The organism is Sphingomonas citricola, assembly GCF_019429535.1.
GTDB classification, from domain to species: Bacteria; Pseudomonadota; Alphaproteobacteria; order Sphingomonadales; family Sphingomonadaceae; genus Sphingomonas; species Sphingomonas citricola.
The window spans coordinates 115,344-172,859 of record NZ_JAHXZM010000007.1; the positions used below are offsets into that span (position 1 = coordinate 115,344).

Sequence of the window (57,516 nt, forward strand, 5' to 3'; positions counted from 1 at the left end):
TTCGACGGTGTGGCTGAGGCTGGCGAGGAGGCGCACGTGCTGCGCGTGCTCGCCGCGCGCAGCGACGCGGCGTGCCTCGCCTGGATCGCGAGCGGCGCGGCAGTAATCGCGCTGGTCGCCGCGACCGGGCTGGAGAAGGAGGTCTATCTGCTCGGCGGGCTGCTCGCGGGCTACGGCCTCGCCAGCCTCATCGCGGTGCGTCGCGCGCGCGGCGGACAGGGCGCGGGGATGCTCGGGCATATCGTCGGCGACTTCTCCGGCATGCCGCCGCTGATGAAGCGGCTGGCGCTGGTGCAGTTCTTCAGCTGGTCGGCGCTGTTCATCATGTGGATCAACACGACCCCGGTCGTGACGAGCCGCTTCTTCGGCGCGAGCACGGCGGGCAGTGCGGCGTATCAGGAGGGAGCGAGCTGGGTCGACGTCCTGTTCGCCACCTATAACGGCGTCGCGGCGGTGTCGGCGCTGGTGCTGATCCCGTTCCTCGCGCGCCGGATCGGGCTCGCGCGCACGCACATCGTGGGGCTCGCGTGCGGGGCGGCGGGCTTTGCCAGCATCTTCGTCGTGCCCGACCACGAGTGGCTGCTGCTGAGCGAGGTCGGGATCGGCATCGCCTGGTCAACGATCCTCGCCATGCCCTACGCGATCCTCGCCTCGTCGCTGCCGCAGCGCAAGCTCGGCATCTACATGGGGCTGTTCAACGTGTTCGTCGTGGTCCCGCAATTGCTGGTCGCGACCGTGATGGGGTCGATCACCAAGCATTTCTTTCCGGGCGAGCCGATCTACACGATGGCGTTCGCCGCCGCGACGATGCTGGTCGCCGCCGCCGCGATGCTGCGGGTACAGGCCGACTAGACCAGGCCGAACGGCACCACGCGGTTGGCCTGCGTGTGTCCGATCTCGGCGCGGCCGAGGAAGGGCACGTGCAGGTCGCGGCACCAGCGCTCCATCATCGCCTCCAGCGTTTCACCCCAGTCGGGTTCGTTGGGCTTGACCGCGGTGACCGCGCCGAGCCGTACGCCCGCAATGCCGCGCAGCTGAGTCGCGTTCGCCATCGTGAACAGCATCCGGTCGATCGCGTACATCGCCTCCGACACCTCCTCGACGATCAGTACGTGATCGGCGAGATCAGGGAGCCACGGCGTCCCGATCAGCGCCGACAGGATCGACAGGTTGAGCGCGATCGAAGGCTGGCCCGCGAGCCCGGGTTCGAGCGCCGCGCGATCGCGCCTCGCCATCCAGCCGAGCGCGCGCGCGACCGTCTCGTCGCCGCCCTTGCGGCCGATGTCGCTCGCCATCGGGCCGTGCACCGGGTGGCCGATGCGGCGCGCGTAGAGTGCGGCGAGCAGGAACCCCACGTCGGAATAGCCGAGATAGGTCTTCGCGCGCGCGGCGTCGTTCAACCGCGGCAATGCGTCCGCCAGAATGCGGTTGGAGCCGTAGCCGCCGCGCACGAACCATATCGCGCTCAGCGACGGATCGTTGGCATATCCGACGAAGGCGGCGGCGCGCACCGCGTCCGATCCGGCGAAATGCCCGGCTTGCGCGAAACATTGCGGATGAAAGACGAGGTCGACCTCGGGATAGGCGATCGCCGCCAGCGCCGAAACGGGCGCGACCACATCGGGGTTGGCGGCGCTGGAGGCCGCTACGACGCCGATCCGCATGTTCGTGATTGCTCCTCGGCTTGCCCTGTTTCCGCGAACAGCCGATAGCCCGCAGCCATGCAAGACGGCAATGCGACTGACGTGCGCGGCAAGCGCTTCTTCCTGGTCGGGATCGGTGGATCGGGAATGATGCCGCTGGCGATGATCCTCGCCGGGCGCGGCGCGATCGTCGCCGGGTCGGATCGCGGGCTCGATCAGGGACGCGTGCCGGCGAAATTCGACGCGCTGCGCGATCTCGGGATCGACTTGTTCGCGCAGGACGGCAGTGGAGTCGTTTCGGACGAGCAGATCGTCGTCGCCTCCGCCGCAGTCGAGGACACGGTCGCGGACATGGTCGCGGCGGCGCGGATCGGTTGCGCGCGAATGACCCGCGCCGAACTCAACGCCGCCTTGTTCAACGCCAGCTCGCTCGGCATCGGCGTCGCGGGCACCAGCGGCAAGTCGACCGTCACCGGCATGATCGCGGCGATCCTGCATCGCATCGGTGGCGATCCGACGGTGATGAACGGCGCGGTAATGAAGGATTTCGCGAGCGCCGACCGCCCGTTCGCGAGCGCGCTGGTGGGTGCGGGCCAGGCGTATGTCAGTGAAGTGGACGAGAGCGACGGATCGATCGCGCTCTATCGTCCGCGGGTCGCGGTGCTCAACAACGTCAGCCTCGACCACAAATCGCTCGACGAGCTCAACCGTCTGTTCGGCGATTTTCTCGCCCACGCGCGTCACGCCGTGGTCAATGCCGACAACGCGGACGCCGCGGCACTGGCGATGGCGCTGCCCGCGGCGCGGGTGACGCGTTTCTCGGTCGAGGGCGCGGGCGATCTGGTCGCGCGTGACGTGCGCGAGGAGCCGTTCGCGGTCTCGTTCACGCTACATCATGCCGACGGCACGCTGCCGGTCACGCTACAGGTTCCCGGGCGGCATAACGTCTCGAACGCGCTCGCGGCGCTGGGTGCCGCGCAGGCGGCGGGGGTGTCGCTCGCCGATGCGGCGGCCGCGCTGGCGCGGTTCACCGGCTTGCGCCGGCGTTTCGACCTCGTCGGCGAGGCGGCGGGCGTGTCGGTGATCGACGATTTCGGGCACAATCCCGACAAGATCGCCGCGACGCTCGACACGCTGCACGCCTTTCCCGGCCGGTTGCTCGTCCTGTTCCAGCCGCACGGGTTCGGGCCGTTGAAGGTGATGCGCGCCGAGCTCGTCGCGATGTTCGCGCGTGCGCTGGCGGCGGACGACCTGCTCGTGATGCCCGACCCGCTCTATCACGGCGGCACCACCAGCCGCGAGGTGACGAGCGCCGACATCGTGCGCGACGTGACGCTCGGCGGGCGTCACGCGCTACACATCCCCGATCGCGCGGCGGCGGCGGCGCATCTGGTGGCGGAGGCGAGGGCGGGCGACCGCATCGTCGTCATGGGCGCGCGCGACGATACGCTCAGCCTGCTCGCGGCCGAGATGGTGGAGATGCTCGCGCAGCGCGACTGAGCGCCGTCGCGCGCGGCAGCCGGCGCGTTTTGCGCGTGACCGCTCGCGCGCCTATGTTGGCCGCATGTCTGATCATCCCCATCACGCCGCCGAGCGGCCGCGGCTCGCCTATCACCTGACCGAGGGGCGCGGCCCCGCGATCGTGTTCCTGCCGGGCTATGCGTCGGACATGACCGGGACCAAGGCGGTCGCGCTCGAGGATTGGGCAAAGGCGCACGGCCGCGCGTTCCTGCGCTTCGACTATGCCGGTTGCGGCGCGTCGGAGGGAAAGTTCGAGGAGCAGAGCCTCGCCGATTGGCGCGACGATGCGCTCGCGATGATCGACGACGCGGTCGAGGGGCCGGTGGTGCTGGTCGGATCGTCGATGGGCGGGTGGATCATGCTGCTGGCGGCGAAGGCGCGGCCCGAGCGTATCCACGCGCTGGTCGGCATCGCGCCCGCGCCCGACTTCACCGACTGGGGCTTCTCGGCCGACGAGAAGATGTATCTGCTCCAGCACGGCCGGTTGGAGCGCCCCAATCCCTACGGCCCCGCGCCGACCGTCTACACGCGTCGGTTCTGGCAGTCTGGTGAGGCCAACCGGCTGATGTTCGGGGAAATCGACGTCACCTGTCCGGTGCGGTTCCTGCAAGGGCAGAAGGACCCCGACGTGCCATGGCATCGCACCTGCCGCTTGGCCGAGATGCTGGCGTCAAGCGACGTTCAGACGTGGCTGGTCAAGGACGGCGATCACCGCCTGTCGCGCGACGCCGATGTCGCGCTGCTGATCCGCGCGGTGGAGGACGTGCTGCCGTGATCCAGTTCCTTGCCCTGCTCGCCGCGCAAGCCGCGGGCACGCCCCCGACATCGCCGACGCAGAAACTCGACGCTTGCGTCACGCAGGCGCGCACCGATCCCGCCGGGGCGGAGCAGGTCGCGCGCACGCTCGGCCGCGCGGGCGAGGCGTGCCGCGGGGTCGCGCTCGCGGGCCAGGATGATTTCGCCGGCGCCGCAACCGCCTTCACCGCGGCGGCGCGCAATGCCGAACTGGCGAAGGAAGCGCGGGCGGCGGATTATTGGGCGCAGGCGGGCAATGCCTGGCTCGCCGCGGGTGACGCGGCAAAGGCGCGCGCCGCGCTCGACGCGGCGCTGGCGGCGGGAACGTTGACCGACCTCAACCGCGGCGAGGCCTATCTCGACCGCGCGCGCGCCTTGGTCGCGACCGGCGACATGAAGGCAGCGCGCGTCGACCTCGATCTGGCGACGAAGGACGCCGCCGACGACCCGCTCGCCTGGCTGCTGTCGGCGACGCTGGCGCGGCGGATGGGGGACCTGCCACGCGCGAAACTCGACATCGCGCAGGCGCTCCGCCGCTCGGCCGACGACGCCTCGGTCCAGCTCGAGGCGGGCAACATCGCCGCCGCAGCGGGTGAGGCGGACCGTGCGCAGGCAGCGTGGAAGGAAGCCGCGCGGCTGGCACCCGATGCGCCCGCCGGGCGTTCAGCCACCAATGCCCTCACGCAGTTCGCAGGAGACCCGAAAAAGTGAAATACCTCCACACGATGATCCGCGTCGCCGATCCCGACAAGACGATCGCCTTTTTCGAGGTGCTGGGATTGAAGGAGGTGCGCCGGATGGAGAATGAGGCGGGCCGCTTCACGCTGATCTTCCTCGCGACGCCCGAGGACATGAACGCGCCGGGCGAGCGCGCGCGTGCCGAAGTTGAGCTGACCTACAATTGGCCGAACGAAGGCGAAACGCCGGAGGAATACACCGGCGGACGCAACTTCGGCCACCTGGCTTACTACGTCGACGACATCTACGAGACGTGCCAGCGGGTGCAGGACGCGGGCCACATCGTCCACCGCCCTCCGCGCGACGGTTACATGGCGTTCGTGAAGTCGCCCGACGGCATCTCGATCGAGCTGTTGCAGGAAGGCGGCGCGAAAGAGCCCGCCGAGCCTTGGAAGTCGATGCCCAACACCGGGAGCTGGTGACCGTGGCGGGTGTGCCCGGATCGGGGCTCGAAATCGTCCGCGTCCCCGTTCTGTCGGACAATTATTCGTGGCTCGTCCACGATGCCGACAGTGGGGAGACGATCGTCGTCGATCCGGGCGAGGCTCAGCCGGTGCTCGACGCCGCTGCCGTGCGTGGCTGGACGATTGACGCGATCTGGACGACGCACTGGCACCCCGATCACGTCGGCGGCAACGCCGGCGTGGTCGCGGCGAGCGGTGCAACGGTGATCGGTCCAGAAGCCGAGCGCGAGAAGATCGGCGCGCTCGACCGCGGGGTGGCCGAAGGCGACACGGTGTCGATCGGTGCGCAGGAGGCGCGCGTGCTGCACGTGCCCGGTCACACGTCGGGGCACATCGCCTTTCACCTCGCCGACGACGCCGCGATCTTCACCGGCGACACCTTGTTCGCGCTCGGGTGCGGGCGGCTGTTCGAGGGCAGCGCTGAGCAGATGTTCGACAATTTCCGCCGCTACGCCGACCTGCCCGGTGAGACGCGCGTCTATTGCGGGCACGAATATACGCAGTCGAACGGACGCTTCGCGCTGTCGGTCGAGCCGGCCAATGATGCGCTCGTCGCGCGGATGGCCGAGGTCGACCGCCAGCGCGCCGCGGGTGAGCCGACGGTGCCGACCACCATCGCCGAGGAACAGGCGACCAACCCGTTCATGCGCGCGGGCAATGCCGGCGAATTCAAGCGGTTGCGTGAGGCGAAGGATTCTTTTCGCGGTTAGAAACGTTTGGCAGCAAACAGACGAGGAGTGGATGCGATGCACAAACTGCCGTTGATGGTGCTGGTCGCGGGCGTCGGGCTCGGCGCGGGTGGTGCTGCCCTCGCCAAGCGCGATACACCCGAACTCGCCTACCAGAAATTGATCGCGGGCAAGGTGGCGGGAAAGCCGCAGTCGTGCATCGACACCCGCTTCCGACAGTCGCAACTCAGCGCCTATGGCAACAAGCTGATCTACCGCATCAGCGACAAGCTCGTGTACGTCAACGAAACCAATGGCGGGTGCGAACGCGTCGCGCAGGGTGACGCGCTCGTTTCGCGGCAGTATCAGACCCGCGCGTGCAGCGGCGACATCGCGACCACGGTGCAACTGCCGCCGGGGATCACGACCGGCAGCTGCGCGCTCGGCGATTTCACGCCGTACACCAAACCCTGAGCGGTCGGCCACGAGCGGCCTGCCGCTGCGAGAGAGGAACGTAATGCCCGACCAGACCGAAGCCGACATGACCGGCGTCGAACAGCGCATCTCCCCCAAGCCGGAGGTGGACGCGATCGGCGGGCGCACGCTCAAGCCCGCGACGCTGATGATGGGTCACGGCTACGACCCCGCGCTGTCAGAAGGGTCGCTGAAGCCGCCGATCTTCCTGACCTCGACCTTCGTCTTCCCCAACGCAGCCGCGGGCAAGCGCCATTTCGAGGGCGTGACCGGCAAGCGTCCGGGCGGTGCCGAGGGGCTCGTCTACTCGCGCTTCAACGGGCCGAACCAGGAAATCCTCGAGGACCGGCTCGGCATCTGGGAAGGCGCTGAGGATGCGCTCGCCTTTTCCAGCGGCATGTCGGCGATCGCGACCCTGTTCCTGTCGATGGTCAAGCCCGGCGACACGATCGTTCACTCGGGCCCGCTCTACGCCGCGACCGAGACGCTGATCGCGCGCGTGCTGGGCAAGTTCGGCATCAACTGGCTCGACTTCCCCGCGGGCGCGACGCGCGAGGAGATCGACGCGGTGATGCGCAAGGCCGCCGCGAACGGCAACGTCGCGCTCGTCTATCTGGAAAGCCCCGCCAACCCGACCAACGCACTGGTCGATGTCGAGGCGGTGGCGGCGAGCCGCGACGCGGTGTTCGCCGACCACGAGCACAAGCCGCCGATCGCGATCGACAACACCTTCCTCGGCCCGCTCTGGTCGCAGCCGTTGAAGCACGGCGCCGACATCGTCGTCTATTCGCTGACCAAATATGCCGGCGGGCACTCGGACCTGGTCGCGGGCGGCGTGCTGGGGTCGAAGGAGCAGATCAACGTCATCCGCGCGATGCGCAACACGATCGGGACGATCTGCGACCCGAACACCGCGTGGATGCTGCTGCGCAGCCTCGAGACGCTGGAACTGCGCATGAGCCGCGCGGGTGAGAACGCGGCCAAGGTGTGCACCTGGCTGCGCGACCAGCCGCAGGTCGAGCGCGTCGGCTATCTCGGCTTCCTCTCCGAGGGCAGCACCGAGGGGCCCGAAGGGCGGCAGGCCGATATCTATCGCCGCAATTGCACCGGCGGTGGGTCGACCTTCTCGCTGTATCTCAAGGGTGGCGAGGCCGAGGCGTTCCGGTTCCTCGACGCGCTCAAGATCGCGAAGCTCGCGGTGTCGCTCGGCGGGACCGAGACGCTGGCGAGCCACCCGGCGGGCATGACGCACCTCTCGGTCGCCGACGAGCGCAAGCAGGCGCTGGGGATCACCGACAATCTCGTGCGCATCTCGATCGGGGTCGAGGATGCCGACGATCTGATCGCCGACTTCGCCAACGCGCTGGCGGCGATCTGACGCCCAACCGCGTGAGTTAACGCTTTCCCGCCCGCGTGTTTGCCGCCATCCTGACCGGGCGGCGGCAGACCGCGGGTGATGGAGAGCAAGCATGACCAAGCGGATCGCGGTGATCGGCGCCGGCATGGGCGGGCTGTGCGCGGCGATCCGGGCGCGCGCGGCGGGACATTCAGTGACGCTGTTCGAGCATGCCGACGCGGTCGGCGGCACGTGGCGCGCCAATCGCTATCCGGGCGTCGCGTGCGACGTGCCCGCGATCCTCTACCAGTTCAGCTTCGCGCCCAACCCGCACTGGAGCCACCATTACGCGCGCGGGCCCGAAATCCACGCTTATACCGAGGCACTGGTCGAACAGTTCGGGCTCGGCGAGGTGCTGCGGCTGAACGAGGGCGTCACGCGTGCGGCGTGGGACGAAGCAAGCGCGACCTGGGCGGTCGAAACCGAACGTGGTGCGCGCGAGACGTTCGACGCGATCGTGCCGGCGCTGGGCCAGCTCTCGCGTCCGCAATTGCCCGTCATTGCAGGCGTGCGCGACTTCGCGGGCCAGACGTTCCATGCCGCGGAATGGCCTGACCGCCTCGACCTGACCGGCAAGCGCGTCGGGGTCGTCGGATCGGCGGCGAGCGCGGTGCAGTTGATCCCCGAAGTCGCCAGGCAGGCCGCGCACCTCGTCGTGTTCCAGCGCACGCCCAATTGGATCATCCCGCGCAACGACACCGCGGTCACGCCCGAGGCGAAGGCGCTGATGGCGACCAACCTGGAGGTCGCGATGCGGCTGGGTGCGGCGAGCCGGGCAATGATCTTCGACAATGCCGACACGTTCTTCTGGCAGGCGTTCAAGTGGACGCCTGAGGGGCGCGCCGCCTTTACCCGCACCGCGCTCGACCATCTCGAGGCACAGGTGGCCGACCCCGCGCTGCGCGCGAAGCTGACCCCCGATTACCCGATCGGGTGCAAGCGCATCCTGATCTGCGACGATTTCTATCCCGCGCTATGCCGCGACAATGTCACGCTGGAAACGAGCGTGATCGCGCGGATCGAGGCGGGCGGCGTGCGCACCGCCGACAGCTTCCACGATCTCGACGTGCTGATCTTCGCGACGGGGTTCGAGACGACGGCGTGGAACTGGTCGATGGAGGTGGTGGGCGAGGGCGGTCGCACGCTCGCCGAGGCATGGGCCGACGGACCCGAGGCGTATCTGGGGATCATGGCGCACGGCTTCCCCAACATGTTCATGCTCTACGGTCCCAACACGAACCTGGGGCATAATTCGATCAGCTTCATGATCGAGCAGCAGGTCGGCTTCATGCTGCGCGCACTCGCGGCAGCGGAGGGCGAGGGGGCTCGCACCATACGCGTCACCGCGGACGGGCAGGCACGTTTCAACGACACGATCACGCAGGCGCTCGACCGGACGGTATGGGCCGATCCGCATTGCCGCAGCTGGTACAAGGCGGCGAACGGCCGCGTGTATCAGAACTGGTCGGGTAGCTGCACCGACTATGCCGCCGCGACCGCCGAGATCGATCGCACCGCGGTCGCGATCGGCTAAACGCGATCCGCCTCGCCTCGCCGCACGATGTGTGGCAGGCGGGCGGCATGGAACAGTTCGATGCGATCGTGCTCGGCGCCGGCGGCGCCGGGCTGATGTGCGCGGCCGTGGCGGGGCAGCGCGGGCGGCGCGTCGTCGTGCTCGATCACGGCACCGAGCCGGGGCGCAAGATCGTGATCTCGGGCGGCGGGCGGTGCAATTTCACCAATCGCGAGGCGATCCCCGAACGCTACGTCTCCGCCAATCCGCATTTCGCCAAGTCGGCGCTCGGCCGCTATACCGCGCAGGATTTCCTCGAACTGGTCGAGCGCTACGGGATCGCGTGGCACGAGAAGACGCTGGGGCAATTGTTCTGCGACGGCTCGGCGCGGCAGATCGTGTCGATGCTGCTCGATGAATGCGACAAGGGCGCGGTGACGCTGCGGCTGGGCGGTGAGATCGGCGAGATCGACCACGCCGATGCGCGCTTCACGGTCGCGCACGACGGGCGGCGCTACGTGGCACCTGCGCTGGTGATCGCGACTGGCGGCCCGTCGATCCCGAAGCTTGGCGCGACCGGCTTCGCTTATGATCTCGCGCGACGGTTCGGGTTGAAGGTGGTGGAGCCGCGCCCCGCGCTGGTGCCGCTGACGCTGCCGGGCGAGGAAGCGCTGTTCCGCGCATTGGCGGGCGTCGCGACGCCCGTGGTGGCGGGCTCGCTGCCCGCGAGGGGACGCGGTGCCTCGTTCGCGGAAGCCGCGCTGTTCACCCACCGCGGGTTGAGCGGCCCCGCGATCCTGCAGGTGTCGTCGTACTGGCGTCCGGGCGAGGCGGTCACGATCGACCTCGTGCCGGGCGCCGCGCCCGGCTGGCTGCGCGACGCCAAGCGTGCCCGCCCGCGCGGTACGCTCGCGTCGGCGCTGCCGCTGCCGGGGCGGTTGAGCGACGCGCTCGCGAAAGTGATCGACGTCAACGAACTGGGCACCGCCACCGACCGCGTGCTGGAGGATGCCGAGTGTCGGCTCGCCGACTGGCGCTTCCACCCGAACGGCACCGAAGGGTTCGCCAAGGCCGAGGTGACGGTCGGCGGCATCGCCACCGCGGGGCTGTCGTCGAAGACGATGGAAGCGCGCCACCTGCCCGGATTGTACGCGATCGGCGAGGCGGTGGACGTGACCGGGTGGCTGGGCGGCTACAATTTCCAATGGGCCTGGGCGAGCGGATGGGCGGCGGCGCAGGCGGTGTGAGCTAAGTAACGACGTCCACGCACTTGCTTCGGCGATGACCCGAGCGCAGTTTCCGCGCGGCAGATGACGCGAGGGGGCGAGGATGGCGGTTACGGGCATCGGCGGCATCTTCTTCCGGGCAGCCGACCCAGAGCAATTGTCCGACTGGTATCGCACCCACCTCAACGTCGGCGCGGGCTGCATGACGGCGGACGCCGCGTCCGCGCGCGCCGAGCCCGATCCCTGGTTCTGGCGCACCGGTGGTGGCCCGGTCGTCTTCGCACCGTTCCCTGCCGACAGCGATTATTTCGCCGCCGACCGGCAATGGATGCTCAACCTGCGCGTCGACGCGATCGATCGGATGATCGCGGCACTGCGCGATGCCGGTATCGCGGTGGAGACGCGTGCCGAATGGGACGAGGCGGGCATCGGGCGGTTCGCTCGCCTGCACGACCCCGAGGGCAATTCGATCGAATTGTGGGAGCCGGCGGCGGCCTGACCCGACACCCGCCCCTCTATTTGCCTCAGCCGTCGCCGACGCGCTCGATGTCGGCGCCGACCGCGGACAGTTTTTCCTCCAGCCGCTCGTAACCGCGGTCTAGGTGGTAGATACGGCTGACCTGCGTCTCGCCATCCGCGACCAGCCCCGCGATGATGAGGCTCATCGACGCGCGCAGGTCAGTCGCCATCACGGGCGCGCCGACGAGCCGGTCGACGCCCTGGACCACCGCGGTGCGGCCGCGCACCTGGATGTCCGCCCCCATCCGCGCCAGCTCGGGCACGTGCATGTAGCGGTTCTCGAAGATCGTCTCGGTCAGCACGCTGGCGCCGTCGGCGCGGCACAGCATCGCCATGAACTGCGCCTGCATGTCGGTCGCGAAGCCGGGGAAGGGCGCGGTGGTGATGTTGAGCGGGCGTAGCTTTTCGGGCGCGGCGACGCGGATCGTGCCGCGGCCGATCTCGACCTCGACGCCCGCCTCGCGCAGCGCATCGAGTGTCGCGCCCATCTCGTCCGCGCCGATGTTGGTCAGCGTGACGTCGCCGCCGGTGATTGCGGCGGCGCAGGCGTAGCTGCCTGCCTCGATCCGGTCGGGCATCACCGAATAGGTCGCACCGTGCAGCTCGCGCACGCCCTCGATCTCGAGCGTCTCGGTCCCGATGCCCTGGATCGACGCGCCCATCGCGACGAGGCAACGGCACAGATCAACGATCTCGGGCTCGCGTGCGGCATTCTCGAGCCGCGTCGGGCCGCTGGCGGTCACAGCGGCCATGACGACGTTCTCGGTCGCGCCGACCGAGACGACGGGGAAACGGTAGGTTCCGCCCGACAGGCGTCCGCCGGGTGCGGAAGCCGTGACGTAACCCGCGCTCATTTCCAGCTTCGCGCCGATCGCCTCGAGCGCCTTCAGGTGGAGGTCGATCGGGCGGTTGCCGATCGCGCAGCCGCCGGGCAGCGACACGCGCGCCTCGCCTGCGCGCGCGAGGATGGGGCCGAGCACCAGGATCGACGCGCGCATCTTGCGCACGATGTCATAGGGCGCCTCCGCGCTGGTGAGCTGCCCGGCGCGGATCGTCATCACGCGGCCGAACTCGTCGGGGCGCGACCCCTCGATCCGGGTCGACGCACCCAATTGATTGAGCAGGTGGCCGAAGCCATCGACGTCGGCGAGCCGCGGCAGGTTGCGCAGCGTCAGCGGCTCGTCGGTCAGGATCGCGCACGGCATCAGCGTGAGTGCGGCGTTCTTCGCGCCCGAGATGGGAAGATTGCCCGACAGCCGATTGCCGCCACGAATGAGGATACGGTCCATCCCGCCGCATCTATCGCGCGGACCCGCCGTCGCCAAGCCGCTGACGTCGATAGCGGTGACCAGCGCCGATGCCGGTACGCGAAATACGGACAGGATCGCTTGCGCTTGATCGATTTTAATGCGTCGCCCCACGCGTGCCCCATAAGCAGCAATGATAACAAGGGGTTTCCACTGCGTGCGGGTACGTACCTTCGTCGACCGGATCGGCGAGTTTCTTTCGCTGTCCGATTGCGAGCGCGAAGCCCTGACCAACTTGCAGGGGCGGACGCGCTCGCTGCGTCGCGGGGCGGTGCTGGTCCGTGAGAAGGATCGCACCAGTGACTTTTTCGTGGTCTCGAGCGGCATGATGATGAGCTACGTCTTGCTGGACGACGGCAGTCGGCAGATCCTGCGTTTTCTGTTTCCCGGCGACGTGACGGGCGCGTCGGCGCTTGCCTATGCCAATTCGCCCGAGAGCGTGGCGGCGCTGTGCGAGAGCGTCGTGTGCCTGTTCGATCGCACGCAGGTCGCCGACGTGCTGACGCGGCACCCGCGGCTGGCGCTGGCGCTGACCGCACTCGACCAGGCCGAGCGCGCGGCGATGACCGATAGGCTGGCGGGGCTCGGGCGGACGTCGGCGCAGGCGCGGATCGCGGCGGTGCTGCTCGACCTGCGCGACCGGCTGCGCCGCACCGGGGAGGACGTGGCGAGCGGCTTCACGCTGCCATTGACGCAGGAGGAGATCGGCGACGCGAGCGGGCTGACCGCGGTACACGTCAACCGGATGCTGCGCCAGTTGGAGGACATGGGACTGATCGTCCGGCAGGGCTCGCGCGTGATCCTGGCGGACGAGACGCGATTGCGGCGCGCGGCGAAATATGTCGATCGGCTGGCGGGGGTCGATCTGTCGTGGATGGTCCTGTCGGGCGAGTGAGGACGGTCTAGCCGCGCGACACGCTGCTGCGCGCGAGCTCGCGGTCGATCACGTCCAGCAGGCGTTCGAGGCCCGCCTCGTCGCCCGCCTCGGCGCGCACCGTGACCGCGGCCTGCGTGTTCGAGGCGCGGAGCAGCCACCAACCATCGGGCGTGGAAACGCGCAACCCGTCGGTCAGATCGACCTCGGCACCCGTCGCCAGCACCCGCGCGCGCACCTCATCGACGATCGCGAGGCGACGATCCTCGGGGACCATGATGCGCAACTCGGGCGAGGCGCAGGTCGCGGGCAGGCGGTCGATCAGTTCGGCGAGCGAACAGCCCGCCAGGTCGATCGCGCGCATCAACCGGACCGCGGCATAGGCGGCGTCGTCGAAGCCGTAATAACCGTACGCGAAAAAGATGTGCCCCGACAGTTCGGCCCCAATCGCGGCGCCCTCCTGACGCATCCGCGCCTTGATCTGGCTATGCCCCGATTTCGCCATCACCGCCCGCCCGCCGAGCGCGCGGATCCGGTCGAACAGCGCGTCGCTCGATTTCACGTCGGCCACCACGCAGGCGCCGGGAAGGTCGCACAGCAACGGCTCGGCAAGCAGCGCGAGGAGCTGATCGCCCCATACGATCCGCCCGCGCGCATCGACCGCGCCGATGCGGTCGCCGTCGCCGTCGAAGGCGAAACCCATGTCGAGCCCTTCGCGCGTCACCAGCGCGATCAGGTCGGACAGATTGGCGGGAATGGTCGGATCGGGATGATGGTTGGGAAAGGTACCGTCTACGTCGGTATAGAGCAGATGGTGCTCACCCGGGAGGATCTGGGTCAGGCGTTCGATCACCGGCCCGGCGGCGCCGTTCGCCGCGTCCCAGCCGATGCGGAAGGGGCGATCGGTGGCGCCTTCCACCAGACGAGCGACATAATCGTCGAGTACCGCCGCCTGACGGATTTCACCCAAGCCGCTTTCCCAGTCACCCGCGGCCGCCAGCCGAGCAAGATCGCACACGTCGTCGCCAAAGAAGCTCTCGTGCGCGAGGACGAACTTGAACCCGTTGTCGCCCGCGGGATTGTGGCTGCCGGTCACCTGCACGCCGGCGTCCACCCCCAGCGTCGCCTCGGCGAAATAGAGCATCGGCGAGGGGCCGAGCCCGATCCGCACCACGTCGACCCGGCTCGCGATCAGCCCGTCGATGAGCGCGTCCTCTAGCATGGGGGAGGACAGCCGCCCGTCGCGACCGACGACGACGCGGTGCCCCCCGGCGCGGCGCACGCGGGTCGCGAAGCTGCGGCCAACCGCGTAGGCGTCAGCCTCGCCCAGCGTCTCGCCGACGGTGCCGCGAATGTCGTAATCGCGCAGGATCGATGGGTGGAAACGATGCGTCATGGCGGAGACGCTAGCGGCATGTTCGCCGCCGACCAACAATCAGCGCGCGACCTCCAGCCGGCTGAGCAGCAGATCGCGTGCGGCATTGACCCGGCGCGCGTCGTCGGGCGAGCCGCCGCGATCGGGGTGCAGGTCCGCGATCAGGCGTCGATGCGCCGCGCGGATCGCATCGGCATCGGCGTCGTCGGCGACGCCCAGCGTGCGTCGCGCCGCCGTGATGGCGCTCGGTCGCCGCGTGGCGGGTTTCTTGAGCAGCCACAGCACTGCCCAGATTACCGCGGCGGCGACGATCCACTTCATGCCGCCGCGCTCGACAGCGCCGTGTCGGGGAGGGCGAGGCCCGCCATCATCTCGCGCAACTCCTGCCGCGCAGCGACGTGGCTCAACCCCATGCCGCCGAACGACTTGTTGTCGAGCAGCGTCAGCCCGGCGGGGAACAACTCACGATAGATCACCCGCTCGCCCAGCCCCGGGATGATGCGGAACCCGACGCGGCGCGACAATTGGTCGAGCGCTTCGGACACGCGGCGCATGTTGCGGGCGTCGACATAGGCGAGGCGATTGCGCAGCACGACCCAGTCGATCGTCGTCCCATCCGCCTTCGCGCGCGCCTTGCGCACGTCCCAGATCAGTTCCGAATAGAAGCTCGGACGCTTCACCTTGAACGTTTCCGCGTCGACCTGGCCGATCAGGTCGAAGTCGACGAAACTGTCGTTCATCGGCGTGACCAGCGTGTTGGCGAGCGCCGCGGCGGTGCGTGCGCACGGATCGTCGCGGCCGGGCGTGTCGATGACCATGAAGTCGAAGCCATCGCTGAAGCGCGCGAAAAGATCCTCGAAATTTCCGTCCGCGCGACCGTCGCCGGTGGCGTGGTCGGGGATCGGCAGCGGCTGCCCCGTGCGCTTCACCGTTTCGGCGCGATTGTCGAGATAGCGGCCGAGCGTTCGCTGGCGGTGGTCGAGGTCGATGCACGCCACGCGCGCGCCGCGCGCGGCGAGCGCGACCGCGGTATGGACCGCGGTGGTCGACTTGCCCGTACCGCCCTTTTCGTTGGCGAACACGATCACGTGCGGTCCGGCGGCGGGCTGTTGCGCGGGTGACGCCGCGCCCTCGGCCGGTTCGGTGATGTGCGTCTCGGCCTGATCAGACAACGCGCGACTTCCCTGATTGATTGCTGTTTGGCGCCATCATAGAAGCCGCGGCGCAGGGATACGAGGGGGTTAAAGCGTGGAAGTGTATCGGGAACTCGCCGGTCTCCGGGCGGCGGTCGCGGCCGCGCGCGCCGAGGGGCGCGAGGTGGCGCTGGTGCCGACGATGGGCGCGCTCCACGCCGGGCATATCGCGCTGGTGGAAGCCGCACGGCGGCCGGGCACCACCGTGGTCGCCTCGATCTTCGTCAACCCGAAGCAATTCGGCGCGAACGAGGACCTGTCGCGTTACCCGCGCAAGGAGACGAGCGATATCGCGATGCTGACCGAGGCGGGATGCGATCTGCTGTGGTTGCCACCCGTAGAGGCGATGTACCCGGCCGGCTTCGCGACCAACATTTCGGTTGCGGGGGTGAGCGAAGGGCTCGACGGGGCCGCGCGCCCCGGCCATTTCGACGGCGTCGCGACCGTCGTCGCCAAACTCTTCAATCAGGTTCAGCCGACCCGCGCCTATTTCGGTGAAAAGGATTTCCAGCAACTGGCGGTGATCCGCCGCATGGTCACCGATCTCGACTTCGAGATCGAGGTGACGGGGGTGCCAACGCAGCGCGAGGACGACGGGCTCGCGCTGTCGAGCCGCAACGTCTATCTCGACGGCGACGAGCGCGCGAAGGCGGTGGCGCTGCCGCGCGCATTGGGCATCGCGGCACGCGCGATTTCAGGCGGCACGCCGGTCGACAAGGCGCTGGCGGACGCGACGACGTATTTGTCGAACGCGGGCTTCAGCGTCGATTACGTGTCGCTGGTCGACGCCGAAACGCTCCAGCCGCAACCCGATGCGGCGCGCCGCCGCCAATTGCTCGCGGCAGCGCGGCTGGGGGCGACCCGCCTGATTGACAATCTCGCGATCGAGCCGGGCAACTGACACGCGAGTACCATGGCACGGTTAACGCGTTAACCATTTGGTGAGCCGAATCGGGTGATAGCCTTCGTTCAGCATCAACGCTGATATCGGGGGCAAACCGATGACCGTTCTCTCTCACGCGCCTTCTCTGCTCGACCGCCGGATCGCCAAGGCACGCGCCGGCGATGCTCATGCCGCCTATGATCTGGGAATCGGCTATTCCACTGGGACGGCGGGCGCGACGCTCGACCTGATCGAGGCACACAAGTGGCTCAATCTCGCCTCGGCCTGGGGCCATGATGCCGCGCCGTCCGCGCGCGCCGAAGTGTCCGAAGACATGACCGCGCGCGAGATCGCGACCGCGCAGCGTGCGGCGCGCGACGTGATCGGAGCACTCCACCGCCGCGCCGCCTGACGACCGCACGATGCCCGGCCATCGCGCACGACTTCGTGCGCGCGGCCTGATCCTGATATTGTCGCCACCCCGAAGTAATTTCGGGTCAACCTGACTTCCCCCGATCACCGAAGATGATGATCGGGTTACGCGGTGGCCTTCTTCGCGGCAGGTTTCGTGGCAGCCGGTTTCTTGGTCGCGGACTTTTTCGCGGGAGCCTTGGTAGCGACCTGGCCGCCGTCCCCCTTCACAGCCGCCTTTTTCGGTGCAGCCTTCTTCTTTGCCGGCGCCTTTTTCCTGCCCGCCGGCGCCATCGCCGCGCGCGCGTCAATCAGTTGCGCAGCCTCTTCCAGCGTCAGTTGCTCGGGCGTGATCGTCTTCGGCAGCGTTGCGTTGGTGGTACCGTCGGTGACGTAGGGGCCGTAGCGGCCTTCCATCAATTTTAACTCAGCCTCGGTGCGAGGGTGGGCGCCCAGCACCTTGAGCGGCTCGCGCGCCGCGCCGCGTTGCGGACGCCCGCCGCCCGCCGCCGCCTCGGCAAGCTTTACCACCGCCGCGTTCATGCCCGTCTCGAACACGTCCGCGGTCGAGGTGAGCCGCGCATATTTGCCCGCATGCGCTAAGTACGGACCGTAGCGCCCGATCGCCGCGGTGATGTCCTGCCCGGTTTCTGGATGCTGACCGATCGTACGCGGCAGGCTCAGCAACTTGAGCGCCATTTCCAGGTCGAGTTCGACGTCCTTCGGGATCGAGGCGCGCTTCGCCTCCTTGCCCTCGCCGAGCTGGATGTACGGGCCGAAGCGACCCGACTTGCGCTCGACCTCAAGCCCCGTCTCGGGATCCTTGCCGAGCATCTCGGGCCCGGTCGACTCGGCGGCGTCACCGCCCTGCGCGAAACGACGGGTATATTTGCACTCAGGGTAATTCGAGCAGGCGATGAACGCGCCGAAGCGTCCGCCGCGCAGCGCGAGGCTGCCTGCCTGGCACGCGGGGCACGCCCGCGGATCGCTGCCATCGGCCCTGTTGGGGAACAGATAGGGCGCGAGGAAGGTGTCGAGTTCGGCAGTCACCTCCGACGGCTTCTGCTCCATGACTTCCGCGGTGCGCGGCTTGAAATCGCGCCAGAAGCTTTCAAGCACCGCCTGCCATTGCGCGCGGCCACCCGACACGTCGTCGAGCTCTTCCTCCAGCTCGGCCGTGTAATCGTAGCCGACGTAGCGCGGGAAGAAGCGCTCGAGGAACGCCGTCACCAGCCGGCCGCTCTCCTCGGCGAAGAAGCGGTTCTTCTCGACGCGGACATAGGCGCGGTCCTTTAGCGTCTTGATGATCGACGCGTAGGTGGAGGGGCGACCGATGCCGAGCTCCTCCATCCGCTTGACCAAGCTTGCCTCCGAATAGCGCGGCAGCGGCTGGGTGAAATGCTGTTCGGCGTCGACCGACTTCTTCGCCGGTGCGTCGCCCTCGCGCATCCGCGGCAGGCGGCGCGCGTCCTCGTCCTGGCTGTCGTCCTGCCCTTCTTCGTAGAGCGCGAGATAGCCGGGAAAGAGCACGACCTGACCGGTGGCACGCAGCACATTGCGCCCAGTGCCGTCGGCGAATTCGATCGTGGTGCGCTCCATCCGCGCCGACGCCATCTGGCTGGCAAGCGCGCGCTTCCACACCAGTTCGTACAAGCGCGCGTGGTCGCCCGCGCCGACGCGGTCCTTCGAGAAATCGGTCGGGCGGATCGCCTCGTGCGCTTCCTGCGCATTCTTGGCCTTCGCCTGATACTGCCGCGGCTTGTCGGGGACGTAGCTGCCGTCGTAGCGGTTGGCGATCGCACCGCGCGCCGCCGAAATGGCACTGCCGTCCATCTGCACGCCGTCGGTGCGCATATAGGTGATCGCGCCGTCCTCGTAGAGCTGCTGCGCGATCCGCATCGTGTGGTCGGCGGAGAAGCCCAGTTTGCGCGCCGCCTCCTGCTGCAGCGTCGAGGTGGTGAAGGGCGGCGGGGGATTGCGCGTCGCGGGGCGCGTCTCGACCGACTGGACGGTGAAGCGCCCCGCCTCGACATCGGCCTTGGCGCGGTGCGCGTCGCCCTCGTTGCCGATCGACAGCCGGTCGAGCTTGCGCCCTTCCCACTGCGACAGTCGCGCGGTGAAGGGGGTGCCGTCATGCTCCAGCGCCGCCGTCACCGACCAATATTCCCGCGCGACGAACGTCTCGATCTCGCGCTCGCGCTCGACGATCAACCGCAGCGCGACCGACTGGACGCGGCCCGCGGACTTGGCGCCCGGCAGCTTGCGCCACAGGACGGGCGAGAGCGTGAAGCCGACGAGATAGTCGAGCGCGCGGCGTGCGCGATACGCATCGATCAGGTCGGTATCGAGCGCGCGCGGCGCCTTCATCGCCTCGGTCACCGCCTGCTTGGTGATCGCGTTGAAGGTGACGCGCTCGACCGCCTTGGGCAGCGCGCGGCGCTTGGCGAGCACTTCCTGCACGTGCCAGCTGATCGCCTCGCCCTCGCGATCGGGGTCGGTGGCGAGGATCAGGCGGTCGGCGGTCTTCGACAGATCGGTGATCGCCTTGAGCTGCTTGGCCTTGTCGGCGTAGTTTTCCCACTCCATCGCGAACCCGTCGTCGGGGTTCACCGACCCGTCCTTGGGCGGCAGGTCGCGGACGTGGCCGTAACTCGCGAGGACGCGATAATCCGAGCCGAGATACTTTTCGATGGTTTTCGCCTTGGCGGGCGATTCGACGATGACGAGTTGCATTGTGGCCTAACTAGGGAGCTTCACACGTATGCGCGAGGGTGGCGAGGCGGGGAGAGCGGCGTCAAGCTGCGCGTGACGGGGTTGAGAACCAGGCGAGCAGGAAGCCCGCGCCGAGGATCAGGTCGATCGCCCCGAAGATCGCGGTCGCCGATCCGCCGGCAAGCAACAGCGCGGGCACGCCGAACGCACATTTCTCACCGACGCCCGCGATCATCATCGCCCGGTAGCGGACCGGATCGCCACCGATGATCCAGAACACGAGCTGGAAGGCGAGCGCGGTCAGCGTGAAGGCGAGTTGCGGCAGGACGGTCGCGTCGGGCGCGGCAAGGCTCGCGAGGAGCGCTACCGTGCCGTAGATCGCGGCGCCGCGGAACCACCAACGTACCCAGCGCGGTATGGGACGATGTGCATCTAGCATAGACTGACGCGGCCGCCTGCGTGGCGTTCGAGCCGCCCGCCAAGTTCGAGTTCGAGCAGCACCATCTGCACCACCGCGGGGGCAAGCCCGGCCTGCCGGACGAGTTCGTCCACGCCGACCGGTACGGGTCCGAGAAGCGACACGACGCGGCGGCGCTCGGCCTCGCTCGCATCCTTCGGCGGTGGTGCGCCCCAGGGGGTATCGGGCGAGCGCACGCCATCGGCGCGATGGGCGGCGCGCAGGTCGATCGGGCGGATCTGTTCGAGCACGTCGGCGGCCGACTGGATCAGGACAGCGCCGTCGCGGATCAAACCGTTGCACCCTTGGGCGCGCGGATCGCTCGGGTGGCCGGGAACCGCCATCACTTCGCGCCCTGCCTCGCCCGCGAGTCTGGCGGTGATGAGCGAGCCCGAGCGCGGCGCGGCCTCGATCACGACGGTGCCGAGCGAGAGCGCCGCGATGATGCGATTGCGGTGCGGGAAATGGCGCGCGCGTGGTTCGGTGCCCGGCGGCATCTCCGCGACGAGCAGCGCTTCCTGCGCGATCCGTTCCTGCAACCGCGCATTCTCGGGCGGGTAGGCGACGTCGATCCCGCCCGCGATGACGCCGATCGTCGCGCTGCTGGCGCCTTCGTGCGCGGCGGTGTCGATTCCGCGCGCCAGCCCCGATACGACGACCGCGCCCGCTTGCGCGACCTCCTGCGCGAGGCCGCGTGCGAAGCGGCACGACGCGGCCGAGGCGTTGCGCGCGCCGACCATCGCCACCGTGTCCCGCGAGGCGAGCGACAGATCGCCGCGAATGGTGAGGACGGGCGGCGCGTCCGACAATTCGGCCAGCAGCGACGGGTAATCGTGGCGTCCGAGGAACAGGTAGCGCGCGCCGATCCGCGCGACCGCCTCCATCTCACGCAATGCCGTGCCGGTGTCGGTCACCGCTGGCACGCGTCCGCCGCCGCGTCGCGCCAGATCGGGCAACGCCTCGATCGCCGCCGCCGCGGTGCCGTAGCGCGCGATCAACTGCCGGAACGACACCGGACCGATCGACGGCGTACGGATCAACCGCAACCGCGCGAGCGCATCGGCTTCGTCGTTTCGACCGGTCGCGGTTGCGCGATCGAGCGCCGCGACCTCGCGCATGGTCAGGCCGCGTCCCTGCTGCGGCCGATCCGCGGCTCGGTGCCCGCGAGCAGGCGGGAGATGTTCGCGCGGTGTTTCCACACCACGATCAACGCGAGCGCGAGCAGCAGCGGGACGAGATCGAATAGTCCCAGGATCGCGGCCGCGACGGGTGCGCTGACCGCCGCCGCCATGCCCGCGACCGAGGAGATGCGCAGCCCCGCGAGCAGCCCCAGCCACACCACCGCGTAGACGAGCCCGAGCGGCCAGGCGAGCGCGACCACGACCCCCATCAGCGTCGCGACGCCCTTGCCGCCCCTGAAGCGGAGCCAGACGGGGTAGCAGTGGCCGATGAACGCGGCGGCAGCGGCGAGCGGCGCTTCCTGCGGGAACAGCCGTGCCGCGATCAGCACCGCGGCGACGCCTTTCAGCATGTCGAGCAGCAAGGTCGCGGCGGCGAGCCCCTTGCGCCCGGTCCGCAACACGTTGGTGGCGCCGATATTGCCCGACCCGACCTGGCGCAGGTCGCCCGCGCCGCCCAATCGCGTCAGAATGACCCCGAACGGGATCGAACCGAGCAGATAGCCGATCAGCAACGCCGCCGCGGGCGCGATCCAGACGATTTCGGTGCCCAGTTCTGTTCCCCTTCTGACCCCGTTCTAGCGGGCTGCGAATAACGTGTCACTCATCTGTATCTACCAAGATACGAAGCCTATGTGGTCCCCGATGAGCGACGATACGCGACCGATCCTGTTCTTCGATTCGGGTGTAGGCGGCTTGTCGGTGGTCGCGCCCACGTGCGCGCTGCTGCCAATGGCGCCGATCGTTTACGCGGCCGATAGCGCGGGCTTTCCCTACGGCACCAAGAGCGAGGGCGAGATTGCCGCACGCGTGCCCGCGCTGCTCGGGCGACTGGCGGAGCGATACCACCCGCGATTGATCGTGATCGCGTGCAACACCGCGTCGACGATCGCGCTGCCCGCGGTACGCGCGGCGCTCGACCTTCCGATCGTCGGCACGGTTCCGGCGATCAAGCCGGCGGCGCAGGCGTCGCGCACGCGCACGATCGGCGTGCTCGGCACCGAGGCGACGGTGCGTCAGCCCTATGTCGACGATCTGACGGCACGTTTCGCCGCCGATTGTACGGTACTTCGCTACGGTTCGGCCGCGCTGGTCGAACTGGCGGAAGCGAAGCTGGCGGGCGAAGCGGTCGCGCCTGACGCGGTCGCTCGGGAACTCGCCGGCCTATTCGGGCAGACGGGTGGTGACGCGATCGACGTGATCGTGAACGCCTGCACGCATTTCCCGCTCTTGGAGGACGAGATGCGCGCGGTCGCGCCCGCCGGGGTCGCGTTCGTCGATGGCGGGCCGGGGATCGCTCGGCGCGTGGCGGTCCTGACCCAAGGGCAGGACTGGCCGCGCGAGCCGGTAGTGCATCAGCTCGTCTTCACGCGGCTGGGTGACCGCGAAGCACGGATCGGCACCCATCTGCGCGCGCACGGGTTCGCCAGTCCCGAGACACTGTGATCGACCAAATGCGCTGGAAAAGCGTGGGATACAGGCGTACGTCGCTTGCATGATGAGCGAGAGCAGCGAAGCGCGCCGCGCCACACCGGCCGACGCACGCCCAGTTGACACGATGCCGGTCGACTATTCGCGCGTATTCACCCAGGCGATCGATCGCCTGCACGCCGAGGGGCGCTACCGCGTCTTCATCGACATCCTGCGCAACAAGGGCATGTTCCCCAACGCGCGCTGCTTTGCCGGGCACAACGGACCCAAGCCGATCACGGTGTGGTGCTCGAACGATTATCTCGCGATGGGGCAGCACCCCAAGGTCATCGCGGCGATGGAGGAAGCGCTCCACGACGTCGGCGCCGGCTCGGGCGGCACGCGCAACATCGGCGGCAACACGCATTATCACGTCGATCTCGAGCATGAGCTCGCCGATCTGCATGGCAAGGAAGCCGCGTTGCTGTTCACCAGCGGCTATGTCTCGAACGAGGCGACACTGGCGACGCTCGCCAAGGTGCTGCCGGGCTGCATCATCTATTCCGACGAGTTGAACCACGCGTCGATGATCGCTGGCATCCGCAACTCGGGGTGCGAGAAGCGCGTGTTCCGCCACAACGACCTCGCGCATCTGGAGGAACTGCTCGCCGCCGACGACGCTGCGGTGCCCAAGCTGATCGCGTTCGAGAGCGTCTATTCGATGGAAGGCGACGTCGCGCCGATCGCCGCGATCTGCGACCTCGCCGACAAGTATAACGCGCTCACCTACCTCGACGAGGTCCACGCGGTCGGCATGTACGGCGCGCGCGGCGGCGGCATCTCGGAGCGTGACGCGGTCGCCGACCGGTTGACGATCATCGAGGGTACGCTGGGCAAGGCGTTCGGCGTGATGGGCGGCTACATCGCGGCCGATCGCACGATCGTCGACGTGATCCGCTCCTACGCACCCGGCTTCATCTTCACGACCTCATTATCGCCGGTGCTGGTCGCTGGCGTTCTGGCCTCCGTCAGGCACCTGAAATCGTCGAGCGTCGAGCGCGAGGGGCAGCAGGCCGCCGCCGCGACGCTCAAGGCGATGCTGGCCGACGCGGGGCTGCCGGTGATGATCGGCGAAACGCACATCGTGCCGGTGATGGTCGGTGACCCGGTCAAGGCCAAGAAGATCAGCGACATCCTGCTCGCCGAATACGGCGTCTACGTTCAGCCGATCAATTACCCGACCGTGCCGCGCGGGACCGAGCGGCTTCGCTTCACCCCCGGACCCGCGCACAGCGAGGCGATGATGCGCGAACTCACGCAGGCGCTCGTCGAAATCTGGGGACGGTTGGAGCTGCGAAAGGCGGCGTAAGGGGCTCTGCCGTCGCCGTTCGCGCCGGGCTCCTGACCGGTTTCGGGTAAGCGGTGACTATCGCAAGGCCGCGTCGCGCTGCCCGAGGATCGGCGGCGAATACGGTGTCGGCGCACCGGGCGGCATCGCCGCCAGCGCCTCCGCGATCACTGCCGCACGATCTTTCGGCGAGGGATGCGTGCGGCTGCGGAACATGCCGGGGTCGACCTTCTTTCCCGGCCCCTGCCAGAACCGCACCGCATTCTGCGGATCCCACCCGGCGTTGCGCAGCAGGAACGCGCCGAGCACGTCGGCTTCGGTCTCGGTATCGCGGAACAGGCGTGCGTTGCGGCCGAACTCGCCGAACAAGCCCCACTTCACGCCCGCCGCCTCCAGTCGTGCACGGTGGCGCAGGATCGTGTGCGCGAGTTCGTGCGCGACGACGACCGCGACATCGTCGTCGCCGTACGTCTCCATCAGCCGCGCGCCGACCTGAACGACATGGCCGTCCGACGACGCGCCAAGCTTCGGGCCTGCGACGACCTCGAACTCGCTGCGGCAGGCGGGGACGGGGGTGACGACCGCACGGCGCGTGCCGTGCGAATCGTTTAGCGTCAGCGTGATCGGTCCGCCCGCGGGTCGCGCGGCGAGCCGGGCGAGCGCGGCATCGCGCGTCGCGCTGGTGTCGTGGGCCGCGGTCGGGGCCGCGAGCGGCGTGCCCGCGATCGCTGCGACGCCCTCGTTCTGCACGATCCCCGCGCGCGCGGCGGGTGAGCCGGGTACAACCCATTCGACCGCGACCGGTGTCGGAAAGCCGAAGACGGCATAAGCGGCCGGCGCGGTGCCCGCGGAATATTGATCGATCGCGTGGAGGACGAGCCCGGTGCCCGGCTGGCGCTCACGGCACAGCGCGGCATTCGCCGTGACCAGCCGCCACGCGACGGTTGCCAGCCGCGCGTCCTGCGCGCGCAATGCCTCGAGCGCGGCGCCGTCGTCGGGTGCCGCGGCGGCGAGGAGGGCGAGCGGGAGCAGGATCTGGAGGATGCGCGGCATGGCAGCATCCTAGCGCCGGGTCGGCGCGGGGTCATCACCGCGCAGCACCCTGCCCGCATTGACTTCGTCTTCATGATGCGGGACAATAGTTTCACTTGATACCAGTGGAGCATGCTCATGGACCATATCGACGTCAATCCGATGGGGCTCGACGGCTTCGCCTTCTGCGAGTTTACCTCGCCCGAACCTGACACGCTCGCCCGACAGTTCGAGGCGCTCGGCTTCGTCCCCGCTGCGACGCACCCGACCAGGCAGGTCACGCTGTATCGCCAGGGCCGCATCAACCTGCTGATCAACCGCGAGGCGACGGGGCAGGCGGCCGACTTCCGCACCGACCACGGCCCGTCGGCGAACGCGATGGCGTTCCGGGTCTCGAACGCGCGCGAGGCGCTCGACGCCGCGGTCGAGCGTGGCGCCAAGGCGCTGGACGCGAGCGGCAGCGCACTGCCTGACGCGCAGGTGTTAGAGGGGATCGGCGGGTCGCTGCTGTATCTCGTCGACGCCGATCCGTTCGCCGACTGGACCGAAGTCGAGGGCTGGCGCGAGGCGGCGGCGGAGAACAACGTCGGGCTCGACCTGCTCGACCACCTGACGCACAACGTGCGGCGCGGGCAGATGCGGACGTGGTCGGCGTTCTACGGCCAGATCTTCGGCTTCGAGGAACAGAAGTATTTCGACATCAAGGGCAAAGCGACGGGCCTGTTCAGCCAGGCGATGATCGCGCCCGATAAGGCGATCCGTATCCCCTTGAACGAGAGCCAGGACGACAAGAGCCAGATCGAGGAGTTCATCCGCGATTACAATGGCGAAGGCATCCAGCATCTCGCGCTCACCACCGACGACATCTACACCACGGTCGAGAAGCTGCGCGCGCGCGGTGTGCGGTTGCAGGACACGATCGAGACCTATTACGAGCTGGTCGACAAGCGCGTGCCCAACCACGGCGAGGACCTGGAGCGGCTGCGCAAGAACCGCATCCTGATCGACGGCAACGTCGGCGAGGAAGGGCTGCTGCTGCAGATCTTCACCGAGAATATGGTCGGGCCGATCTTCTTCGAGATCATCCAGCGCAAGGGCAACGAGGGGTTCGGCAACGGCAACTTCCAGGCGCTGTACGAGTCGATCGAACTCGACCAGATCAGGCGCGGAGTGATCACGGTCGACGCCTGATCGACGTGCGAAGCGAACGCTTCGCACGAGATGCGCCACGCAGGTGGCGCCGTCGACCGGCCAGCGCGACGAAGCCGGCGCACAAGGCGCGGCTTCGCCGCGTCTGACGCGCCGGCGGGCGTGACACGAGCGAGCAGATAACAACGCCGACGAAAGGACCGAGGATGACCGACCCAACCGCCCCCGCCTACATCCCCGGTTTCGGCAACCACGTCTCGACCGAGGCGATCCCCGGCGCGCTTCCGATCGGGCGCAACTCGCCACAGCGCCCCGCCTTCGGCCTTTACACCGAGCAGCTCTCGGGCACCGCCTTCACCGCGCCGCGTGCAGAGAACCGCCGCTCGTGGCTCTACCGGATGCGCCCTACCGCCGAGCATCCGCCGTTCGAGCGTTACGACGGTGCCAAACGCTTCGCCCCCGGCACCGCTGACGCCCCGCTCGCGCCCAATCGGCTGCGCTGGGACCCGCTGGCAATGCCGGAGGAAGCGGGCATCGACCTGATCGATGGCATGACAACGATGCTCGCCAATCGGCACCCCGCCGATCTGGAGGGCGTCGCGATGCACGTCTATGCCGCGAACGCCGACATGGACGCGCGCGTGTTCATGGACGCGGACGGCGAACTGCTCTTCATCCCCGAGCAGGGGCGGCTCGAGTTGCTGACCGAACTCGGCCGGATCGAGGTCGCACCGGGGCAGGTCGCGCTGGTCCCGCGCGGCGTCCGCTTCAAGGCGCTGCTGCCCGACGGCCGGGCGCGCGGCTATGTCGCGGAGAACCACGGCGCGCTGTTCCGCCTGCCCGATCTCGGCCCGATCGGCGCCAACGGCCTCGCCAACCCGCGCGATTTCGAGACGCCGGTTGCCTGGTTCGAGGACCGCGACGAGCCGACCGAAGTGATCCAGAAGTTCATGGGGTCGCTCTGGACGACGACGCTCGATCATTCGCCGCTCGACGTCGTCGCGTGGCACGGCAATCTCGCACCGTGGCGCTACGATCTGTCGCGCTTCAACACGATCAACACCGTCAGCTTCGACCATCCCGATCCGTCGATCTTCACCGTGCTGACGAGCCCCAGCGACGTGCCCGGTCGCGCCAACGCCGATTTCGTCATTTTCCCGCCGCGCTGGATGGTGGCGGAGGGGACGTTCCGCCCGCCGTGGTTCCACCGCAACGTCATGTCGGAGGCGATGGGGCTGATCACCGGCGCGTATGACGCGAAGGCGGAAGGGTTTCAGCCCGGCGGCATCTCACTCCACAACATCATGAGCGGGCACGGTCCCGACGTGGCGAGCTGGCAGGGCGCGAGCGCCGCCGAACTCAAGCCGCATAAGATCGAGGGCACGATGGCGTTAATGCTTGAGAGCTGCTGGGCGTACCGGCCGACCGACTATGCGCTGACGCATTCGCAGCTCGATTATGACGCAGTGTGGGCGGACTTCCCCAAGGCGAAGCTGCCCCGTTCATGACGGTGGTCGCGTGACCGACGCGGTTGACGCAGCCGCGCGCGTGTTCGCGACGCCTGCGGGGGTAAAGATCGGCGCGCTTGACCAGATCGCCGACGGTACCGCGCGCAATTACGTGCTGCAATTGCGCGCGGGGCGTTTCCACGGCTTCGTCGTGCGGCAGGGGGATGCGGTCTACGGCTACGTCGATCGCTGCCCGCACGCCGGGCTGCCACTGGCGCAAAAGCTCGACGCCTATCTGACACCCGATCGCGCGCGGATCATGTGTTCGTGGCACGGCGCAGTATTCGCGATTGCCGACGGGCGCTGCGAGGGCGGGCCGTGCATGGGCGCGCGGCTGACCCCGTGGCCGGTGCGGGTCGACGACGGTGTGATCGTCACCGCCGGCTGACCGCGACCGCCGCGCAAGCGTTACGGCTGATGCGTACGACGCAGCGCGCCCGTGTCGTAGCCGAGCGACTTCGCACGCGCAAACAAGGCGTCGACCTCCTTGTCACCGGGGCGCGGCGAGCGCGACAACAGCCACAGATAGCGCCCGCCCGGCTCGCCGACGATCGACCAGCTGTAATCGTCGGCGTGGTCGAGCACCCAGTAATCGCCGACGTAGAGTGGTCCGAAGAACGACAGCTTGAGCTTCGCGCCCGTATCCTTGTCCGCGACCACGCCCTTGGCGCGCGCGACCTTGCGCTTGCCGCCGCGGGTGCCTGCATTGGTGACGCCGATCTTGTCCGCCGACAGCCGCGAATAATCGGCGGTCACCGCGTCCATGCCTTCTTCGAACAGATACTCGTGGCGCGCGATCTCGTACCAGCGGCCGAGATAGCGGTCGAGGTCGACGGGCTTCGCCGGCTCGGGCACCGCGCGGTTGATCACCGGCGGGCGCTTCGAGCGGAAGTAGAGGAACCCGCCGAGGCCGAGCGCGGCGGCGCCGGCTCCGGCAAGAAGGGCGGCATTGGGGCGGGGGGATTGCTGTGCCATGCCCGTCCCTACCAGCGAGGCGGCGCCTGGTTCCCTCAGCCCCGCGCGCGCGCTTTCTCGCGCAAGCGTGCGGCGTGGAGCAACGGCTCGGTATAGCCGCTCGGTTGCGCGACGCCGTCGAACACCAGCGCGCGCGCGGCCTGGAACGCGATGCTCTCGTCCTCGCGGCCCGCCATCGGGCGGTAAGCTGGATCGCCCGCGTTCTGCGTATCAACCTTCGCCGCCATGCGAGTGAGCGCGGCATCAACCTCTTGCGGGGTCGCGACGCCGTGGAGCAACCAGTTCGCCATATGCTGCGACGAGATGCGCAGCGTCGCGCGGTCCTCCATCAAGCCGACGTCGTGGATGTCAGGCACCTTGGAGCATCCCACTCCCTGGTCGATCCAGCGCACGACATAGCCGAGGATGCCCTGCGCATTGTTGTCGAGTTCCTCGCGCACCTCCTGCGGCGTCCAGTTGCGCCCCGCCGCCAGCGGCACGGTAAGCAGGCGATCGAGCGCGGCGACCGGCTCGGCGCGGCGCGCCTCCTGCCGGGCGAACACGTCGACGCGGTGGTAATGCGTCGCGTGAAGCGTCGCGGCGGTCGGCGATGGTACCCAGGCAGTGGTCGCGCCGCTGGTGGAATGCGCGATCTTCTGGTCGAGCATGTCGCGCATCATGTCGGGCGCGGCCCACATCCCCTTGCCGATTTGTGCGCGGCCGGAGAGCCCGCAGGCGAGCCCGATCTGCACGTTGCGATCCTCGTACGCCTTGATCCAGTCGGCGCCCTTCATCTCTGCCTTGCGGATCATCGCGCCGGCGCGCATCGCGGTGTGCATCTCGTCGCCGGTGCGGTCGAGGAAGCCGGTGTTGATGAAGACGATGCGGTGGCGCACCGCGTGGATGCACGCGGCGAGATTGGCCGAGGTGCGGCGTTCCTCGTCCATCACGCCGACCTTGATCGTGTGGCGTGGCAGGCCGAGCAGATCCTCGACCGCGTCGAACAGCCGGTCGGTGAAGGCGCATTCGTCGGGGCCGTGCATCTTGGGCTTGACGATATAGATGCTGCCCGCGCGGCTGTTGCGGCGCGCGCCCCGAATGTCGTGAAGCGCGACGAGGCTGGTGACGATCGCGTCGAGGATGCCCTCGGGTGCCTCGCTGCCGTCGGATAGATGCAGCGCCGGCGTCGTCATCAGGTGACCGACGTTGCGGACGAACAGCAGGCTGCGGCCGGGCAGCACGATCTCGCCGCCGTCGGGGCCGGTGTAGTGGCGGTCGGGGTTGAGCCGCCGCGTCATCTCGCGCCCGTTTTTCTCGAACGTGTCGGTGAGGTCGCCGCGCATCAGCCCGAGCCAGTTGGCATAGGCCGCGACCTTGTCGGCGGCGTCGACCGCGGCGACCGAATCCTCCAGGTCGCAGATCGTTGTAACCGCGCTTTCCAGGATCACGTCGGCGATCCCCGCGGGATCGTCGCGGCCGATCGGGTGATCGGGATCAAACACGACCTCGATGTGAAGGCCGTTGTGGCGGAACAGGCGACCTTTCTCGCTGCGGCCGACGTACTGCGCGGGGTCGGCGAGCGTGATCTCGTCGTTCGTGAGTTCCGCCCACGAGCCGCCCGCCAGCGGTACCGCGTCGTCGAGGAACGCCTTGGCCCAGGCAATGACCTGACTCCCGCGCGCCGTGTCGTAGCCGCCGCCGGGATTGGGTGAGCCGAGCGCGTCGGTGCCGTAGAGCGCGTCGTACAGACTGCCCCAGCGCGCGTTGGCGGCGTTCAAGAGGAAGCGCGCGTTGAGGATCGGCACGACCAGTTGCGGCCCGGCGGTGGTCGCGACCTCGGCGTCAACGTGATCCGTGTCGATCGTGAAGGGGACGGGCTCGGGGACAAGATAGCCGATCTCGCGCAGGAACGCCTGATACTGGGCCTGATCGATCGGTTGGCCCGCGCGCGCGGCGTACCAGTCGTCGATCCGGCGCTGCAGTTCCTCGCGGCGCGCGAGCAGATCGCGGTTCTCCGGCGCGAAGCGGGCGAACAGGTCGGCCACCCCCGTCCAGAAGGCGTCGCGATCGACGCCGCTGCCGGGCAATGCGCGCTCCTCGATAAAGGCCGCGAGATCGGTCGCGATGGCGAGGCCGGCACGGTCAGTCATCAGCTCGGTCATCTACTCTCTCCTGCGGACATGCTTGTAGCGCCGTCCGATCCGCGCCACTAGAAGCATCATCGACGTAGCAGTCGATATTTGAATGCACGAATGATTGATCCCGATTACGTCCTCTTCGCGCGGCTGGTGACCGCGGGCAGCATCGCGGCGGCGGCGCGCTCGCTGCGCCTGTCACCCGCGATGGCGTCGCGGCGGCTGGCGCGGCTGGAGGCGCGGCTCGGCGCGCGGCTGGTGCAGCGCACGACCAGGCGGCTGGCGCTGACCCCCGCGGGCGAGCAATTCCACGCCGACGTGGTCGCGATCCTCGCCGCGGTCGAGGCGGCGGAAGCGCGGCTCACCGGCGAGGCGGCGGCGCCCGCGGGGCTGCTCCGCGTCAGCGCGCCGACCTCGTTCGGGCGCCTCCATGTCGCGCCGCATCTCCACCACTTCCTGAGCGCTTATCCCGAGGTCAGGTTATCACTCGATCTGTCTGACGCCTTCGTCGATCTGGTCGCGGGCGGGGTCGACGTCGGCATCCGCATCGCCGCCGCGGTGCCGCCCTCGCTTCAAGCGCACCGGCTCGGTGCCAGTCGCCGCGTGCTGTGTGCGAGCCCGGCCTATCTGGCGCGCGCGGGCGTGCCGGCGCGCGTCGCCGATCTTAGCGCGCACCGTCTGCTCGCGGCAGCGGGGCAGATGCCGTGGCGGCTAATCAGTGCGCCGCGTCGCGCGAGCGTTGACCGCGCGAGCCATGTGGAGACCAATTCGAGCGAGCTGGTGCGCGAACTGGCGCTCGCGGGGGTCGGTATCGCGCTTCGATCATTGTGGGACGTCGGCGATGCGTTGCGCGACGGCCGGCTGGTACGCGTCCTGCCCGAGTGGGAGGGGACACGCGACGTCGCGATCTGGGCGGTGCACCCGCGCGCACCGATCGTCGCCCCCGCCGTACGCGCGTTCGTCACCTTCCTGCGCGAAACGATCGATCCCGCGGCGTGGGAGTGAGCGCTAGAACAACCGCCCGCCATTCGGCACCGGGTGCGCCGGACCGACCAGCACCACCGCGCCGTCCGGGTCGGGAAACCCGAGGGTGAGAACCTCCGACATCATCGGCCCAATCTGCCGCGGCGGGAAGTTGACCACCGCGGCGACCTGCCGCCCGATCAATTCGTCGGCCGCGTGGCGGACGGTGATCTGCGCCGAGGATCGCTTGACGCCTACGGGCTCACCGAAGTCGATCGTGAGCTTGAACGCGGGCTTGCGCGCCTCGGGAAATGGGTCGACCGCCACAATCGTGCCGACCCGGATGTCGACGCGCATGAAATCGTCGAAGCCGATCGGATCGGCGGCCGGCGCAGCCGGGTCGTTGGTCACGTGCACGGCGTCAGAAGTCCGGGTTCTCATAATAGCTCGGCGGCTCGATCCCGCTGACACGTTCAGTCAGCAGCGGGCGGAAGCTACGACGGCTCTTGAACGCGGCATACCATGCCTTGGCATGCGCGTGCCCGGTCCAGTCGATCCCGCCGAGGTAATCCGCGACTGAGATCTGCGACGCCGCGGCCAGATCCGCGAGGCTGATCGTCGCGCCCGCGATCCATTTGCGGTGGTCGAGCAGGTAATCGATGTAATCCAGGTGCCCGACCGACGACTTCATCGCCTCGCGCAACCGTGACGCGTTGGGCGCGGTGCGGTGGACCAGCCGGTTGAGCATCCGCTCTTCCAGCAGCGGCTGGGTCACGTCGCGGTAGAAGAAGGTGTCGAACCACGTCACCAGCCGGCGGATCTCGGCGCGGTTGGCCGAGGAGCCGTTGATCATCGCGGCGCGGTCGACCGTTTCCTCGAAATATTCGCATATCGCGAGCGAATCGATCAGCACCTCGCCCTTGCTCGGCTCGACCATCACCGGCGTCTGCCCGGCGGGGTTCATATGGAGGAAATCGTCGCGCCGCTCCCACGGATGCTCGCGCACCAGTTGGTAGCCGACGTCCTTCTCGTTGAGCAGCGTGCGCACCTTGCGAGTGAACGGACACAGCGTGAATTGGTGCAACTGCCACATATCGTTGGTTGATAGCGGGCCTGCGGTGGCGGGCAAGGGGCGCAGGCGACCAAGCGCGGCTTTGCGGCGAGTTGCAAGGGCGCGCGCGTCACCGCAAACTGGTGACGCGCGCGGACGGCTACTCCGCTGCGACCAGTTCGACGCTGTCGTCGAGCGGGTGGGGCAGGCGGGTGAGCATTTCCTTCGGCACCACCTGCCAGAAATGTGCAAGGCTCGCGTCCCAATCCTCCAGCAGCCCCTTCGACCATCGGCTGTCGGTGGCGCGGGCGTGCGCCTGGACGAGGCCGCGGAGCGTCTCGGCCCAGTGCGCGGACGCGACGCGCTGCCACACGATGCTCTCCGCATTGGCGTTGCGCGCGAAGCTGCCGCGCGCATCGTAGACGAACGCCATGCCGCCGGTCATGCCGGCGCCGAAGTTCTGGCCGACCTCGCCCAGCACCACCGCGGTGCCGCCGGTCATGTACTCGCAGCCGTTCGCGCCGCAGCCCTCGACCACCACGTCGGCACCCGAGTTGCGCACCGCGAAACGCTCGCCCGCCTGTCCCGCCGCGAGCAGCCGACCCGCGGTCGCGCCGTAGAGCACGGTATTTCCGAGGATGGTGTTGTCCTGGCTGGCGAGCGGCGAGGATACCGCTGGCCGCACGATGATCGTGCCGCCCGATAGCCCCTTGCCGACGTAATCGTTGGCGTCGCCGAACACCTCGAGCGTGATGCCGCGGCACATGAACGCGCCGAGCGATTGTCCGGCCGAGCCGCGCAGGCGGACGGTGACGTGACCGTCGGCGAGCTTGCTCATGCCAAACGTGCGCGTGATCTCGCTCGACAGGCGCGTGCCGACCGCGCGGTGCGTGTTCCGCACCGAATAGGTCAATTGCATCTTCTCGCCGCGCGAGAAGACGGGGGCGGCGTCCTTGATGATCTGTGCGTCGAGGCTGTCGGGTACCTCGTTTCGGAACGTCGAGAGCGAGAAGCGCCGTTCGGCGTCGGTCGCGTCGACCTTGGCAAGGATGGGATTGAGGTCGAGGTCGTCGAGATGCTCCGCGCCGCGGCTGACCTGACGCAGCAGTTCGGTACGGCCGATGATCTCGTCGAGGCTGCGCACCCCCAGCCGGGCGAGGATGTCGCGCACTTCCTCGGCGATGAAGGTCATCAGGTTGATGACCTTCTCGGGCGTACCGACGAACTTGTCGCGCAGTTTCTGGTCCTGCGTGCAGATGCCGACGGGGCAGGTGTTCGAGTGGCATTGCCGCACCATGATGCAGCCCATCGCGACGAGGCTGAGCGTGCCGATGCCGAATTCTTCAGCCCCCAGGATCGCGGCGATGACGATGTCGCGCCCGGTCTTGAGGCCCCCGTCCGCGCGCAGCTTGATGCGGCCGCGCAGGCCGTTGAGCGTCAGGACCTGGTTGACCTCGGAGAGCCCCATTTCCCACGGCGTGCCGGCATATTTGATGCTGGTCTGCGGTGACGCGCCGGTGCCGCCGACGTGGCCCGAAACGAGGATCACATCGGCATGCGCCTTGGCAACGCCCGCCGCGACGGTGCCGATGCCGGCGGAGGAGACGAGCTTGACGCAGACGCGCGCGCGCGGGTTGATCTGCTTCAGGTCGTAGATGAGCTGCGCCAGATCCTCGATCGAGTAGATGTCGTGGTGCGGCGGCGGCGAGATGAGCGTGACGCCCGGCGTCGAGTGGCGCAGACGCGCGATGAATTCGGTCACCTTGAAGCCGGGCAGCTGCCCGCCCTCGCCGGGCTTGGCGCCTTGCGCGACCTTGATCTCTATCTCGTCGCAGGCGTTGAGATATTCGGAGGTGACGCCGAACCTTCCGCTCGCGATCTGCTTGATGACCGAATTGGCGTTGTCGCCATTCTCGTACGGCGTGTAGCGGACCTTGTCCTCGCCGCCCTCACCCGATACGGCCTTGGCACCGATCCGGTTCATCGCGATCGCCAGCGTCTCGTGCGCCTCCGGCGACAGCGCGCCGAGCGACATGCCGGGGGTGACGAAGCGCTTGCGGATCTCGGTGATCGCCTCGACCTGATCGACCGCGACGCCCTCTGCGGGGAAGTTGAACTGGAACAGGTCGCGCAAATAGATCGGCGGCAGGTCGGCGACCCCGCGTGAGAATTGCAGGTAGCTCGAATAGCTGTCGGTCGACACCGCCGTCTGGAGCAGGTGCATCAGTTGCGCGGAATAAGCGTGCGCCTCGCCGGTGTGTCGTTGGCGGTAGAAGCCACCGATCGGCAGCGTCGCGACCGCGCTATCGAACGCCGCCGCGTGGCGCTCGGTCGCGTTAACGTGAAGCGAGGCGTAGCCCTCGCCGCTGATCTTGGCGGGCATTCCGGGAAACAGGTCGTTGACCAGCGCGCGGGAGAGACCCACCGCCTCGAAATTATAGCCGCCGCGATAGGAGGAGATCACCGCGATCCCCATCTTCGACATGATCTTGAGCAGGCCCTCCTCGATCGCCTTCTTGTGACGGGCGAGGCACTCGTCGAGCGCGAGGTCGCCGAACAGCCCGCGCGCCTGGCGATCGACGATCGCGGCCTCGGCAAGGTATGCGTTTACCGTCGTCGCGCCGACGCCGATCAGCACGGCATAGTAATGCGTGTCGAGGCATTCCGCGGTGCGGACGTTGACCGATGCATAGGAGCGCAGCCCGCGGCGCACGAGATGGGTGTGGACCGCGGCGGCGGCGAGCACGCCGGGGATCGCGACGCGGTCCTCGGAGATATTCTCGTCGGTCAGGAACAGTTCGCTGCGCCCCTCGCGCACGGCTTGTTCTGCCTGGTTGCGGATGCGCTGGATCGCGGCGCGAAGCCGCTCGGGGCCCGCCTTGCCGGTGGCGCCCGCCTCGAACGTGCAGTCGATCTCGGCCGCGCTCGAACCGAAATACGCCTTCAGCCGGTGCCAGTGCGCGCCGGTCAGCACGGGCGAATCGAGCACCAGCACGCGCTCGCGCCGATCCTCGGTGTCGAGGATGTTGGCAAGATTGCCGAAGCGCGTCTTGAGCGACATGACGTAGCGCTCGCGCAGGGAATCGATCGGCGGGTTGGTGACCTGGCTGAAATTCTGGCGAAAGAACTGGCTGATCAGCCGCGGCTTGTCGGAGATGACCGCGAGCGGCGTGTCGTCGCCCATCGAGCCGATCGCTTCCTTCGCGGTCTCGACCATCGGCGACAGGATCAGTTCCATGTCCTCCAGCGTCTGCCCGGCGGCAACCTGTCGCCGCGCAAGTTCGGCGCGGTCGTAGCGCGTCGTGCTGTCGAGCGGGGCGGGGGGCAGGTCATCGACGCTTGAGAATTCGCCGATCATCGCAGCGTAATCGTGTTCGGCGGCGATGCGGTCCTTGACCTCGCGGTCGAGCAGCACGCGGCCTTCGTGAAGGTCGACCGCGATCATCTGCCCCGGACCAAGCCGGCCCTTGGCGATCACGCTGCTCTCGGGCACCACCACCATACCCGCTTCCGATCCGATGATGAGCAGGCCGTCGGCGGTCTGCGTGTAGCGAAGCGGGCGCAGCGCGTTGCGGTCGACGCCGCCGACCGCCCAGCGCCCGTCGGTCATCGCGAGCGCCGCGGGGCCGTCCCACGGCTCCATCACGGATGCCAGATACTGGTACATCGCGATATGCGCGTCGGGGGTGTCGCCGCCCGACTGCCACGCTTCGGGCACCAGCATCAGCTTCGCGGTGGGTGCGTCGCGGCCCGAACGGCAGATCGCCTCGAACGTCGCGTCGAGCGCCGCGGTGTCGCTGGCGCCTGCCGGGATCACCGGCTTGATGTCCTCCGAATGCTCGCCGAACGCGATCGAGGCCATGCGGATCTCGTGGCTGAGCATCCAGTTCTTGTTGCCGCGAACCGTGTTGATCTCGCCATTGTGCGCGAGGCAGCGGAACGGCTGCGCCAGCCACCATTGCGGAAAGGTGTTGGTCGAATAACGCTGGTGAAAGATCGCGACGCGGCTTTCGAACCGCTGATCGGTCAGATCGGGGTAGAAGTCCGACAGGCTTTCGGCGAGGAACAGCCCCTTGTAGATGATCGAGCGACAGGACAGCGAGCAGACGTAGAAACCCTGGATCTGTGCCGCGATCACGCGCTTCTCGATCTGGCGACGGACGAGATAGAGGTTCTTCTCGAATTCCTCTTGGCTGACTTCGTCGGGCAGCGGGCCGGCGATCATGATCTGCTCGATCTCGGGCCGCGTCATCTGCGCTTTGGCGCCGATCACCGACACGTTCACCGGCACCTGCCGCCAGCCGTAGATCGTGTAGCCGGCCTCGATCATCTCGGCCTCGACGATCGTGCGGCACGTCTCCTGCGCACTCAGATCGGTGCGCGGCAGGAACACCATGCCGACCGCGAGCCGGTTCGGAAGCAGCTTGTGCCCCGACGCGGCGACGCAATCGTCGAAGAAGCGCACCGGCAGATCGACGTGGAGCCCCGCGCCGTCGCCCGTCTTGCCATCGGCATCGACCGCGCCACGGTGCCACACGGCCTTCAACGCATCGATCGCGGACTGGACGACGCGGCGCGACGGCTTGCCATCGGTCGCGGCGACGAGCCCGACGCCGCACGCGTCGCCCTCGAATTCGGGGCGATACATGCCGTGTTCGGCGAGCCAGGCGCGCTGGTCGGTCATGGATGCGTCGCTCATGCTGCCACCTTCGCGTTCGCGGCCTTGGTCTTCAGATATTGGTGCATCGCCGCCGACACGTCGCGCCCGTCGCGGATCGCCCAGACGACGAGGCTCGCACCGCGGACGATGTCGCCGGCCGCGAACACGCCGTCGAGGCTCGTCATCAGTGTTTTCGCGTCGACCAGCACCGTGCCCCAGCGCGTGACGCCGAGCTCGGGCGCGTCCCACAGATGCGGCAGATCCTCCGCGTCGAAACCGAGCGCCTTCACGACGAGATCGGCGGGCATATCCTCCGCCGCACCCGGATCAATCTCGGGCGTGCGGCGGCCGCTCGCGTCGGCGCTGCCCAGCCGCATGCGATTGGCGCGAACGTGGGTGACGCGGCCGCCGTCCTCGATGAAGGAGGCAGGGGCCGAGAGCCAGACGAACTCGACGCCTTCTTCCTCAGCGTTCGCCACCTCGCGCTGGCTGCCGGGCATGTTGGCGCGGTCGCGGCGGTAGAGGCATTTGACGCTTCGCGCGCCCTGGCGGATCGCGGTGCGGACGCAGTCCATCGCGGTGTCGCCGCCGCCGATCACGACGACGTCCTTGCCCGCCGCGTTGAGGCTGCCGTCCTCGAACTCAGGAACGCGGTCGCCGAAGCTCTTGCGGTTGGAGGCGGTGAGATAGTCGAGTGCGGCGACCACGCCCGCTGCATCATGCCCGCCGACGTCGATCGCGCGCGCCTTGTACACGCCGGTCGCGATCAGGATCGCGTCGTGGCGGCCGCGCAGTTCGTCGAGCGTCGCATCCTCGCCGACCGCGAAGCCTTCGTGAAAGACGATGCCACCCGCCTTCAATCGCTCGACCCGGCGCGTGACGACGGGTTTCTCGAGCTTGAAGCCGGGGATGCCGTAGGTGAGCAATCCGCCCGCGCGATCGTGGCGGTCGTAGACGTGGACCTCGTAACCGTGGCCGCGCAGATACTCCGCTGCCGACAGCCCGGCAGGCCCCGCGCCGATCACGCCGACCGACTGGCCGCGGGCGGGTCCGGGAACGAGCGGTTCGACCCAGCCTTCCTCCCACGCCTTGTCGGTGATGAACTTCTCAACCGATCCGATCGTCACCGCGCCGTGGCCGGTGAACTCGATCACGCAATTGCCCTCGCACAACCGGTCCTGCGGGCAGATCCGGCCGCAGATCTCGGGCATCGTCGAGGTCGCGTTCGACAGCTCGTACGCCTCACGCAGCCGCCCTTCCGCGGTCAGCCGCAGCCAGTCGGGGATGTGGTTGTGCAGCGGGCAGTGGACCGAGCAATAGGGCACGCCGCATTGCGAGCAGCGTGCCGACTGATCTTCCGCCGATTGTACCGCGTAGCGTTCGACGATCTCGCGGAAGTCGTCCGCGCGCGCCTCCGCCTCGCGCTTGGCGGGATAGGCTTGCGGGCGTTCAACGAAACGAAGCATGTCGGCCATCGGTCAATCTCCGATGGCCGCAATTTCATATCAACAACGGCGTGTCACGCGAAATCAAACAATATAGGAAGTGTAGCGGACCTAAATAACGTGGATTTCCCTTACTTGTCGGCAGGCAGCCACCGTAGCGCTATCAAAAAAGGACCGAAGTGATACTAATCAATGTAGAAGCAGGGCGAGGGCAAGTCCGCCTGCGACGATCCGGTACCATGCGAAGGGCGCGAAGCCGTGCCGGCCGACGATGCCGACGAACCAGCGCACGACCAGCAGCGCGACCACGAACGAGACGATGAAGCCGACCGCGATCGCGCCGAGGCCTGCACCCTGACCGGCCATCAATTCATGGTGATGCCCGCCCAGTTCGACCACGCTCGCCCCCAGCATCGTCGGGATCGCCAGAAAGAAGCTGAATTCCGCCGCGGTGCGCCGCTCCACCCCGAGGCTGAGCGCCCCCAGGATGGTCGCGCCTGAGCGGCTGACACCGGGGATCATCGCCAGGCATTGCAGGAAGCCGACGCCCAGCGCGGTGCGCGCGGGCACGTCGGCGATGCCGCGCGTCGTGCCCGGCTTCACCAGTCGCTCGATCACCAGGATCGCGACGCCGCCGACGATCAGCGCGACCGCCACGACGCGGGGTTGCAGCAACAGCGCCTCGATCTGCTTCTTGAGCGCGAGGCCGATCACCGCGGCGGGAATGAACGCGATCAACAGGTTGCGGACGAACCGCACCGCACCCGCCTCGCGCGCGAACAACCCGGTCAGCACGGTCCAGAACGTCCGCCAGTACAGTACGACGACCGCGAGGATCGCGCCGAGCTGGATGACGATGTTGAACAGCCGCCAGTGCGCCTCGTCGTAACCGAGCAGCGCGCTCGCCAGGATCAGGTGCCCGGTGGAGGAGACCGGCAGGAACTCGGTCACCCCCTCGACGATGCCGAGGAGGACGGCGGTGAGCAGGTCGGTCACGTGGGCAGGCTCCGGCAGGAGAAGAGGGAAGGGGCTCAGCCCTTGGTCGCGTCGCTCAACAGCGAGAAGCGTCCGGCCTTGCGGTAACGCACCAGCCAGCCCGGCGCGATCGCGTCGAACGGCGTCCGCGCGAGGCCCATCGCAGTCAGTCCCTCGCCCGCGCTGACGACCGAATCGCGCTGGAGCAGCTTCCACTGGTCGCCCGTTAGCGGGCCACCCGGAACGCTAGCGAGCAGGCCGCCGACCGCGTCGGGCAGCGGCAGGAACGTGGGGTTGCGGCCGATGTGCGACGCGATCCGCTGCTGGATCTCCAGCATCGTCAGCACCTCGGGCCCGCCGAGTTCGTACAACTCGCCGCCGAAGCGCGCAGAGTCGCTCAGGCCAGCCACGACCGCGTTGGCGACGTCGCCGACATAGACCGGCTGGAACCGTGCCTCGCTGCGCAGCACCGGCACGACCGGCAGTTTCGCGATCATGCCGGCGAAGCGGTTGATGAACTGGTCCTCGCGGCCGAAGACGGTCGACGGGCGCAGGATCGTCGCATGGGGGAAGGCGGCGCGCACGGCGGCTTCGGCCTCACCCTTGGTGCGCGCGTAATTCGAGGCGCTGTCCGCATCGGCGCCGATCGCGGACACGTGGACCAGCGCGCCGACGCCCATCCGCGCCGCGGCCTCGGCGACTGCACGCGCGCCCTCGACGTGGATGCGATCGAGATTGCCCTCGAAGCTGCCGACCAGGTTGACGACCCCGTCTGCGTGCTCGACCGCGCGAGCGACCGTCTCCGGGCGGGTCACGTCGACCGCGACGAATTGCGTCTGCCCCAGCCCGCCGAGCGGCTTGAGGAAGAATGCCTGCCGCGGATCACGCTGCGCGATGCGGACGCGCGCGCCTGCCTTCAACAGCGCCTGCGCCACGTAACGACCAATGAAGCCGCCGCCGCCGATCAGGGTCACGAGCTTGTTGTTCACGCCGGTCATCAACGAAGGTCCCTGGAAAGTCGCGTGACGCCTTAGCCCTGCGGGTCGCTCAATAACAAGGCTGGCATGACGCGGCCGGGCGACACGCACGCCCGGTCGCTGCATTTTTCTGTGCGCGAAGGCGTTGACAGACCCTCGCACCCTCCCCTAGAGGCGCCGGCCTACCCGGAAGCGTTCACGCTTCCACCCGTGCCCAGATGGCGGAATTGGTAGACGCACCAGCTTCAGGTGCTGGCGATCGCAAGGTCGTGGAGGTTCGAGTCCTCTTCTGGGCACCATTTCCGGTCAAAACCGCGAACTGCGGTTGCGCCGGTCATATCCCCCTTGGTCGCTGATGCTTCAAGCAAGGCCGTGCAGCCGGCGATGACGATCTCGTTGTCGTTGACTGAGACGTCGCCGACCAGCATCCGAACGTAGGAACGCCGCAGTTCCGCGTTCTCGCCGAGGATTTCGGCGCGGAGCATCGCACCAAATCGTTCGACTGCGGCTTCATCTACGAGGCGGGTGCCCGTGCCTAGCTGCGTCTGCAGGCTCCGCTCGGTTTCGGTCAGTGCCGTGATCGAGGCGCGGACCTCGGCGAGCTTGTCGCCGAAAGATCGGGTCGCGCGGGCTCATCAATCCTTCTTCTACCAGTTCCAGCAGGCGACGGAGTCGGCCCTCTGCTGCGATCCGCTCGCGGCGTACACGATCGAGATCGTCCTTCCTGCGCTTTTCGGCGTCGTCCGATCGATCGAGGACTTCCGCCAGAAGCATCTTCAGCCGTTCGGGCTGCAGGATGCGACCGAGTAGCCCCTCGAGCACGATGCCGTCGAGCGCATCTTCGCGGATCGCCTTGCTCGGGCAACTTGCTGCCCCGCCGTCGCCTTGCGATTGCAGACATAATAGCGATAGGCGCCGCCCTTGCCGGTGCGCAGCACCATGCCGGAGCCGCATTCGGAATGGCCGCAGGTCGAGATACCGCCCAGCAGAACGGGTGAGTTCGTGATCCTCGGCAGTGTGACGGAGGGTGCCGCCCCGGCGCGAATGGCGGCAACGCGGGCGATCTGATCGGGTGCAACGATCTGCGGGCATGTAACCACGATCGCCTCGGCTTCTGCTGGCTTGTTGCCCTTCGCGTCCATCGTGCGATCGCGATAGAAACCACCGTAATGCTGCCGCGTGAGGATGCCGTCGACGTTGCTATGATAGAACGGCTTGCCGCGGAGTGTGTAACCGTTGGCGTTCAAGTGTGCGGCAATCGCCCGCGTTCCCATGGGCCAACCGGTTAGCCCCACGTCGGTGAGATCATAGATGAGCCGGACAACGGCCGCCCCGTTTTCTGCGGTGAATAGCTTCTTGCGGCCCTTGCGGCCGTCGGTCACGACCACGCGCGATTCGTAACCGAAAGGAACGGGGCCGCCATTCCAATAGCCGTTGGCAGCGTTGCCGCGGCGGTCGCGGGCGGTAAAGATCGAAGCGTCGTTGGCGTATTTCTCGTTTACCAGACCGATCATGCCGCGCATGAAACGACCATTGGAGTCATCGGCGATATCCTCGATTACGGAAATTAACCGAACACCCGCTCCATCCAGCTTGTGTTCCGCCGTCATCTGGGTGAGCAGTCGCCGCGCGAACCGGGAGAGCGCATACATAACGATCATCTGCACAGGCCGACTCGCCGCTGTCGCCTGCGCAATCATTCGATCGAACTCGCGCCGCTTCAGCTTGCGCCCGGAGACATTGAGTTCCTCGAATTCCTCGACGACTTCGACGCCGTGCTTCCCGCACCACGCGCGACAGGCTGCATGCTGGGCCACGCTGGATGCGTTGTTGCCGTCTTCATCGTCGTTCGACACACGGGCGTAGCGCCACCTCAGAGGTCTGGGCCATCTCATTCGAAGCACGAATTTTGGCGGTTAGATACCGGATGGTGTGCTAAGCTGCTCACGCAATTTGACCGGGCCATAAATCAGATAACAAAGAGCCGCGGTTGCAGGTACCATGTGAACTACAAACCACATCTTTCTGCATGATCTTCCTGCCGGCGGGCATAGCGACGATTGTATGTGACGAAGCGTAACACGCTACGATAACTGCATGTCTTCGCAATCAGATACCGTCACAACACATCATGGCTCCATCACGGGGATACTACAAAACAGCGCGCTTGCCTTCCCCGACATACCCTTTGCACCGGCTCCGGTTGGCAAACGACGGTTTGTCAAAGCTGCATCGCCACCGTCTTGGGCCGAGACACACGCCGCGCGTGTGTCCGGTGCCAACGCGCCGCAACGCACGCGCACCGTGCCGAACCTCGACGTGGTGCCGCTAATCGGGTCGGGTTGGGTGGAGGACGACGAATATCTGTCGCTCAACGTGTGGAAGCCAGAAGGTGACCTGACGTCGCTGCCGGTGATGGTGTTCATCCACGGCGGTGGTTTCGTGGTCGGCAGCAAGGATGCGGCGGTGCAGGACGGCTCGACCTTCGCGCGCGACGGGATCGTCTATGTCGCGCTCAACTATCGCATGGGGATCGACGGGTTCCTGCCGATCCCGGGGGTCCAGACGAACCTGGGGCTGCGCGACATGATCGCGGGGTTGAAGTGGGTGCGCGACAATATCGCGGCGTTTGGCGGCGATCCGGCGAACATCACCGTGTTCGGCGAGAGCGCGGGCGCAATGGCGATCGCCGATCTGGTCACCTCGTCGCTGGCGAAGGGGCTGTTCCGCCGCGCGATCATCCAGAGCGGGCACGGTGGCATGACGCGCGACATCGGCACGGCGCGGCGGCTGGTCCACAAGCTCGCGAAGCTGCTCGGCGTCACTCCCGATCAGGCCGGATTCGAGCGTGTGCTGCCCGGCGAGGCAATGTTCGACGCGGTGGAGAAGGTGTCGGCGCCGACCACGCGGATCGACCTGCGCGGGCCGGATGGGCGCGAGCCGGTGTTTGGGATCAGCCGCTTCGTGCCCGTGCACGGCGACGACGTGCTGCCAATTGAGCCGCTCGAAGCGCTCAAGCAAGGCGCCGGCGCTGAAATCGATGTGTTGATCGGCAGTAATGCCGAGGAGATGAATCTCTACCTCGTCCCCTCGGGTGTGCGCGACAAGGTGAACAAACTGCTCGCCTGGCTCATCCTGCGCCGCTCGCAGCCGCGCGCCTGGGCGGTGCTCAAGGCGTACGGCATGGGGCGTGGTAAGACGCCCGGACAGGCGCTGACCGATGCGATGAGCGACCTCGTCTTCCGTTGGCCCGCGCGTCGCTTCGCCGAGGAGCATCGGGGACGCACTCACGTCTACGAGTTCGAGTGGCGCTCACCGCGCTTTGGCGGCGAACTCGGCGCGGCGCACGGGATGGAGCTGCCGTTCGTGTTCGATAGCCTGGCAACCGTGACCGGCGAGGAAGGTCTGTGCGGCACCAATCCGCCGCAGGAGCTCGCGACCCGTGTGCACAAGATTTGGGTCGACTTCGCGCGTGACGGATCGCTGCCGTGGGAAGCGTTCGATCGTGATACGCGACAGGTCTATCGGCTCGCCGCGGGTGAGGCGGTGACTGAGCCGGTGATGACCGCCGCTACCTTCCTTCCCTGACCTGCTGGAGGCCGTCCGATGTACCTCGATCGCCTGCGCCTCGACGGGCGCACCGCCTTCGTCACCGGTGGCGCGCAAGGGATCGGTTACGCGTGCGCCGATGCGCTCGCGGAAGCCGGCGCGTACGTCACGATCGCCGACCGTGACGATGGCGCGATCGAGACCGCGCTGGCGTCGCTGCGCGCAAAGGGACACCGGGTCAGTGGCGTGACGCTCGACGTGACCGACTCCGCGCGCGTGACCGAGGTTGCCGACGCAGCTGGGCCGGTCAACGTGCTGGTCAACAACGCCGGGATCGCGCGCAGCGAAACCGCGGCCGAGGAGGTCGCCGACGAGCATTGGCTGAACGTCATCGACGTCAATCTAAACGGTACCTTCTGGTGTGCGCGCGCTTTCGGGCGGCATATGCTGGCGGCGGGCCGGGGCAGCATCGTCAACATCGGGTCGATGTCGGGCTTTATCGTTAACCGCCCGCAGCCACAAAGCTACTACAATGCATCAAAGGCCGCGGTGCACCAGCTGACACGCAGCCTAGCAGCGGAATGGGCACCGCGCGGGGTGCGCGTCAACGCGGTCGCGCCGACCTATATCGCAACGCCGCTCAACGCGTTCGCCGACCGGACGAGCGAGATGTATCGGCGCTGGATCGACGGTACACCGCAGGGGCGGCTGGGCGAGCCCGAGGAGGTGGCCTCCGTCGTCCATTTCCTCGCCTCCGACGCGGCAAGTCTGATGACAGGCAGCATCGTGGTCGCGGACGGTGGCTATACGTGCTGGTGATCGGACAAGCGTCAGAGCAGATCGGCAAAGTGGGCGGAGCTTTCCGATAGGTCATTACCGAGGTATACCTTTCTGACAGGTGGGCAGAGACTCGCCGATCACTGGAGAGGATCATCGATGCGCCGTCGTTCGCTGCTTGCCGCCACCACTGCCCTCACGCTCGTTTGGCCAGGCGCGGCGTTCGCGCAGGTCGCCGAGGCGCCGAACGTGACCGACCAGGTGCCGCCCGCGACCGCCACCGGTCCCGCGCCGCAGACCGGCGATCAGGATATTGTGGTGACAGCGCGCAAGCGTGCGGAGACGGTGCTTGACGTGCCAATCGCGGTGACCGCGATCAGCGGCAACACGTTGCAGGAGCGTGGGTTGAACTCCGTGCGCGAGGCCGCGGCATTGGCCCCGGGGCTCAACATCGCGAGCGACGGCGCGGGACGCGCGTTCGTGTCGATCCGCGGCGTCGGCAACACGCTGGTGCAGTCGGTCCAGCCGGGCGTCGGGCTGTTCATCAACGGCATTTACCAGCCCAACACCTCATATCTCAACAATCCGCTGCTCGACGTCGACCGGATCGAGGTGCTGCGCGGCCCGCAGGGCACGCTTTATGGCAAGAACACGCTCGGCGGCGCGATCAACGTCATCACGCGCCAGCCGTCGAACGAGGTCGTGGCGCGCGGCAATTTCAGCGCGGCGGGCCCCGACGACAGCATCCTCGCCTCCGCCTCGGTCAGCGGACCGATCATCACCGACGTGCTGCAGGTACGGCTGGCCGCCGGGCACCGGCAGCAGAACGGCTTTCTGCGCAACGACCTGCTCGGCATCGACGCCAACCCGCTCAAGACCGACTCGCTCGGCGGCACGATCCGCTTCGCGCCGGTGGGTGATGTGGTGCTGACGGTGAACGGCTATTACGACTGGGTGAAGGGCGCGAACACGCCCTATGCGCGCGTGACCGGTCCGACCGATTATTCGCGCCGCATTCAATTCAACGCGCCCAACATGGTCGAATATCGCTACCGCGGCGTCAACGCGCGGCTTGAGACGCCGATCGAGGCGATCTCGTCGAAACTGACCCTGGTCGGATCCTATGACGCGCGCAACGGCGTCTCGCCCAGCAACGATGCCGACTTCGGTCCGCTGGACATCGCGCGCTCGCGCGGCACCGACCGTCTGCGCACGAAGACGCTGGAGGCGCGGCTCGACAGCGAATTGACTGGTACGATCAGCACGCTGCTCGGCCTGTTCTATAGCCGCGAGGAAACGCGCGCGTTCGACCTGACGCGCGTCCTGCCGGTCAACCTAGCGCGCACGACCAACAACGCGACCAAGGCAGATACCTACGCCGCGTTCGGGACGATGTTCTGGAAACCGAGTGCGGCGTGGGAGGTCGCGCTGGGCCTGCGCTACGATCATGAGGATCGGCGCGCGAACGGCACCGTCTCGATCGCGGTCGGTGCAGCGACGCTGCCGACCACGATCAGCGACGCCGCGCTCAAGTCCGACCAGGTCGAGCCGCGCCTGTCGGTGACGCGGCATTGGAACAGCGATCTGATGACCTACGCCTCGGTCGCGCGCGGTTATCGCGGCGGTGGCTTCAATGCGCCGACCGCGCCGGTGCGCCAGTACAAGGGCGACAGCGCGTGGACGTACGAGATCGGCTCGAAGTACGTCTCTCCCGACCGGGTGCTGAGCGTATCGGGCGACGTCTTCTACAGTGACTATTCCAACTACATCGGGCTCAATTCGATCGCCCCCGCGACCGGCGGCGGGCTGGTGACGGTCGACCTCAATTCGGGCGATGTGAAAAGCTACGGTGCCGAACTAGAGGCGACTGTCCGGCCGGTCACCAACTGGTCGATCAACGGAAGCGTGACCTACGTCCACGCACGGTTGACCGACAGCACGCTCTATACGCTGGTGACCGGGCGGACGCTGCCGTCCGACCGGTTGACCTTTCAGCCCGATTGGAGCGGCAATCTCTACAGCGATTACACCATCCCGCTGGGCGGTGAGGACACGCTGACGCTGACCGGTGGCGTGGTTGCGAAGGGCAGCCGCCTGGCCGCGACGCTCAACCAGACGACGCCGACGATCCTCAAAGGCTATCTGCTGGTCAACGCAGCAATCACCTACCGCAGCGGGCCGCTGGAACTGGCGGCGTTCGCCAACAACATCTTCCAGCGCGATTATTTCGACGCCTATATCGAAAAGACGACGCTGGCGCTTGCCGGGCTTCCCGCGTCCGACCTCGGCATCGTCGGCGACCGCCGCCGCATCGGCGTCCGTCTCGGCTTCAGGTTCTGACCCCCATGCACATCGACCACTGCTTCGCCCGGCCACCGATCGACCCCGCGTTCATCGAGCAACTGCGCACGCGCTTCGGGACCAGTCTGCACTTGACCCAGGCGATGCTGCACCAGCACGGGTCGAACGAGGCGCATTTCGACGTCGTGCTGCCCGACGCGGTGGTGTTCGCACGCTCGACCGAGGACGTGGTCGATCTGGTCCGGCTGTGCGTCGCCGCGCGCGTGCCGATCGTGCCGTTTGGCGCGGGCACCTCGATCGAGGGCAATGCCGTGCCGGTGCGCGGCGGCGTCAGCGTCAATCTGGGCGAGATGAATGCGATCCTGCGCGTGGGCGCGGAGGACTTCGACTGCACCGTGCAGGCCGGGTGCCGGCGCGAGGAGTTGAACGAGCATCTGCGCGACACCGGCCTGTTCTTCCCGATCGATCCCGGCGCCAACGCGACGATCGGCGGCATGGTCTCGACCCGCGCGAGCGGCACCAACGCGGTCCGCTACGGCACGATGCGCGAGGCGGTGCTGAGCCTGAAGGTGGTGACTCCTGACGGCAAGGTCATCACCACCGCCACGCGCGCGCGCAAGTCGGCAGCTGGGTACGACCTGACCCGCCTCTACGTTGGCAGCGAGGGAACGCTGGGCATCATCACCGAGGTGACGCTCAGGCTCCATCCGATCCCGGAAACGATCTCGTCCGCGGTTTGCGGGTTCCAGACGCTCGAGGGCGCGGTCGACACCGTCGTCCAGTCGATCCAGTCGGGCGTTCCGCTGGCGCGCGTCGAGATCCTCGACGACATGCAGATCCGCGCGGTCAACGCGTGGTCGAAGCTGTCGCTGCCCGAGGTGACGACCTTGTTCTTCGAGTTCCACGGCTCACCCGGCGGTGTCGCCGAACAAGTCGCGCTGGTTGAGGCGCTCGCGACGGCGAACGGCGGCGGCGACTTTGCCTGGTCGAACCTGTCCGAGGAGCGCGCCAAGCTGTGGAAAGCACGGCACGAGGCCTATTACGCCGCGGTTGCGTTCCGCCCCAGTGCGGTTGGTTGGACGACCGACGTGTGCGTACCGATCAGCCGCCTGCCCGAGTGCATCACCGAGACAAAGCGCGACCTACAGGCATCCAGCGTGCCCGCGACGATCCTGGGCCACGTCGGCGACGGCAATTTCCACGTCATCTTCGCGGTGGACCCGGCTTCCGCCGACGAATTGGCCGAAGTTCAGGCAATCAACGGGCGCCTCGTCGCGCGCGCGCTGGCGATGGAGGGAACGTGCACCGGCGAACACGGTGTGGGACTGGGCAAACAGGAATGGTTGGTCGAGGAACTAGGCGAGGCGGTCGACGTGATGCGCGTGATCAAACGCGCGCTCGACCCCCACGACCTATTCAATCCAGGCAAGATCTTTGCGCTCCATTGATGCGCGTGGGCGGACAAAGTCGGCAGGAGGCCATCATGCTCGATAGAACCACTCCGCTCCAGCAAAACGAGGCACTCTCTTCGGCGCGCTTTGCAGGCTCGGCGGTGCCGCTTGCCGCGCTCGCGCTGGCGATGATGCTCGGCTTCACCATGATGGGCTCGTTCGGCACCGTGCAGGAAAGCGCCAAGGCCGAGCTGCACTTGAGCGATTACACGCTAAGCCTCGTGCAGGGGGTGAGCGCTGCGCTGCCGCTGGCGCTTTTCTCGATTCCGATCGGCATCCTGGTCGACCGCTTCAACCGCGTGCGGATCATGATCGCGCTGGTCGCATTGTTCGTGGCCGGCACCGCGCTGACCGGGGCAGCGCGGAGCGTGACGGTGCTGTTCGCGGCGCGGATGCTGGTGGGGATCGGCACCACCGGCGCCCTGACCGCGGCGCTGTCGCTGTGCGCCGATCTTTGCGCGCCCGCGCAGCGCGGGCGCGCCTTGCTAGTCATCAATCTGGGCAAGTCGTTGGGCCAGGCGCTGTCATTCGGGCTGACCGGGGCGCTGTTCGGTTTGTTCGTCGCGGGGCGGGTGCCCGCATTGCCCGCGGTTGGGGCGGATACGCCGTGGCGCGCCGCGCATATCGCCTTGGCCTTGCTAGGCGCGACCCTGCTCCTGCCGTTGTTCCTCCTGCGTGAGCCGGCGCGACAGGAAGTAAGCGCGGGAACGCGCGCGCCGTTCCGTGTGGTCGCCGGTGAACTGTGGGCGCGGCACACCTTCCTCGCCCCGCTATTTATGGGCCAGATCAGCGTCGTCATGGCCGATGCCGCGGCGGGTATCTGGGCCGCGCCCGTCCTGTCGCGCAGCTTTGGACTGCGTCCAGATCAATTCGCCGGCTGGATGGGCACGCTGATCTTCGGCGCAGGGCTGCTCGGCGCGGTGGTTGGCGGATTGTCCGCCGACTGGGGGCAGAAGTCCGCACGACGCGGCGGGCTCTTGCTCGGCGCAGTCGCGGCGGCCGCGCTCGGCATTCCCGCGGCACTGTTCCCCATTATGCCGTCCGCCCCCCTGTTCGCCGCGGCGCTCGGCACGCTGATCGCGTGTGGCGCGGTGACCGGGGTCGTCACCTCGGTCGCGTTGACCGTGTTCATTCCCAACGAACTGCGCGGCCTGTGCATCGGCGCGTTCATCGCGATCGCGGGGCTCATCGGCTTCGGCGTCGCGCCGATGCTGGTCGCAGTCGCGAGCGGGCTGTTCGGCGGCGAGGCCCATCTGGCTGAAGGGCTGGCGCTCGTCGGGGTGGTCACGAGCGCTGCTTCGGTCGCGGCGTTCGCGCTGGCAATGCGACGCGCGCCGATGCGTGATTGAATAACCTATCTGAAAGCTCTTGCACGAGCTATCAGATAGGATCATGATCGTCCGCAACCTGGCAATCAGGAGCGAGAGGATGGTGAAGATTCGATTCGAGGTGTCGCCCGAAATGGTGGCCTTCCTGGGGGGCGGCGCGCTGCCGGACGGTGATCATGGGCCGGCGTGGCTCGCTCTGGGATACCGCTTCGCCCCGGCGATGGTCTCCTACCTGCCCGATGCGTCGCACGTCGCCGCGATCGACGACGCCGACATCATCTTCCTCGTCACGGTCGAGGCGTGCACGCGCATCTTCGGGTGCGTCCCGCCGAAAGCCGGCGCGTGGCACCTGCCGAGCGAGGTGCGCGGCGTCGCGCGGGCGGTGCAACAAGGTCGGCTCGACGGCGCTGCGGCGCAGACGCTCCGCCACGCCAAATGCATCGAGCTTCTCTGCGTGACGTTCGAGCAGTTCGACGAAGGCCGGCTGATCCCGACCAATGGTGCCGACGATCTGTCGGCCGCAGAGGCCGAGCGGATCGCCGACGCACGCCGTCTGATCGACGAGCGCTGGAACGAGAAGCTGACACTCGACGCAATTTCGCGCGCGTGCGGGATCAACCGCGCGACGCTGACGCGGGGGTTCCGGTCGATGTTCGCGATGAGCGTGGGCGACGCGATCGCCGACCGGCGGCTGGGTGGCGCACGCGACCTGCTGCTCGCGACCGACCTGCCGGTTTCCTCGATCGGCTATCGCTGCGGCTATCTCAACAACGCCAGCTTCACCCGCGCCTTCTCGCGTCGTTACGGCAAGGCGCCGACGCAGTTCCGCGCCGAGCAGGTTGCGGCATGAACGCGGGGCAGCCGAGTTCGCTGGTCGACCAGGCGGTGCGACGTGTGCGCGACCATATCCGCGAACGTGATCTGAAGGTCGGCGATACCCTGCCCGGCGAAGGACAGTTCGCGACCGATTTGGGCGTCAGCCGCGCGGTGATGCGCGAGGCGTTCGGTGCACTCGCCGCACTCCGCCTGATCGATGTCGGCAATGGTCGCCGCGCGCGCGTCGGCGCGATCGACGGGTCGGTGATGGCAACCTCGATCGAGCACGCGGTCGCGACCGCTCAGGTGACCACCAAGCAGGTGTGGGATGTGCGTCAGACGTTGGAGCTGCGCACCGCCGCACTCGCCGCCGAACACCGCAGCGATGAAGACGCCCGTACGATCCGCGACCACGCCGCGCAGATGGCACTTGCGGGTGCCGATCTGGAATTGCTGATCGCGCATGACATCGCGTTCCATCAGGCGATCGCGCGCGCGAGCGGCAACGCGCTCTTCCATCAGATCGTGCGCTCGTTCGAGCGGTTGATGCGCGTCGCGGTGCCGAGCGCGTGGCATACACGTGAAACCGTCGCCCAGCGCGAGGAGGTGTTGGCCGTTCACCGTGACTTGGCGGGCGCGATCGCCGATCGCGACGCTTTCAACGCTAGCGCGCTTATGGAGCAGCATTTCGACAAGTCGATCAGCGATCTATTCGTGTCGGCTTGAAGCGGCGTGGCTGCACGGCCCTCATTGCGTCGATCGGCGATCTCGCCCCGCGCCGGAGGTCCCGGTCGGCCCCGGCGATCAGGTGCAACTGGCGCGGAAGGTCAAGGACGCGGTCACGATACCCGTCGTCGCGGTCGGCTTGATCACCGATATGCCGCAGGCCGTACAGATCCTGCGGACCTCGTCGCCATCGCGCGTGCCGCCTTGTATGATATGCGCTGGCCCTGGCACGCTGCCGCCGCCCGCAATGCTTGGATTGAGGCGCCGCCACAATATCTCCAGTCCGAGCCGTACGAGGCGGGCCGTATCTTAAGGAAGATGACACCATGAATTCATTCCTTGCCACCGCGGCTGCCGCCACCGTGGCCGCCGTAGCAATCCCGGCCGCCACGTCCGCTCGCACCACGGCGCCCACGCTGACACCCGCACCTGCCGTCGAGCGGGTTGCAGCCTTCAATGGCGCGATGCCGACCGGCGTGACCGTCGCGCCCAACGGCCGCATCTTCGTCAACTTCCCGCAATGGGGCGACGACGCGCCGTTCACGGTCGCCGAACTGATCGATGGCAAGGTGGTGGCCTATCCCGACGCGGCGACCAACCGGCCCGACCCGACTGACCCCGCCGGCCACTTCATTTCGGTGCAAATCGTCGTGGCCGATGGCGCGAACCGCCTCTGGGTGCTCGATACCGCGGCGCCGAAATTCTCGCAGCCACAAGCCGGGGGCGCGAAGCTCGTGGCCATCGATCTCGCGACCAATCGGGTGGTCAAGACGATCGTCCTGCCCCCAAGCGTCGTGCTGCCGACGACCTATCTCAACGACGTTCGCTTCGATTTGCGGCAGGGGGAGCAGGGCGTCGCCTATATCACCGATAGCAGCAATGCCGGCATTGGGGGCATTATCGTCGTCGACATCGCCAGCGCGCGGGCGATCCGCCGGCTGTCCGGCCACGCGACGACCAACCCGGAGCCGGGCTTCACACCGATAGTGGACGGCGAGGTGCTGATGAACCGCCCGGCTAGCGGGGCCGCGACGCCGGTCGCCATCGCCAGCGATGCGATCGCGCTGAGCGCCGACGGCACCATGCTTTATTACGGGCCGCTCTCGGGCCGGACCCTCCATGCCGTACCCACGGCGCTACTGCGCGATCCGTCGGTTCCCGAGGAGGCCTTGGCCCGCGCGGTTCGCAGCATGGGGCGCAAGGGTGCGTCCGACGGCATTGCCGAGGACGACAGGGGCCGCGTCTTCGCCGGTGACTACGAGCATAACGCGATCCGCGTCTTCGATCACGGCAGTTGGTCGACGCTGGTCAGCGATCCGCGGATTAGCTGGCCCGATACCCTGTCGATCGGCCCCGATGGCTACCTGTATTTCACCGCGAACCAGCTTCATCGCCAGCCCGGCTTCCATGGCGGCCGCGACCTGCGTCACAAGCCGTACGAGTTGCTGCGGATCAAGGTCGGCAGCCGCCCAGTGCTCCTGACGCGGCGCTGACACCGCCCCATCCGGCACAATGGCCTCGGCCGGTGACGCTGCAGTCGCCGTGTTCATCGGGCTGCGATCGCGATGCGTCTCGGCGCCGTATCAAGGGGCCACGCCATTGTTACCGTTGCCGACATCTGCGACGTTTCACGCTCCGTTGTGAAATGTGCCGCAGGGTAAGTTCGTGTAAAATGGGCTGCATCGGAGGATAACCAATTATCCGGTGCAGACCCAAGATCTGCACCCGTTTCGTCCTTACCAAGATGAACAAGCGTCGGCTTCCGGGGAAGGGGAAAGATGCCGCAGAGTGACCGCGATTGGGTCGGTGGTAGCGGGACGATGACCAACGGCTTGGTGTCACAACCGTTCGGTTGTGACACCTGATTAGGCTCGCGCGCCGATGGCTAAAGCGGGCAGCCGGAAACGTTGCACCTGTCGGTTATCGTCACAGCCTGAGGCCGAACCTAGGTCCGACGAATGTCATCGTGGAATAGAGTAGGATCGTCAGCAGGCACCCCAATCCCAGAGCCAGCCAGAAGGGCAAGCCCTGCCGAAGCAGAACGGGAATGACGAGGAACATCGGCAGCGATGGCAGGACGTACCAGAACGTCGCCGTGGAGTGCGCAGCCATGTTCTCCACGTCCGGCTCCGCGTTCCACAGCCAGATCATGCCCAGCACCGACACTAGGGGAAGTGACGCGATCAGCGCCCCGAAACCGGGAAAGCGTTTCGCCAGCTCCGAGGCGACGGCGATAAGCACCCCGGAGATCGCTGCCTTGATGGCCAGATAGATCATGATTTGCTCGCCCGAGCCGGCGAGTCCGTCTGCGCCAGTTTCGTCAGTCGACGGGGCAAATCGTCCAGCACCCGGCGCGCTTCACCAGGTCGCAAGTTGCGCCAGCGCCGCACTTCCTCACGCGAGCCACCGCACCCCCGGCACTAGCCACTACGACCATCGAAGCCGCATAGCTCGACGCAGGGCGATTTCATGGTTCAACGACGTTCGATGGTAAGGTGAGCGAGTTCGTGCACCGGCGCGAGCCGGCGTTCGATCAGCTGACGCGTCACGTCAGCCTTTCCGACGACACTGACGATCGCGGCATGGGCGTCCGGCCCCACCCGCCAGACGTGGAGATCGGTGATCCGCGCATCGCCGGGTGTCTCGACCAGCTCACGAATTTCGTCCGCGACATGGTTGTCAGTCCGATCGAGCAGGATAGCCGATGTGTCCCGCATCAGCGTCCATGACCAACGCGCGATGACGATCGCGCCGACGATCCCCATGACCGGGTCCATCCAAACCCAGCCCAAATATCGCCCGGCTACGAGGGCCGCAATCGCGAGTACCGACGTCAGCGCGTCGGCCAGGACGTGGATGTACGCCGAGCGCAGATTGTTGTCGCCGGCATGACCATGGCCGTGGTGATGCCCGTGCCCATGATCGTGACCGTGATGATGATGGTGCCCATGGTCGTGCCCGTGCCCGCCGGAAAGCAGGAAAGCGGAGGCGATGTTCACCAGCAGGCCAATTACCGCGATCCAGATGGCTTCACCGAACGCGACGGTGATCGGTTGGAAAAGCCGGACAACGGACTCGACGCCTATCGCAAGCGATATCAGGCCCAGCACCATCGCCGAAGCAAATCCGGCAAGATCGCCCACCTTGCCAGTGCCGAAGCTGTAGGCCGGGTTGCGGGCGTGGCGCTTCGCGTAGGAATAGGCAGCCGCCGCGACGCTCAGCGCACCAGCGTGGGTCGCCATGTGAAAGCCGTCCGCAAGCAGCGCCATCGAGCCCGTCACATAGCCGGCGATAATTTCACCGATCATCATCACGGCCGTGAGCACGACGACCCAGCGCGTGCGCCGCGCATTCTCGTCGTGCGCTGCGCCGAGGTAGACATGCTCATGGGTGTGAGCGTCGAGTTCGGACAGAATAGCCATCAGCGGACCTACTTCGCGTAGCGGCGGATCACCGCCAGCAGTTCTTCAGCACCCTCGGCGCGTTCCTCGTCGCTCAGCCCGGGCCGCGCGACGTGCGCCTCCAGGTGTTCGGCGATGATCTCGTCCATCAGGCCGTTCACCGCACCACGAACGGCGGCGACGAGCTGCAGCACCTTCGTGCATGACGCGTCAGCCGTCAGTTCGCGCTCCACGGCATTCACTTTACCTGCGATGCGGCGAACGCGCGCGACGAGATCGGCATTGGTCCCGGTAAGGTGTGAAATAGGCGTACCTCCTATGCCTATTTTTGGCCAAGCGCAATCGGATGGGATTGATCGTATTGCTCCATCCCGCTAGAGGTCGCGTCGTTCCTTGGGGAGTAGCCACCCGCTATGCGGGGTCCTCGTCAACATAATCGCCGGCATCTTCGGATTGCCGTCGTGGCGTGGACAGCAAGCCATCAGGCTTGCCCGGCAAGACCAACGACGTGTCGCCTCTAAGTGGCCGGAGGTGGGCTCGTCGTTGTTTGTCAGGCCCCTGAGTGATGTTGCATGACTGGTATTCTGACGCTTGGCACCCTTGGCGCCAGCCTGTCCGTTGACGCCTTCGCGGCGTCGCTTGGTAAAGGCGCGACGGAGCAGCGGAGCCGTTGGTCGGACGCGATGCGCGTCGGCATCGTCTTCGGCTTCTTCGAGGCGCTGACACCGGCGATCGGCTACCTGCTCGGCTATTTGCTGAACGACTGGATCGCCAGCTACGACCATTGGGTGGCGTTCGGGCTTTTGCTCGCGGTCGGTGCCTATATGATCCGCGAAGCCCTTCAGCAAAACGATGCGGACGAGGTATCCGAGCCTTCCAGCCCGAGCTTTTGGCGTCTGGCCGCGACCGCCATCGCCACCAGCATCGATGCCGCGGCCGTCGGGGTTTCTCTGGCGCTCATGGACGTGAACCTTTGGATCGCATGTGCGGCCATCGGCGGGATCACGACGGTGGTAGCGACAGGCGGCATGATCCTGGGCAAGCATGTCGGTCCCTATCTCGGTCGCTATGCTGGCATCCTTGGCGGGTTCGTTCTCGTTGCCATCGGCGGATCGATCCTGTTCCAGCATCTGTCCGGCGCAGCATGAAGGAGGCGTAGGAAGTGGCAGGGACGCAAACCGCAAGCCGCATGGCCAACTGCATGCCGACTATTAGCTCAGGCAACCGCCGGTGACGGGCGAGGCAGCGGCGAAGCCGACCAACATTCTCAAACTGGCGGCGGGGAGCATCCTCGTCAGTCTGGTCGTTCTCGGCCTGAAATACCTCGCCTATGCCCTGACAGGCAGCGTCGCGCTCTACTCGGATGCGATCGAGAGCATCATCAACGTCGTCACGGCTGTAGCGGCATTTTTCGCGATCCGGATCAGCCTGCGACCGGCCGATGCCGATCATCCCTATGGGCACTCCAAGGCGGAATATTTCTCCGCTGTTCTGGAAGGCGTGCTGATCCTCGTCGCCTCGCTCGCGATCCTGCGGGAAGCCTATGGCGCGTTCCGCGACCCGCATCCGTTGCAAGCCCCTGCGCTGGGCCTTGCCGTGAGTGCGGGCGCTTCGGCGCTGAACGGCCTATGGAGCTGGCTGCTGATCCGCACCGGCCGGCAACGCCGATCGCCCGCACTGGTGGCGGACGGCAAGCACCTGCTCACCGATGTTTACACCTCGGGGGGCGTGATCGTTGGCGTATTGCTGGTCGCGCTGACCGGTTGGGAAATTCTCGACCCCATCCTTGCTGCGCTGGTGGCGCTCAACATTCTGTGGGCAGGCTGGCACCTCATCACGGAAAGCGTCGGGGGACTGATGGATACCGCATTACCACCCGAGGACCTCGCGGCCGTCGAGGCGACGATCAACGCGCACATGGCCGGGGCGCTGGAGGCGCATGATCTTCGCTCGCGGCATGCCGGCCGTATGACCTTCATCGACTTCCACTTGATTGTGCCCGGATCGATGACCGTCGATGCGTCGCATGCCATCTGCGACAGGATCGAGGCGGCACTGAAGGTCGAGCACCCGGACAGTGTCATCTCGATTCACGTCGAGCCGGAAGCCAAGCGGAAGCACGGCGCGATGACGATCGGCTCGACTGCTTGAGAACTGGTGTTCGCGAGCTACGACCTTCGAGCACTGCCATTGCCTCCGAAAACCCAAGCGTC

53 protein-coding genes, 1 tRNA gene and 1 pseudogene (1 of these 55 cut by a window edge) are annotated in these 57,516 nt (G+C 67.4%); 32 read left to right on the top strand and 23 right to left on the bottom strand.

Annotated features, from left to right (window positions below; translation table 11 throughout):
• Positions 1–852, top strand: the 3' portion of a protein-coding gene (locus tag KZ810_RS15780) for an MFS transporter (protein ID WP_219770076.1). 678 nt of this gene lie to the left of the window's left edge; only the last 852 of its 1,530 coding nucleotides appear in the window; its start codon lies beyond the left edge, outside the window; it ends in the stop codon at positions 850–852.
• Here the strand turns inward: KZ810_RS15780 and KZ810_RS15785 are convergent.
• Positions 849–1,664 carry an LD-carboxypeptidase gene (locus KZ810_RS15785; protein ID WP_219770077.1) on the bottom strand — a complete coding sequence of 272 codons (816 nt, stop codon included), beginning with the start codon at positions 1,662–1,664 and terminating at the stop codon, positions 849–851. The genes KZ810_RS15780 and KZ810_RS15785 overlap by 4 nt on opposite strands.
• Positions 1,665–1,721: 57 nt before the next feature.
• Here KZ810_RS15785 and KZ810_RS15790 point away from each other — a divergent pair, with 57 nt between their 5' ends.
• The 10 genes from KZ810_RS15790 to KZ810_RS15835 all read left to right on the top strand — a co-directional run bounded on the left by KZ810_RS15790 (position 1,722) and on the right by KZ810_RS15835 (position 10,937).
• Entirely contained in the window at positions 1,722–3,143 is a 1,422-nt protein-coding gene (locus KZ810_RS15790; RefSeq protein ID WP_219770078.1) for a glutamate ligase domain-containing protein, read from the top strand.
• A 64-nt stretch (positions 3,144–3,207) separates the two neighbouring features.
• Positions 3,208–3,939 (top strand): alpha/beta hydrolase, encoded by a 732-nt coding sequence (locus KZ810_RS15795; RefSeq protein WP_219770079.1) that lies wholly within the window; start codon positions 3,208–3,210, stop codon positions 3,937–3,939.
• On the top strand, positions 3,936–4,670 hold the full coding sequence (locus KZ810_RS15800) for a tetratricopeptide repeat protein (protein WP_219770080.1): 735 nt from the start codon (positions 3,936–3,938) through the stop codon (positions 4,668–4,670). The genes KZ810_RS15795 and KZ810_RS15800 overlap by 4 nt, the downstream gene beginning before the upstream one ends.
• Positions 4,667–5,119 carry a VOC family protein gene (locus tag KZ810_RS15805; RefSeq protein ID WP_308461577.1) on the top strand — a complete coding sequence of 151 codons (453 nt, stop codon included), beginning with the start codon at positions 4,667–4,669 and terminating at the stop codon, positions 5,117–5,119. The genes KZ810_RS15800 and KZ810_RS15805 overlap by 4 nt, the downstream gene beginning before the upstream one ends.
• Positions 5,116–5,871 carry a hydroxyacylglutathione hydrolase gene (gene gloB / locus KZ810_RS15810; protein ID WP_308461578.1) on the top strand — a complete coding sequence of 252 codons (756 nt, stop codon included), beginning with the start codon at positions 5,116–5,118 and terminating at the stop codon, positions 5,869–5,871. Before KZ810_RS15805 ends, gloB begins: the two co-directional genes overlap by 4 nt.
• A gap of 36 nt (positions 5,872–5,907) precedes the next feature.
• Positions 5,908–6,303: a hypothetical protein gene (locus KZ810_RS15815; RefSeq protein ID WP_219770081.1), complete on the top strand. Its 396-nt coding sequence runs from the start codon at positions 5,908–5,910 to the stop codon at positions 6,301–6,303.
• Between the two features lie 43 nt (positions 6,304–6,346).
• A complete protein-coding gene (locus KZ810_RS15820; RefSeq protein WP_219770082.1) occupies positions 6,347–7,681 on the top strand; it encodes a cystathionine gamma-synthase family protein in 1,335 nt (444 codons plus the stop codon).
• A 91-nt stretch (positions 7,682–7,772) separates the two neighbouring features.
• Positions 7,773–9,233, top strand: a complete 1,461-nt coding sequence (locus tag KZ810_RS15825) for a flavin-containing monooxygenase (protein WP_219770083.1) — start codon at positions 7,773–7,775, stop codon at positions 9,231–9,233.
• Positions 9,234–9,280: 47 nt separating this feature from the next.
• Positions 9,281–10,459 (top strand): BaiN/RdsA family NAD(P)/FAD-dependent oxidoreductase, encoded by a 1,179-nt coding sequence (locus KZ810_RS15830; RefSeq protein WP_219770084.1) that lies wholly within the window; start codon positions 9,281–9,283, stop codon positions 10,457–10,459.
• 82 nt (positions 10,460–10,541) lie between these two features.
• A complete protein-coding gene (locus KZ810_RS15835; protein WP_219770085.1) occupies positions 10,542–10,937 on the top strand; it encodes a VOC family protein in 396 nt (131 codons plus the stop codon).
• A 25-nt stretch (positions 10,938–10,962) separates the two neighbouring features.
• Here KZ810_RS15835 and murA read toward each other — a convergent pair whose 3' ends face one another.
• Positions 10,963–12,246: a UDP-N-acetylglucosamine 1-carboxyvinyltransferase gene (gene murA, locus KZ810_RS15840; protein WP_219770086.1), complete on the bottom strand. Its 1,284-nt coding sequence runs from the start codon at positions 12,244–12,246 to the stop codon at positions 10,963–10,965.
• 175 nt (positions 12,247–12,421) lie between these two features.
• Here murA and KZ810_RS15845 point away from each other — a divergent pair, with 175 nt between their 5' ends.
• Positions 12,422–13,159, top strand: coding sequence for a Crp/Fnr family transcriptional regulator (locus KZ810_RS15845; protein WP_308461579.1), 738 nt, complete (start codon positions 12,422–12,424; stop codon positions 13,157–13,159).
• 7 nt (positions 13,160–13,166) lie between these two features.
• Here KZ810_RS15845 and pgmG read toward each other — a convergent pair whose 3' ends face one another.
• The 3 genes from pgmG to KZ810_RS15860 are packed head-to-tail and all read right to left on the bottom strand — an operon-like array spanning position 13,167 to position 15,661.
• Entirely contained in the window at positions 13,167–14,534 is a 1,368-nt protein-coding gene (gene pgmG, locus KZ810_RS15850) for a phosphoglucomutase/phosphomannomutase PgmG (RefSeq protein WP_219770088.1), read from the bottom strand.
• 39 nt (positions 14,535–14,573) lie between these two features.
• Positions 14,574–14,834: a DnaJ domain-containing protein gene (locus tag KZ810_RS15855; protein WP_219770089.1), complete on the bottom strand. Its 261-nt coding sequence runs from the start codon at positions 14,832–14,834 to the stop codon at positions 14,574–14,576.
• Positions 14,831–15,661 carry a division plane positioning ATPase MipZ gene (locus KZ810_RS15860; protein ID WP_219770144.1) on the bottom strand — a complete coding sequence of 277 codons (831 nt, stop codon included), beginning with the start codon at positions 15,659–15,661 and terminating at the stop codon, positions 14,831–14,833. The genes KZ810_RS15855 and KZ810_RS15860 overlap by 4 nt, the downstream gene beginning before the upstream one ends.
• Before the next feature lie 100 nt (positions 15,662–15,761).
• On the opposite strand from KZ810_RS15860, the gene panC reads away from it, so the two are divergent.
• On the top strand, positions 15,762–16,607 hold the full coding sequence (panC, locus tag KZ810_RS15865; RefSeq protein WP_219770090.1) for a pantoate--beta-alanine ligase: 846 nt from the start codon (positions 15,762–15,764) through the stop codon (positions 16,605–16,607).
• Positions 16,608–16,707: 100 nt separating this feature from the next.
• On the top strand, positions 16,708–17,001 hold the full coding sequence (locus KZ810_RS15870) for a hypothetical protein (protein ID WP_219770091.1): 294 nt from the start codon (positions 16,708–16,710) through the stop codon (positions 16,999–17,001).
• Positions 17,002–17,126: 125 nt separating this feature from the next.
• Here the strand turns inward: KZ810_RS15870 and topA are convergent, their stop codons facing one another.
• From topA to plsY, 4 genes are all read right to left on the bottom strand, one after another.
• Positions 17,127–19,733, bottom strand: coding sequence for a type I DNA topoisomerase (gene topA / locus KZ810_RS15875; RefSeq protein WP_219770092.1), 2,607 nt, complete (start codon positions 19,731–19,733; stop codon positions 17,127–17,129).
• Positions 19,734–19,794: 61 nt separating this feature from the next.
• Entirely contained in the window at positions 19,795–20,151 is a 357-nt protein-coding gene (locus KZ810_RS15880) for a hypothetical protein (RefSeq protein ID WP_219770093.1), read from the bottom strand.
• On the bottom strand, positions 20,145–21,287 hold the full coding sequence (gene dprA / locus KZ810_RS15885) for a DNA-processing protein DprA (RefSeq protein WP_219770094.1): 1,143 nt from the start codon (positions 21,285–21,287) through the stop codon (positions 20,145–20,147). The genes KZ810_RS15880 and dprA overlap by 7 nt, the downstream gene beginning before the upstream one ends.
• A 2-nt stretch (positions 21,288–21,289) precedes the next feature.
• Complete coding sequence (gene plsY, locus KZ810_RS15890) at positions 21,290–21,862, bottom strand: glycerol-3-phosphate 1-O-acyltransferase PlsY (RefSeq protein WP_258045017.1); 573 nt, start codon at positions 21,860–21,862, stop codon at positions 21,290–21,292.
• Between the two features lie 130 nt (positions 21,863–21,992).
• Here plsY and murI point away from each other — a divergent pair, with 130 nt between their 5' ends.
• Complete coding sequence (gene murI / locus KZ810_RS15895; protein ID WP_219770095.1) at positions 21,993–22,793, top strand: glutamate racemase; 801 nt, start codon at positions 21,993–21,995, stop codon at positions 22,791–22,793.
• A 112-nt stretch (positions 22,794–22,905) separates the two neighbouring features.
• The gene (gene hemA, locus KZ810_RS15900; RefSeq protein ID WP_219770146.1) at positions 22,906–24,126 is read left to right on the top strand and encodes a 5-aminolevulinate synthase; all 1,221 of its coding nucleotides are present in this window, start codon (positions 22,906–22,908) and stop codon (positions 24,124–24,126) included.
• A 57-nt stretch (positions 24,127–24,183) separates the two neighbouring features.
• On the opposite strand, the gene KZ810_RS15905 is transcribed toward hemA, so the two are convergent.
• Positions 24,184–25,158, bottom strand: coding sequence for a M48 family metalloprotease (locus KZ810_RS15905; protein ID WP_219770096.1), 975 nt, complete (start codon positions 25,156–25,158; stop codon positions 24,184–24,186).
• 117 nt (positions 25,159–25,275) lie between these two features.
• On the opposite strand from KZ810_RS15905, the gene hppD reads away from it, so the two are divergent.
• From hppD to KZ810_RS15920, 3 genes are all read left to right on the top strand, one after another.
• A complete protein-coding gene (gene hppD / locus KZ810_RS15910) occupies positions 25,276–26,328 on the top strand; it encodes a 4-hydroxyphenylpyruvate dioxygenase (protein WP_219770097.1) in 1,053 nt (350 codons plus the stop codon).
• Between the two features lie 164 nt (positions 26,329–26,492).
• Positions 26,493–27,794, top strand: coding sequence for a homogentisate 1,2-dioxygenase (gene hmgA / locus KZ810_RS15915; protein WP_219770098.1), 1,302 nt, complete (start codon positions 26,493–26,495; stop codon positions 27,792–27,794).
• 10 nt (positions 27,795–27,804) lie between these two features.
• Positions 27,805–28,182 (top strand): Rieske (2Fe-2S) protein, encoded by a 378-nt coding sequence (locus KZ810_RS15920; RefSeq protein WP_219770099.1) that lies wholly within the window; start codon positions 27,805–27,807, stop codon positions 28,180–28,182.
• 20 nt (positions 28,183–28,202) lie between these two features.
• On the opposite strand, the gene KZ810_RS15925 is transcribed toward KZ810_RS15920, so the two are convergent.
• Positions 28,203–28,769, bottom strand: a complete 567-nt coding sequence (locus KZ810_RS15925) for a lipocalin family protein (RefSeq protein WP_219770100.1) — start codon at positions 28,767–28,769, stop codon at positions 28,203–28,205.
• A gap of 35 nt (positions 28,770–28,804) precedes the next feature.
• Positions 28,805–30,910, bottom strand: a complete 2,106-nt coding sequence (locus tag KZ810_RS15930; RefSeq protein ID WP_219770101.1) for a malate synthase G — start codon at positions 30,908–30,910, stop codon at positions 28,805–28,807.
• A 90-nt stretch (positions 30,911–31,000) separates the two neighbouring features.
• Between KZ810_RS15930 and KZ810_RS15935 the strand changes: the two genes are divergently transcribed.
• Complete coding sequence (locus KZ810_RS15935) at positions 31,001–31,888, top strand: LysR family transcriptional regulator (protein WP_219770102.1); 888 nt, start codon at positions 31,001–31,003, stop codon at positions 31,886–31,888.
• Between the two features lie 3 nt (positions 31,889–31,891).
• Here KZ810_RS15935 and KZ810_RS15940 read toward each other — a convergent pair whose 3' ends face one another.
• The 6 genes from KZ810_RS15940 to KZ810_RS15965 form a co-directional block, all read right to left on the bottom strand.
• A complete protein-coding gene (locus KZ810_RS15940; RefSeq protein WP_219770103.1) occupies positions 31,892–32,263 on the bottom strand; it encodes a tRNA-binding protein in 372 nt (123 codons plus the stop codon).
• A 4-nt stretch (positions 32,264–32,267) separates the two neighbouring features.
• Positions 32,268–32,939: a glutathione S-transferase family protein gene (locus tag KZ810_RS15945; protein WP_219770104.1), complete on the bottom strand. Its 672-nt coding sequence runs from the start codon at positions 32,937–32,939 to the stop codon at positions 32,268–32,270.
• 118 nt (positions 32,940–33,057) lie between these two features.
• Positions 33,058–37,596 carry a glutamate synthase large subunit gene (gene gltB / locus KZ810_RS15950; protein ID WP_219770105.1) on the bottom strand — a complete coding sequence of 1,513 codons (4,539 nt, stop codon included), beginning with the start codon at positions 37,594–37,596 and terminating at the stop codon, positions 33,058–33,060.
• Positions 37,593–39,032, bottom strand: coding sequence for an NAD(P)-dependent oxidoreductase (locus tag KZ810_RS15955; RefSeq protein WP_219770106.1), 1,440 nt, complete (start codon positions 39,030–39,032; stop codon positions 37,593–37,595). The genes gltB and KZ810_RS15955 overlap by 4 nt, the downstream gene beginning before the upstream one ends.
• 159 nt (positions 39,033–39,191) lie before the next feature.
• The gene (locus KZ810_RS15960) at positions 39,192–39,998 is read right to left on the bottom strand and encodes an undecaprenyl-diphosphate phosphatase (RefSeq protein ID WP_219770107.1); all 807 of its coding nucleotides are present in this window, start codon (positions 39,996–39,998) and stop codon (positions 39,192–39,194) included.
• A 35-nt stretch (positions 39,999–40,033) separates the two neighbouring features.
• Positions 40,034–40,966 carry a complex I NDUFA9 subunit family protein gene (locus KZ810_RS15965; RefSeq protein WP_219770147.1) on the bottom strand — a complete coding sequence of 311 codons (933 nt, stop codon included), beginning with the start codon at positions 40,964–40,966 and terminating at the stop codon, positions 40,034–40,036.
• Positions 40,967–41,166: 200 nt separating this feature from the next.
• On the opposite strand from KZ810_RS15965, the gene KZ810_RS15970 reads away from it, so the two are divergent.
• Positions 41,167–41,253 (top strand) — tRNA-Leu (locus KZ810_RS15970).
• A gap of 277 nt (positions 41,254–41,530) precedes the next feature.
• A complete protein-coding gene (locus tag KZ810_RS15975; RefSeq protein WP_219770108.1) occupies positions 41,531–41,764 on the top strand; it encodes a hypothetical protein in 234 nt (77 codons plus the stop codon).
• On the opposite strand, the gene KZ810_RS15980 is transcribed toward KZ810_RS15975, so the two are convergent.
• Positions 41,731–42,810 carry a recombinase family protein gene (locus tag KZ810_RS15980; protein ID WP_219770109.1) on the bottom strand — a complete coding sequence of 360 codons (1,080 nt, stop codon included), beginning with the start codon at positions 42,808–42,810 and terminating at the stop codon, positions 41,731–41,733. The genes KZ810_RS15975 and KZ810_RS15980 overlap by 34 nt on opposite strands.
• A 241-nt stretch (positions 42,811–43,051) precedes the next feature.
• Between KZ810_RS15980 and KZ810_RS15985 the strand changes: the two genes are divergently transcribed.
• From KZ810_RS15985 to KZ810_RS16020, 8 genes are all read left to right on the top strand, one after another.
• The gene (locus tag KZ810_RS15985) at positions 43,052–44,542 is read left to right on the top strand and encodes a carboxylesterase/lipase family protein (protein ID WP_219770110.1); all 1,491 of its coding nucleotides are present in this window, start codon (positions 43,052–43,054) and stop codon (positions 44,540–44,542) included.
• A gap of 18 nt (positions 44,543–44,560) precedes the next feature.
• Positions 44,561–45,322 carry an SDR family NAD(P)-dependent oxidoreductase gene (locus KZ810_RS15990; RefSeq protein WP_219770111.1) on the top strand — a complete coding sequence of 254 codons (762 nt, stop codon included), beginning with the start codon at positions 44,561–44,563 and terminating at the stop codon, positions 45,320–45,322.
• A gap of 117 nt (positions 45,323–45,439) precedes the next feature.
• Entirely contained in the window at positions 45,440–47,620 is a 2,181-nt protein-coding gene (locus KZ810_RS15995; RefSeq protein ID WP_219770112.1) for a TonB-dependent receptor, read from the top strand.
• A 5-nt stretch (positions 47,621–47,625) separates the two neighbouring features.
• A complete protein-coding gene (locus KZ810_RS16000; RefSeq protein WP_219770113.1) occupies positions 47,626–49,029 on the top strand; it encodes an FAD-binding oxidoreductase in 1,404 nt (467 codons plus the stop codon).
• 35 nt (positions 49,030–49,064) lie between these two features.
• On the top strand, positions 49,065–50,381 hold the full coding sequence (locus KZ810_RS16005; RefSeq protein WP_219770114.1) for an MFS transporter: 1,317 nt from the start codon (positions 49,065–49,067) through the stop codon (positions 50,379–50,381).
• A gap of 79 nt (positions 50,382–50,460) precedes the next feature.
• Complete coding sequence (locus tag KZ810_RS16010) at positions 50,461–51,210, top strand: helix-turn-helix domain-containing protein (RefSeq protein WP_258045023.1); 750 nt, start codon at positions 50,461–50,463, stop codon at positions 51,208–51,210.
• Positions 51,207–51,902: a FadR/GntR family transcriptional regulator gene (locus KZ810_RS16015; RefSeq protein WP_219770115.1), complete on the top strand. Its 696-nt coding sequence runs from the start codon at positions 51,207–51,209 to the stop codon at positions 51,900–51,902. Before KZ810_RS16010 ends, KZ810_RS16015 begins: the two co-directional genes overlap by 4 nt.
• Positions 51,903–52,228: 326 nt before the next feature.
• On the top strand, positions 52,229–53,395 hold the full coding sequence (locus tag KZ810_RS16020; protein WP_219770116.1) for an L-dopachrome tautomerase-related protein: 1,167 nt from the start codon (positions 52,229–52,231) through the stop codon (positions 53,393–53,395).
• Between the two features lie 433 nt (positions 53,396–53,828).
• On the opposite strand, the gene KZ810_RS16025 is transcribed toward KZ810_RS16020, so the two are convergent.
• The 4 genes and pseudogenes from KZ810_RS16025 to KZ810_RS16040 all read right to left on the bottom strand — a co-directional run bounded on the left by KZ810_RS16025 (position 53,829) and on the right by KZ810_RS16040 (position 55,608).
• Positions 53,829–54,179: a DUF3147 family protein gene (locus tag KZ810_RS16025; RefSeq protein WP_219770117.1), complete on the bottom strand. Its 351-nt coding sequence runs from the start codon at positions 54,177–54,179 to the stop codon at positions 53,829–53,831.
• Positions 54,176–54,310: pseudogene (locus KZ810_RS16030) on the bottom strand (hypothetical protein); the annotation flags it as partial. The pseudogene KZ810_RS16030 and the gene KZ810_RS16025, both read right to left, overlap by 4 nt.
• A 66-nt stretch (positions 54,311–54,376) precedes the next feature.
• Positions 54,377–55,324, bottom strand: coding sequence for a CDF family Co(II)/Ni(II) efflux transporter DmeF (dmeF, locus tag KZ810_RS16035; RefSeq protein ID WP_219770118.1), 948 nt, complete (start codon positions 55,322–55,324; stop codon positions 54,377–54,379).
• A gap of 8 nt (positions 55,325–55,332) precedes the next feature.
• Positions 55,333–55,608, bottom strand: a complete 276-nt coding sequence (locus KZ810_RS16040; protein WP_219770149.1) for a metal/formaldehyde-sensitive transcriptional repressor — start codon at positions 55,606–55,608, stop codon at positions 55,333–55,335.
• A 267-nt stretch (positions 55,609–55,875) separates the two neighbouring features.
• Between KZ810_RS16040 and KZ810_RS16045 the strand changes: the two genes are divergently transcribed.
• Both KZ810_RS16045 and KZ810_RS16050 read left to right on the top strand, forming a co-directional pair.
• Positions 55,876–56,451, top strand: coding sequence for a manganese efflux pump MntP (locus tag KZ810_RS16045; protein WP_219770119.1), 576 nt, complete (start codon positions 55,876–55,878; stop codon positions 56,449–56,451).
• A gap of 82 nt (positions 56,452–56,533) precedes the next feature.
• Complete coding sequence (locus KZ810_RS16050) at positions 56,534–57,454, top strand: cation diffusion facilitator family transporter (RefSeq protein WP_308461580.1); 921 nt, start codon at positions 56,534–56,536, stop codon at positions 57,452–57,454.
• The last annotated feature ends 62 nt before the right edge of the window (positions 57,455–57,516 follow it).

Bases quoted from the DNA above. Each gene is read 5' to 3' on its own strand.
- KZ810_RS15785 (WP_219770077.1), bottom strand. From the start codon at position 1,664: ATGCGGATCGGCGTCGTAGCGGCCTCCAGCGCCGCCAACCCCGATGTG.
- KZ810_RS15790 (WP_219770078.1), top strand. From the start codon at position 1,722: ATGCAAGACGGCAATGCGACTGACGTGCGCGGCAAGCGCTTCTTCCTG.
- KZ810_RS15795 (WP_219770079.1), top strand. From the start codon at position 3,208: ATGTCTGATCATCCCCATCACGCCGCCGAGCGGCCGCGGCTCGCCTAT.
- KZ810_RS15815 (WP_219770081.1), top strand. From the start codon at position 5,908: ATGCACAAACTGCCGTTGATGGTGCTGGTCGCGGGCGTCGGGCTCGGC.
- KZ810_RS15820 (WP_219770082.1), top strand. From the start codon at position 6,347: ATGCCCGACCAGACCGAAGCCGACATGACCGGCGTCGAACAGCGCATC.
- KZ810_RS15825 (WP_219770083.1), top strand. From the start codon at position 7,773: ATGACCAAGCGGATCGCGGTGATCGGCGCCGGCATGGGCGGGCTGTGC.
- KZ810_RS15830 (WP_219770084.1), top strand. From the start codon at position 9,281: ATGGAACAGTTCGATGCGATCGTGCTCGGCGCCGGCGGCGCCGGGCTG.
- KZ810_RS15835 (WP_219770085.1), top strand. From the start codon at position 10,542: ATGGCGGTTACGGGCATCGGCGGCATCTTCTTCCGGGCAGCCGACCCA.
- murA (WP_219770086.1), bottom strand. From the start codon at position 12,246: ATGGACCGTATCCTCATTCGTGGCGGCAATCGGCTGTCGGGCAATCTT.
- pgmG (WP_219770088.1), bottom strand. From the start codon at position 14,534: ATGACGCATCGTTTCCACCCATCGATCCTGCGCGATTACGACATTCGC.
- KZ810_RS15855 (WP_219770089.1), bottom strand. From the start codon at position 14,834: ATGAAGTGGATCGTCGCCGCCGCGGTAATCTGGGCAGTGCTGTGGCTG.
- KZ810_RS15870 (WP_219770091.1), top strand. From the start codon at position 16,708: ATGACCGTTCTCTCTCACGCGCCTTCTCTGCTCGACCGCCGGATCGCC.
- topA (WP_219770092.1), bottom strand. From the start codon at position 19,733: ATGCAACTCGTCATCGTCGAATCGCCCGCCAAGGCGAAAACCATCGAA.
- KZ810_RS15880 (WP_219770093.1), bottom strand. From the start codon at position 20,151: ATGCTAGATGCACATCGTCCCATACCGCGCTGGGTACGTTGGTGGTTC.
- dprA (WP_219770094.1), bottom strand. From the start codon at position 21,287: ATGCGCGAGGTCGCGGCGCTCGATCGCGCAACCGCGACCGGTCGAAAC.
- murI (WP_219770095.1), top strand. From the start codon at position 21,993: ATGAGCGACGATACGCGACCGATCCTGTTCTTCGATTCGGGTGTAGGC.
- hemA (WP_219770146.1), top strand. From the start codon at position 22,906: ATGCCGGTCGACTATTCGCGCGTATTCACCCAGGCGATCGATCGCCTG.
- KZ810_RS15905 (WP_219770096.1), bottom strand. From the start codon at position 25,158: ATGCCGCGCATCCTCCAGATCCTGCTCCCGCTCGCCCTCCTCGCCGCC.
- hppD (WP_219770097.1), top strand. From the start codon at position 25,276: ATGGACCATATCGACGTCAATCCGATGGGGCTCGACGGCTTCGCCTTC.
- hmgA (WP_219770098.1), top strand. From the start codon at position 26,493: ATGACCGACCCAACCGCCCCCGCCTACATCCCCGGTTTCGGCAACCAC.
- KZ810_RS15925 (WP_219770100.1), bottom strand. From the start codon at position 28,769: ATGGCACAGCAATCCCCCCGCCCCAATGCCGCCCTTCTTGCCGGAGCC.
- KZ810_RS15930 (WP_219770101.1), bottom strand. From the start codon at position 30,910: ATGACCGAGCTGATGACTGACCGTGCCGGCCTCGCCATCGCGACCGAT.
- KZ810_RS15935 (WP_219770102.1), top strand. From the start codon at position 31,001: ATGATTGATCCCGATTACGTCCTCTTCGCGCGGCTGGTGACCGCGGGC.
- KZ810_RS15945 (WP_219770104.1), bottom strand. From the start codon at position 32,939: ATGTGGCAGTTGCACCAATTCACGCTGTGTCCGTTCACTCGCAAGGTG.
- gltB (WP_219770105.1), bottom strand. From the start codon at position 37,596: ATGAGCGACGCATCCATGACCGACCAGCGCGCCTGGCTCGCCGAACAC.
- KZ810_RS15955 (WP_219770106.1), bottom strand. From the start codon at position 39,032: ATGGCCGACATGCTTCGTTTCGTTGAACGCCCGCAAGCCTATCCCGCC.
- KZ810_RS15985 (WP_219770110.1), top strand. From the start codon at position 43,052: ATGTCTTCGCAATCAGATACCGTCACAACACATCATGGCTCCATCACG.
- KZ810_RS15990 (WP_219770111.1), top strand. From the start codon at position 44,561: ATGTACCTCGATCGCCTGCGCCTCGACGGGCGCACCGCCTTCGTCACC.
- KZ810_RS15995 (WP_219770112.1), top strand. From the start codon at position 45,440: ATGCGCCGTCGTTCGCTGCTTGCCGCCACCACTGCCCTCACGCTCGTT.
- KZ810_RS16000 (WP_219770113.1), top strand. From the start codon at position 47,626: ATGCACATCGACCACTGCTTCGCCCGGCCACCGATCGACCCCGCGTTC.
- KZ810_RS16005 (WP_219770114.1), top strand. From the start codon at position 49,065: ATGCTCGATAGAACCACTCCGCTCCAGCAAAACGAGGCACTCTCTTCG.
- KZ810_RS16010 (WP_258045023.1), top strand. From the start codon at position 50,461: ATGGTGAAGATTCGATTCGAGGTGTCGCCCGAAATGGTGGCCTTCCTG.
- KZ810_RS16015 (WP_219770115.1), top strand. From the start codon at position 51,207: ATGAACGCGGGGCAGCCGAGTTCGCTGGTCGACCAGGCGGTGCGACGT.
- KZ810_RS16020 (WP_219770116.1), top strand. From the start codon at position 52,229: ATGAATTCATTCCTTGCCACCGCGGCTGCCGCCACCGTGGCCGCCGTA.
- KZ810_RS16025 (WP_219770117.1), bottom strand. From the start codon at position 54,179: ATGATCTATCTGGCCATCAAGGCAGCGATCTCCGGGGTGCTTATCGCC.
- dmeF (WP_219770118.1), bottom strand. From the start codon at position 55,324: ATGGCTATTCTGTCCGAACTCGACGCTCACACCCATGAGCATGTCTAC.
- KZ810_RS16045 (WP_219770119.1), top strand. From the start codon at position 55,876: ATGACTGGTATTCTGACGCTTGGCACCCTTGGCGCCAGCCTGTCCGTT.